The sequence below is a fragment of the Thalassospira lucentensis genome, assembly GCF_032921865.1.
Taxonomy (GTDB): domain Bacteria; phylum Pseudomonadota; class Alphaproteobacteria; order Rhodospirillales; family Thalassospiraceae; genus Thalassospira; species Thalassospira lucentensis_A.
In genome coordinates, this window is sequence record NZ_CP136684.1 from 4,364,521 (window position 1) to 4,422,191 (window position 57,671).

A 57,671-nucleotide genomic window follows, 5' to 3' on the forward strand; every position below is an offset into this window, starting at 1 on the left:
TACCCGATACGGCCCAATTGCAATGACGCCGTTTATTCGCGAAGGATCACAGTGTGTATCGTTTGTTGGGCAATGGAACCCCGATACCCCGACAACACGCGGCAGTCGCCTGCTTGGATATTATTGTGACCCATTGTCGCGCCAGACCATGACAGACTTTACACCACCGCCCCAGAAACTTGATGCGGTAGACGCCCAGCTTTATGGTGCCAACTTCTTTGTCCGGTTTGATATACAGCTTCCAGAGGGGGTTGCGCGCCCTCCCGTGCAGGCTGTCCCAGAAATTGTGGAAACCCCATCCGCAACGCCTCTTCCCGACAGCAATGCCGTAAACACCCCGCCCGAAGGTCTGCCGATCAGCAGCAACTGGCAAGGGTCGCGCGGTCAGGGGATGCTTAAATTTGATCAGCCTTCGGGCGAAGGCACGATGATTATTGACAGCGACCTTCGCCATTGTGAAGGCATCTGGCGTCATGATGGCGGGGCCTATCAAAGCGGCACGTTGCCATTTGGCAGTTGGTATGTGTTCTGCGATGACGGGGCCTCCGCGCGTGGCCATTATACCAGCGAAGATCCAGGTAGCGTTACCGGCGAAGGTCAGGACAATCAGGGCCAGGCCGTTTATTTCCGTCAACTCAACTCATAAGTCCCGGACAGTTTTTCCAATATGACCACCGATATTCAAACCGTCATCATCGGCGCTGGCGTTGTTGGCCTTGCCTGTGCGCGTGCCTTGGCCCAAACCGGCCGGGAAGTTCTGATCATTGAACGCCACGATGCAATCGGAACCGAAACCAGTGCACGTAACAGCGAAGTCATTCATGCGGGCATCTACTATCCGAAAGACAGTCTGAAGGCGAAATTCTGCGTTGCCGGGCGGGACATGCTTTATCAATACTGTGCCGAAAACGGCATTGATCACAAACGCACCGGCAAACTGATTGTTGCCACCCACGAGGATCAAATCCCCGCCTTACGTGATATCGAGAAACGGGCACGCGAAAACGGGGTGAATGACCTTGTGTGGCTGGACGGGGATGAAGCAACAAGGCGCGAACCGGCACTCCATTGTGTGGCCGCACTTGAAAGCCCGTCGACCGGAATTGTCGATTCCCATCAGCTGATGGTCACCCTGCTGGGGGAAGCCGAAGCAGGCGGGGCGACATTAGCGCTTAATACCGATGTCGTGGCCGCGAAATTCGAAAACGGCATTTTCACCATCGACACGCGTGATCGCGACGGTCAGGAAATGAGCCTGACCTGTGCAGAGCTTCTGATTGCGGGGGGCCTGCACAGCCAGACGCTGGCACATAATTTTACCGGCCTGCCAGAACCAAGTATTCCGCCACAGCATTACGCACGCGGATGCTATTTCACGCTTTCGGGCAAGGCACCCTTCTCCACCCTGATTTATCCAGCACCAGAACAGGCCGGGCTTGGAATTCATCTGACCCTTGATCTGGGCGGACAGGCACGTTTTGGCCCGGACGTTACCTGGGTTGAAGAACCGAACTATGACGTGCCCGAAGAAAAACGCGCCGGGTTTGCAGCAGCCATTCGTAAATATTATCCGGCACTAGACGAAAATGCCCTGCAAACCGGCTATGCCGGTGTCCGACCGAAAATTCAGGCACCAGGCGAAGCCGCGCGCGATTTTCTGATTTCTGATCGCGATAAACACGGCATTGATGGCTTGGTAATACTCTATGGCATTAAATCACCGGGATTGACGGCATGCCTTGCAATAGCAGACCATGTCGAGGGCATCCTGTCACGACAGCAGGTAAAGGCAAGGTCATAATGGCAGAAGCAGGCTGGCGAAAAGTGTGGAATCCGATCATGGATGATCGTTCCAGAGAGCCCAAAAGATTACTGTTCGGCTCTCGGTGGAAATTCGTCCTTGCAACCTGTGGCATCCTGTTTGCCAGCGCCATGCCGATTGCAAACAGCGCCAGTGCCCAGCAGCTTGAGCCCTTTGTACCGCCCCCGAATAGCCTGAGTGCACCGGGCAACCGGAACGAGGCAACCGGAACCGAAAAGCCAGATGTTCAGTTCGCCGATGAAATGCGCAATCTTGTCATCCAGCTCAGCCGATGGGCAAAGTCCTATCGCAGTGACTTTTCAATCATTGCGTTAAACGGACTGGAGCTGACCGAATATCTTGAAACCACATTGTTTGCATCGCGCGGTACTGCAGAACCGGCGCGCAACTATTTGCGTGCACTTGACGGTATCATGATCGAAGCACCATTTTATGGTTACGACACATATGGTGAACCCACCGATAGCGAGGAAACCAAATATATCCTAGGCTATCTGGAACGTCTGAAGACGGCAGGGCTTGAATATTTTGCGCTCGATTATACCGATAAAAGCGAGGCACAACAGGCGGCGCGCCAAAAGTTAAGCGGTCTGGATGCCCTTTATTACGCAGCCCCACCGCCTGATAAGCAGCTTTCAACATTGGCAAAGGTGCCGCGCACGCCAATCGGCGCCAATCCGCATGTCATTGACAATATTCGTGATGCGAAGAATTACGGGATTGTGCTCGACAGTTCGCCGTACGGAACCAAGGAAGCATTTATCAACGCGATGATCGACACCAATTACGATGTCTTGATCATTGACCCGTTCCATCGCGGTACGATCCCGCTGACTTACGAGGACATGAAACGGCTGCGCTACAAAAAGGTTGGCACGCCGCGCACCATTCTGGCCTATCTGAATATCGGAACGGCAGAAACCTATCGCTATTACTGGCAGAACAACTGGCGTGCAGGTAGCCCCGAATTTATTGGCGAGGGCAACCTTGATGCGCGCTGGGGTCAGGAACACCATGTCTATTACTGGTCACAGGCGTGGCAGAACATTCTGTTCGGCAGCGAGAACAGTTATCTTGGCGGTATCATGAAACTTGGATTTGACGGGGTTGTTCTGGGTGGATTGGGTGAATACAGCTGGTGGCTGGATTATTAATCCGCGGCTTCATCACAAATCCGGGATGTGCCGTCTGATCATTTGACGGTGACAGAGCAGATCGTGCACTCTGGCATTGTTGTAAAACAATGTGCTGCTGACACGCAGCCCCCGGAGGCTTTGAATGTCGACCCCGATCATCCACTATTTCTTTGTTCAGTCGCCCTGGTCGTTTTTCGGTTTTCGTCGCGTTGTCGAAATCGCGCGCAAACATAACACCCCGATAATCCACAAACCCTGCCGGGCTGCGGATGTATGGCAGCATGGCGGCGGTGTTCCGCTGGCACAGCGTCCAAAACCGCGTCAGGAATATCGCATGGTCGAGATGAAGCGCTGGGCGGACTTTCTGAATATTCCGATCAATTTGCAGCCCGCCTCGTTCCCGGTGGATGAAACATTGGCGGCCCGCACCATTATCGCAGTTCAGGACGAAGGCAAGGACCCGACGGGACTGATTGAAACGCTGATGGGGGATATCTGGCTTAGGGATCGAAATATTGCAGAGCCCCAAGTCGTTCGCGAGGCCCTGATCAAGAATGGTCTATCCGGCGAATATCTTGAACATGCCGATTATCCGTCCGTCGCCAAAATCTATGACGCCAATTGCGAGGCGGCAAAGGCCGACAATATCTTTGGCGTTCCGACATATTTTGCCAATGGCGAGATGTTCTGGGGACAGGACCGGCTTGATTTCCTTGATCGGGCACTTGCCAGATAAGACCTGACTTCATCGTATCAAACAACAAGGGCGGGTAAAACCCGCCCTTGTTGTTTTGGCCGCTGGCCGGAAATCCCGTTGTGCCGGTTAGTCACGGCGTTTGACGTGATCGACAACAAAACCGTCACACGACGGATAGGTGTTTTCGATCATGGCAAGTGCCTTGTATTCGTCCTTGGCTGCAACTTCGTGGGTCTGCACATCCGCCCAGCGATCGTCAAAAACCTCGTGGGAACGATTTTCTTTGACGCATTCACGAACGGCCTGGTTGTGCAATTCAACCTGATAAACGGTCTGGCGTGGGTCTGTAAAAGCAGACATGTCCGCCCGGTCTCCTTACTTTTGCCTGCGACGTCCGCCCAGACGTCGCTTTGTCCTGAACCGGGAATTTCATAAAAATGAAATGCCCAACCACGAGTGTGGAACAAGTGGCTTAACGAGCCGTAAATCGTCCGGCTGGATTCCATATTTAATTGAATTGATCCGGATTGAAGTGTGCCGGTTTTGCATGGCAGGGGCCAAAACCGCGCAATTCTGCGATGCAGCATGGATTTTTGCGGCAGTGCAATTTTACCGATTTCGCGGCATTTCTTATCAGGAATGCAGGTTTTTCGGGTGCCGTTCATATCGATAAAAGCGCACCCGACGCGAAACAGTCGATAGATGAAATGGCGATTACCCTTTAAATTCGGATTTCCGTACGCGAAAGATTATTTCAAAGCACCGTCCCCACGATCACAAAATTCCATCTTTTGTCGCCCGTTTTATGGAAACGGTCTTTTTTAACCCAGACGCGATTTTGAAATTGATCAAATGGCCGCGGCGTCAAACATAAAGGGATAACAAGGGACCCACCCTTGCAGAATAACGAGCTTGCGCCAGGAGGCGACACCAGGATGAACGTTTTTTCCGACACTGCATTTGACGGCCATGAACAGGTTGTTTTTGCCAGTGATCCCGACACCGGTCTGAAAACCATTATTGCCGTGCACAATACCAATCTTGGCCCGTCGCTGGGCGGATGTCGCATGTGGCCTTATGCATCGGAACAGGAAGCCATTCACGATGTGCTGCGACTGTCACGCGGCATGACCTATAAGTCAGCCCTTGCCAATCTGCCGCTTGGCGGCGGGAAGTCGGTCATCATAGGTGACCCGCGCAGCCAAAAAACTCCTGAACTGTTTCGTGCCATGGGCCGTGCCGTGGAACGGGTCGGTGGGCGATACATCGTCGCCGAAGATGTCGGCACCAGCCCCGCAGACATGGAACAGATCGCAAGCCAGACCCAGCATGTCGGCGGGATCAATGACGGCAAAGACCCGGCGCGAACTGGCGATCCGTCACCCTTTACCGCGTATGGCGTGTTCATCGGCCTGAAGGAAGCAGTCCGGTTCAAAAACGGTCATGAAGATCTGGCGGGTCTGCGCGTTGCGGTTCAGGGACTTGGCAATGTCGGATATCACCTTTGCCGGATGCTGCATGCGGCGGGCGCGCGTCTGGTCGTTTCAGACCTGAATACGGACAGCGTTAACAGGGCGGTTGACGAATTCGGTGCCACCACCGTTTCCGTTGACGAAATCCTTTATACCGATGCGGATGTTCTGGCCCCTTGCGCGCTGGGCGGGGTCGTCAATGATCGCAGCATTGATAAAATCCGCGCCCGTATCATCGCCGGAGCAGCCAACAATCAGCTTGAAGCAGATCGCCACGGCGAGATGCTGCGCGAGGCAGGCATTCTTTATGCACCGGATTATGTGATCAATGCCGGGGGCGTGGTTGAAGTTTACTATTGCCGCGAAGGCAAGCCCGTAGCCGAAACCAACAAGCATATCGAAGGCATCGCCGACACCGTGCGGGAAATCTTTGAACGTGCAGACAGTCAAAACCTGTCGACCGGCTTTGTCGCGGATCGGCTGGCCGAAGAACGGTTCGGGAAGTCCTGATTGTCACCCTGCCCGCCTGTTACGACAGGCGGGCAGGAACGATACACCCCATGCAAGTCAGTTTTGACGGAATACAGGTGCCTCGATCACGCCGCCTGATATTTCGGAACCGATAACCGGATCGCTTTGGGCGACCTCGGGTTCTGATGCATGTCTGGGGGCCTGTATATCGGGCAAGCGCGCAGGATCGGAAAATTCGACAGACTGCGTTGATTTTCGGATAAACGTGGCCAGCTCATAAGCCTGCCCCGCCTTGATGCCCGAAGCGAGTCCGAACGTGATCGGCCCGTCGGCCCAGGTCGCAACGGAAAAGCCATCACGTTCATCGACCCGAAGATCGTAAACGCCCGTGTTCCAGCGTGGCTGAAGCAGCAGGACAAGTTTATCCCCCGTGTCGTTGACATAACCGATTTGCACAGCATTTCCGCCGTCTGTGTCGATTTCACGGTTTTCCTGCAAGTGATATCCTTGCGCTGAAAGATCCGGCACCCGCATTTGCAACATGATGTGGCCTGCCATTGACGATATGGTATTTGACCATTCCGGCCCCGATGCGTGAACGGTCGCAACAGGTGCCTGCGATGACGAAATTTTGGTATCCGACAAAGCAATGCCGTTGCGATAACCGTCAAGTGCGCTTGCGGCGATACTATCGCGTTGCGGCAAGTCGTCTGACGGGATCGTCCGGCCAAGATACCAGCCCCCGGAGGCCGCAAGCAGAATGCTGGCTGCGAACCCGGTTCGCATAAGCATCTGTGCATAACGGCCTGGTTGCGGCTGTTCAAGGACGGCGCGCAACCTGTCGGGAACCGGTTCATCAAGTACAGGGTCGTACAAACGATGAATGTCGTCATCCTGATGCATGAAGGCGATGATGCGTTCGGCCTGTTCCGGATGTTGTTTCAGATATTCTTCAACCTCTGCTCGGCGCGCGGGATCGCCATCAAGAGTCCCATCGGCGTAGGCAAGAAGGTCTATTTCATTTACCGGCTCATGTGGCTTGATCATTTCACCCTCCTGAGCTTCACGTTTGTTTTCCCGGAGTAAAGGCTGCGTAAACTGTCGCGCCCCCGGGATAGTCTGGATCGGACCGTGCCAACCGATATATCGAGCACCTCGGCTGCTTCGTCATAGGTGACGCCTTCAAGAGCGATCAAAAGGATGACGGCTTTCTGATTGGGCGGCAGTTTCTCCAGGGCCTGTCCGATATCCATGCAGACCATTCGCTTTTCCTGACGCGCAGGTACGGAGAGTTCCGGCACCGCGTCATCCATCGGTACCTCGGCCATCTTTTTGCGGTACTGATTTACGAACACATTATAGAGAATTTTAAACAGCCAGCTTCGAACGGACCCCGTTCGGCGCCAAAGATGGTGTTTGCGAATTGCCCGTTCCAGACAGTCCTGCACAAGATCATCCGCACGATCCCGGTCAGAGACCAGAGAACGCGCAAACCTGCGTAAATGAGGTATTTCACGCGAAATACGCCATTTGATATCGGTTGCGTCGTTTGCTTTTGTCATGACGCCTCAACAACAGCCTGTTGCGGCATTAAGTTCCGGAAAAATGCATTTTTTATGGAACCATTTGCCTTCAGGCGATGTCCGTCAGATGAAGGTCGGCATCAAGCCCGGCATCGACATGCATGAACCGGCAAAGAGGTATCCCCATGAAGCGCAAATTTCTGGCCTCTGTCGCATTTGCCTTGTGGACAGCCAGCCCCGTGATCGGAATTTCGGCTGTCCAAGCCCAAAGTACACAGCCACAGCAGAGCGACCAAGCTGCACCGGCAACAAGTTACAGCGATACACAACTAGAAGAGTATGCCGCGGCGGCTGTCGAGGTACGCGATCTGAACGTCAAATGGCAAAAGCGCGCCCAAAAAAGCGCCAACCCCGCCGAGGTCCAGAAAATCCGTCAGCAGGCCAGTGCCGAAATGGTTCAAGCCATTCGGGATGAAGGATTGTCGATCAAGGAATATAACGAAATCACCCAGGCCGCCCTTCAGAACCCGGAACTAAGCGAACGCATCAACAGCTTTGTCGAATAGCTTCGGAGCCTCCCTCAGAGTTTCCTCCCTGTACCGAAGCTCTTGACCCTCTCCCTTTTGGGCGAGGGTTCTTTTTTGCGCTCTTCCTCAAAGAAAAAGAAAAGCCGAAACAAGGTTCGGCTTTTCAGGTATCCGGTGCAACATCGGGGCAAAGGTAGGACATGTAATGTTGCGCCGGTGCGTGAGATCAGACGGATCAGTCTGCTCGCAACCCGAAGAACTTTGCATTGGCCATCACATGCAGATGTCCAAAGGGGCAGTATAAACAGTCGGTGCAAGCGCAGATCATGACCGCTTGACGACTATTTGAACAAGTTGGCCTGCATCCTGATCACGCCACTAAAACAACAAGCCAACCGAAGTAACATTCGGGTGAGGGCTGTGAGCGCTACTTCGTAAAAAACAACATCACGGCACCGCGAATAGTTCCATCACCGCAAAACAAAAAAAGCCCCCGTTTACGGAGGCTTTTATCAGACTGATGAAATTGCTGTGCCTGCCTATTCGGCGGCAATCGGTGCGGTATTTGCGGTGACAGCGGCTGCATCATCGCAATCGCAATTGCCGCAGGTTTTTGCCTGAAGCAATTCTGCACGCATATGGCAGGCGCATTTCCCGCATTGCGGGGCACAACCATGAAAACGGAATACATCTGCGGGACGGGTGGCACCACCTTCTTCGGCGGCACGGCGTACGTCACGTTCTTTTATCGCGTTACAAATGCAAACATACATCAGCGTAATTGCAATCAGTTATTAATTACGGCACCTCACCTGTAATCTACATGCGAATAGTTTTCAAACACTTTTGCAACAGAGCTTGAAAAAAAATCCCGCACAAACCGGCCGATTTGTGCGGGATTTTGAAAAAGTCATTTAATCACAAGGTGATCAGACCGTCGCGATGTGACTCACTACGCGTTTGACACCCTTGATGCGGCGAACGATCGACAACACCTTGTCGAGCTCCTCACTGCTTTGGGCATCCCCCATGATGTAGACGATGCTGTTTACAGACTGCCAGCGGTAGTTCACCGAACTCACCCCTTTTTCAGCCAATAACAAGGCCTTGATCTGACTTTCGATCCACACGTCAGAGCCGGTCTGGGTCGCCGAATCCGCGGGTACGGCATTTTTGCCATATTCGTCTTCAGCCTTGTGATATGCCTCGATGGTTGCGGCATCGGCAACTTCAAGATGGTCATAGACAGTCTTGATGCGGCTGTCCTGTTTGACCAGCGACATCACATCATAATATTTGCCTTTGGAATCGACCATGCCGGTGACCATCACCTGCTGCTTCCAGATATCGACATTTACATCGATAAGGTAGGTATGGTCGACCTTGGAGAATTCGCCAAGGATGCCGGACTTGATCTGGGTATCAAGCCACTGGTCATTCCCCGTCCGGTCTTCCAGCGGCATCTGTAACGGTCCACAGGCCGCAAGCGGTGTGGCCAGCAAGGCACATACCGAAACAGCCTTCATCGCGTTGCGCCAGCCTCGGGAAATCGTGATCATCTTTGTGCTCCTTCTCATGCCGGTGGATCGGCATATTCCAATTCTTCTGAACCACTAATACAGCAGATCGCAATAAAGCTTTAACGCCCTGAACTGCCAGTGGTTCCGGCACATCTTGTCGCAGGCGATTATGACAAAAAAAAGCCCTAACACGATTGCATCAGCCTGTTTCACGCAAGAAGCAATTCACACCCCGGCCAGAAAAGAAAAAGACCGGGGTTATTCACCCCGGCCGCAAGTGGCGGATATGGCTATCCGCTGGCTCATCACCCGGCTTGCCGGACGCCTGATATTCCGGTTTCCATAAACCGGATCAATTTTCTTCCATAGACATCAGCGATGCGTTACCGCCCGCAGCCGTCGTATTGATCGTGACGGTTTTCTCGGTCGCAAAACGATGCAGGAAAGCCTCATCAGGCAGTCCCCCGTCATCGTCTGCCCCGCTATCGGAAATCAGCGACAGGATCGCACCGTCACGCTTCGCCAGAAGCTGTTTGAAGGCGGTAACGCGATCAAGCGGTGCGACACAGGAAACACCAGCCACATCGCCGTCATACATCACGGCAATACCGACCTTGGACGCCACGACACGGATCAGCCCTGCCGGCAGTCCGGCATCGGTCGCTAGGCTTGCAAATTCAACCAGCCATTTTTGATCCCCGGCAACGATCACCGCATTGCCCGCAGCAAGTGCCGCAGCGATGTGGCGGATGACACGTGCTGCTTCGGCGTCCTTTTCCGCCTGCACCAGATAAACACCACGGCCAAGCATATAAAGGTCGTTGGTTTCACCGGTCGGCCCGGGCATTCGGGTCGGTGCAACAAAGCCGTTTTCCGAAATCGCGGCAAAGTTTGCGATCAGTTCGGCGTTTGCCGAAAGATCACCTTTCGACGATCCAGCCAATTTGGCGGCAAGATTTTCCAGAACACGGACGCGTTCATTGCCGTCTGTCGCCTGCCATTTGACCTGTGCGACCTGCAGGGCACGATATTCATCATCCGTCAGCGACGCCTTGATCACGATTGGCGAACGATCATCGGCAATCGCGGCACTACCTGCTGCCTTTTTTCCGGTCTCGGTTGCGGGTTTGGCAAACCGTTCGACATAGTGCGGGCCGCCTGCTTTTGGGCCGGTGCCAGATTTGCCCTGCCCACCGAATGGCTGCACGCCGACAACGGCCCCAATCATGTTCCGGTTCACATAGCAGTTGCCGACACGCAGCTTTTGCGAAATCTGGCGCACGGTGCTGTCGATACGCGAATGGATGCCCATCGTCAGGCCATAGCCCGACGCATTGATCTGATCAAGAACCTTGTCCAGATCACGTGCCTTGTAACGCACCACATGGACAACCGGCCCAAATACTTCGCGTTCCAGAACATCCAGCGACGGAATTTCGAAGCAATGCGGCGCAAAGAACGTCCCGTTTTCGCATTCCGGCAGAATATCACAGGCATGAAGCAGCTTTGCTTCTTTGGTCATGCGTTCTGCATGGGCGACAAGGGTTTTGCGAGATTTTTCGTCAATCACCGGTCCGACATCGATATCAAGGAATTTCGGATCACCGACACGCAGTTCCTTCATCGCGCCGACGAGCATGTGGCACAGCTTGTCTGCGATATCTTCCTGAACGAACAGAACACGCAGGGCCGAACAACGCTGCCCGGCGGACTGGAAGCCGGAAATGATTGCATCCTGTACCACCTGTTCGGGCAGTGCAGTTGAATCGACAATCATCGCGTTCTGGCCACCGGTTTCAGCAATCAGCGGCAGCGGAACACCCGGGCGTTTTGCCAACGCCTGATTGATGACCTGTGCGGTTTCTGTTGAACCGGTAAAGGCAACCCCGCCAATGCGCGGATCGTTGATCAGGATATTACCGATCACACGGCCCGGGCCAGGCAGCAGCGTAAATGCAGCCCCCGGCACGCCTGCAGCAAGGATAAGTTCAGCCGCCTTGGCCGCGACAAGCGACGTCTGTTCGGCCGGTTTGGCGATAACGGCGTTACCAGCCGCCAGTGCCGCGCTGACCTGGCCCAAGAAAATCGCAAGCGGGAAGTTCCAAGGGCTGATGCAGACGAAAATGCCGCGCCCTTCAAGGATACTGCCCTCGCGGAAGCTTTCTTCTGCCCGGTTCGCGTAATAACGGCAGAAATCGACAGCTTCGCGCACTTCGGCAACACCATCGGAATACAGTTTGCCTGCTTCGCGCTGGCAAAGAGCAATGAACTCGTCCATGTTGTGTTCAAGAAGATCGCCAAGACGACGCAGGCACGCCGCACGTTCCGCAGCCGGGGTCTTGTTCCAGATTTCATACCCTTTGGCGGCGGCAACAATCGCGACCTCGACATCTGCTTCACCGGCCTGAACCAGTTCGCCGACTTTCTCATTGCGGTTTGACGGGTTTAAAACATCAATCGCCTCGCCCGAAACAGGCTGGCCATCAATCAGCGGCGCAGCATGCCAGATTTTCCCCTGTATCGATGCCAGCTTTTCGGCCAACGGCAGAAGCTTGGTCGTATCGGTCAGATCAATGCCCTTGGAATTGACGCGACCAGCACCATAAAGATCAACCGGTGCCGGAATTTTCGGATGGGCCTTGCGTGGCAGGGCAGCCATCTTTTCCACCGGATCGGCGATCATTTCCTCGATCGGCAGCTGTTCGTCCTGAATACGATTCACAAAGCTGGTATTCGCCCCGTTTTCAAGCAGACGTCGGACAAGATAGGCCAGCAAATCCTCGTGGGTGCCAACAGGTGCATAAACACGGCACGGCACGTTTTCACCATTTTTATCGACAATCTGTTCATACAGGGCTTCGCCCATGCCATGAAGACGCTGGAATTCAAACGTCCGGTCATTGCCGGCCATTTCCAGAACCGATGCCACGGTGTGGGCATTGTGGCTGGCGAACTGGCAATAGAATGCGTCGCGGCGCGACAGCATGAAACGTGCACACGCCAGATAGGAAACATCGGTTGCGGCCTTGCGGGTGAAGACCGGATAACCTTCAAACCCGTTTTCCTGACTGTTCTTGACCTCGGTATCCCAATAGGCCCCTTTGACAAGGCGCACCATCATTTTGCGCCCGACCTTGACCGACAGGTCAGCAAGCCATTCCAGCACGTGATAGGCCCGTTTCTGATAGGCCTGCACCGCAAGACCATATCCTTCCCACCCCTCAAGATCGGGATCGGCAAACACTGCCCCGATCACATCAAGCGACAGATCCAGACGGTTGGCTTCCTCGGCATCAACGGTAAAACCGATGTCATATTTCTTGGCCAGCAGCGCAAGCTGTTTGAGGCGCGGCACAAGTTCATTCATGACGCGATCATAATTGGCGAAATCATAACGCGGATGGATCGCCGAAAGCTTTACCGAGATGCCAGGGCTGTTGATCGGGCCGCGATTATTCGCGACCTTGCCGATATCGTTGATCGCATCGACATAGGATTTGAAATAGCGATCCGCGTCTTCCATGGTACGCGCGGCCTCGCCCAGCATGTCATAGGAATAGCGATAGCCTTTTTCCTCGTTCGTCTTCGCCCGTTCGGCGGCCTCCGCAATCGTGCGGCCCATTACGAACTGACGCCCCATAATGCGCATGGCATGGTTGAATGCCTTACGGATTACCGGCTCGCCCGAGCGTGCGATCATGCGTTTAAGCAACGCGCCCGGATCGGCCTTTTCCGCCTTGCCGAACTTGATCACCTTCCCCGTTAGCATCAGTCCCCAGGTCGATGCATTAACAAAGAAGCTGTCGGAATGGCCAAGGTGGCTTTGCCAGTTGGCGTCAAACAGCTTGTCTTGGATCAGCTTGTCGGCGGTGACCGCATCAGGAACGCGCAAAAGTGCCTCCGCAAGGCACATCAGGATGACGCCTTCCTTGCTTGAAAGCTCATACTCATGAAGCAGCGCATCGATGCCGCTTTTGCCATTATCGGCTTTGCGAACCCGCGCTACAAGCTGATAAGCCCGATCCTGAACGCGCGCCGATTGTTCGGGAGCCAGTCGGGCAGCCTCAATCATGCGTTCAACAACAACTTCTTCGTCAGTCCGATATGTTTCGCGGATTTTTGCGCGGATTTCGTTGGCTTGGGGCATATCGATGCGGAACATGGCGATGGCTTCTCCCTGCAAATGCAATTCTCCGGTTCCTTATGGGGAACGCAGAGTTTTCTCCTCATATGGCCACAAACAATATATATGCACTCAAAAAATGTGCTGCCATTTTCCCCAAAAATACGATATATCATCCATTGAAAAACTTTTAGTGCAGTTATAAACACTGGTTATTAGATTAAAATGCAGAAGAATCATAAAAGCCTGGACAAGATTGACAAACAGATCCTGCGCGAACTTCAAAACGACGGACGCATGTCGAACGTTGAACTGTCACGTCGCGTCAATCTTAGCCCGACACCGTGCCTCGAACGTGTTCGCCGCCTTGAACAACACGGCTTCATCACCGGTTATATGGCGCTACTTGACCCCCGCAAACTCAATCAGTCGCTGGTGGTTTTTGTCGAAATAACGCTGGATCGGACGACCCCGGACGTATTTGACGTGTTTGCCACAGCGATCCGCAAACTGCCGGAAATCGAAGAATGTCACATGGTCGCAGGCGGCTTTGATTACCTGATGAAACTTCGGGTTGCCGATATGTATGCCTATCGCGAATTCCTTGAACGCCTGTCCTCTGTTCAGGGTGTCAGCCAAACTCATACATATGTCGTGATGGAAGAAGTAAAAGTACGCCCCGGCATCACGATCCCGTAAATTCGATCAATTTTGTTGCAATACAATTGCTTAGTAGCGCACTATCACCAAGCCATCTTTCCGATGGCTTTGCCGGTATCGCCACATGGCACTCTGTTTTGCGTCATTAATTACGGGCCCCACAGCATGTCGGAAGTCTCTTTTTATTTCGATTTCTCGTCACCTTACGGTTATCTCGCGGCTGAACGCATTGATGCCTTTGAGGCCAGAACCGGCGTTACGGTCAACTGGTACCCGTTCATGATCGGTGCGGCCTTCAAACAGACCGGACAAAGCCCGTTATTGAGCCAACCCATTCGCGGCGATTATTTCAAACGCGACATGGAACGCTGCGCAAAAATGCAAAATACACCGTTTCAGGTCCCGGAAAAATTCCCCTATTCCGCACTGGTACCGACCCGTGCCTATTACTGGATTGCGTCAACAAAACCTGCGCTAGCGATCAAGTTTGCAAAGGACGTCTATCGCGGATATTTCGCAGACGGACTGGATATGTCCGACCCGGAAGTTGTCTTTGCCACAGCCACCCGACATTCCATTGATGCCGGGGAAATCCGCGAGGCTGTTGAAAACCCGAAATGGAAGCAGCACGTCCGCGAAGTTACCAACGAAGCCATTGCACGCGGTGCCTTCGGGTCCCCGTTCTTTTTCTATGAAGAAGAAGCCTTTTTCGGGAATGACCGGCTTGAACATCTTGAACGCTGGATCAAACTGCGCAAACAGATCAGCGACTGATGGCACCAGAAAACCATCGCAATCACGGCCATCTAGATCTTTGAAACATCTATGACTTTTTCGATAAAATCGCATATTCGAAATACCGTCTACCGCCCCAAATCCACGCTGTTTTTTTGATATACGTAAATTCGGTACTGGATTACCTATTTAATCTTGACGTTTACGTAAACTTCCACCATAACAGCAGTCATAAACGCCATTCACTTCGGGATAGATTCCTCATGAAATCGATCCCTGCAACAGACGGTGTCGATTGACGATGACGGTTCTGAAATCTGCGGTAAATCCCCGCTCGGAAGATTTCCGCAACAATGCCCAGCAGATGGAACAACTGGTTGCCGATCTTCGTGATCAGATCACGCAGATCAAGCTTGGCGGTGGTGAGCGCGCACGTGATCGCCACACCGGCCGCGGCAAACTTTTGCCCCGCGAACGTATCCGTCAATTGCTCGATATCGGGTCCCCGTTCCTTGAGCTTTCCCAGCTTGCCGCCTATGGCATGTATGACGATGAAGACGTTCCTGCGGCGGGCATCATCACCGGCATTGGCAGGGTTTCAGGCGTTGAATGCGTCATCGTTGCCAATGATGCAACGGTCAAGGGCGGCTCCTATTACCCGATGACGGTCAAAAAGCATCTGCGCGCACAGGAAATCGCACTCGAAAACAACCTGCCCTGCATTTATCTGGTGGATAGTGGCGGGGCGAACCTGCCCCGTCAGGACGATGTTTTCCCGGATCGCGATCATTTTGGCCGCATCTTTTTCAATCAGGCAACCATGTCATCCAAAGGCATTCCGCAGATCGCGGTTGTCATGGGGTCCTGTACGGCGGGCGGGGCCTATGTCCCCGCCATGTCGGATGAAAGTATTATCGTCCGCAAACAGGGCACGATCTTTTTGGGGGGGCCGCCTCTGGTGAAGGCTGCAACCGGCGAAGTCGTTTCAGCCGAAGACCTTGGCGGTGCGGATGTTCACTGTAAAACATCCGGCGTCACCGATCATTATGCACAGGATGACGCGCATGCATTGTCCATCGCACGTGATATCGTCAAGAACCTTAACTGGACGAAAAATCCCGGCCTGACCCTGACTGCACCGCGCGACCCGGCATATGACCCGCGCGAGATTTATGGCGTCATTCCAAGCGATTCCAAAAAACCCTATGACGTGCGCGAAGTCATTGCCCGCATCGTTGACGGATCGGACTTTGACGAGTTCAAGGCTCAGTATGGCACGACACTGGTTAACGGCTTTGCCCGCATTTTCGGCTATCCGGTCGGGATTATTGCCAATAACGGCATCCTGTTTTCCGAAAGTGCGCTTAAAGGCGCGCATTTCATCGAACTTTGCTGCCAGCGCGGTATTCCATTGGTGTTCCTGCAAAACATCACCGGATTCATGATTGGCCGCAAATATGAAAGCGGCGGGATTGCCAAGGATGGCGCGAAACTGGTTACCGCCGTTGCAACAGCCAAGGTTCCTAAATTCACGGTTCTGATCGGTGGATCATTTGGCGCAGGCAACTATGGCATGTGTGGCCGCGCCTATAGCCCCCGCTTCCTGTGGATGTGGCCCAATGCCCGCATTTCAGTCATGGGCGGGGAACAGGCGGCAAATGTTTTGACCCAAATCCGCGCCGATGCACAGGAAAAGCGCGGTGAAACATGGCCCATAGAAGAACAGGAAGCCTTCAAAGGCCCGATCCGCGACCAGTATGAAGAACAGGGTCACCCCTATTACGCGTCTGCGCGACTTTGGGATGACGGGGTAATTGACCCGGCCGATACCCGCATGGTTCTTGGTCTTGGCCTTTCGGCGGCACTCAACAAACCGGTTGAGGAAACACGCTTTGGCGTGTTCCGGATGTGAGGCTGGCATGAGCAATGTAAACACCGATAACACCGATCCATCTACCGATGCCGTGATATGCCAGATCAGCGCATCGGGTGTTGCCCGCATTACGTTGAATCGTCCGGAAATCCACAACGCGTTTGACGATGTCCTGATCGGCGATCTGACAGCCAAGCTGGATGCGCTGAATGCCGATCCGGTGGTGCGCGTGGTGATCCTGACAGGTGCAGGCAAAAGCTTTTCTGCTGGTGCCGACCTTAACTGGATGAAACGCATGGCGGGTTACAGCCATACGGAAAACCTTGCCGATTCTCGTGCATTGGCGCGGTTGATGAAGACGCTTAATTTCTGCAGCAAACCGACCATCGGGCTTATCAACGGGGCCGCATTTGGCGGCGGAGTTGGGTTGGCCGCGTGCTGTGACATCGTGATTGCATCTGATCGGGCCAGTTTCTGCCTGTCAGAGGTCAAGCTCGGCCTGATTCCGGCGGTTATTTCGCCCTATGTGGTCGAGGCCATCGGCGTATCGCAGGCCCGTCGCTATTTTCTGACGGCGGAACGCTTTGATGCCGCGACCGCCCTTGCCATCGGATTGGTACATGAAATTGTTTCAGGTGACGATCTGACCGCACGGGGTGATGCCATGGCAAAGCTGTTACTGGCCAATGGGCCGGGTGCCATGAATGCAGCAAAATCGCTGATTTATGCGGTTGCCAACAAACCGATTGACGATGATGTCATTGACGATACCGCACGACGCATTGCCGATCAGCGCGCAAGCGCCGAAGGCCGTGAAGGTGTCAGTGCATTTCTTGAAAAACGCCCCCCGAAGTGGAGTGAGAATTAATCATGCCGCGCAAAATACTGATCGCCAACCGTGGTGAAATTGCCTGCCGCGTGATTGAAACCGCACGCCGCATGGGCATCCAGACCGTCGCAGTTTATTCCGACGCGGATGCCAATGCCCTGCATGTCAAACGTGCCGACGAAGCCTATCACATCGGCGGTCCGGCCCCGAAAGACAGCTATCTGCGCGTTGATCGTTTACTTGAAGTCATTGCGCAATCGGGTGCCGATGCGGTTCATCCGGGTTATGGCTTCCTGTCGGAAAATGCCGTTTTTGCCGATGCGCTGGAAAAAGCCGGCTGCGTCTTTGTCGGCCCGCCGGCAAGTGCGATCCGTGCGATGGGTTCAAAATCCGAAGCCAAGAAAATCATGGGCAAGGCCGGTGTGCCGCTGGTGCCGGGCTATCACGGTGAGGATCAGGACCCGGACCTTCTGGCTGCCGAGGCGGACAAGATCGGTTATCCGGTCCTGATCAAGGCGTCGGCAGGTGGCGGCGGCAAAGGCATGCGTGCGGTTGAAAAATCCGCCGATTTCAGAGATGCGTTGATCAGTTGCAAGCGCGAGGCTGCAAGCAGCTTTGGAGATGATCATTGCCTGATTGAAAAGCTGATCGTCAAACCGCGCCATGTTGAAATTCAGGTCTTTGCCGACAGCCATGGCAGTGCGGTTTATCTGTTTGAACGTGACTGTTCCCTACAACGCCGCCATCAGAAAGTTATTGAGGAAGCCCCTGCCCCGAACATGCCCGAAGATCTTCGCGCCGAGATGGGCAAAGCCGCCGTCGATGCTGCCAAGGCGATTGGCTATCAGGGTGCTGGCACGGTTGAATTCCTGCTTGATGCGTCGGGTGCGTTCTATTTCATGGAAATGAACACGCGGCTTCAGGTCGAACATCCGGTGACCGAGATGATCACCGGCGAGGATCTGGTCGAATGGCAATTGCGTGTTGCTGACGGTGAAAAGCTGCCCAAGGCACAGGAAGAACTGACCATTAACGGGCATGCCTTTGAAGTCCGCCTGTATGCCGAAGACCCGCATAATGATTTCCTGCCCGCTACGGGCAGGCTTGTGCATATGCGTATGCCTGCGGCCAATGATCACGTGCGGATCGATACGGGCGTTTACGAAGGTGGCGAGGTATCCATTCATTATGACCCGATGATCGCAAAGCTGATCACCTGGGATACGGATCGCACATCGGCACTGCGCCGGATGGCAACGGCCCTTAATGATGTGCAGATTGTCGGCGTAACGACCAATACCGGCTTCCTTGCCAATATTGCCCGCCACCCGGCCTTCGTGCGCGGTGAGGTCGAAACCGGTTTCATCGGTCAGTATCTCGACGATCTGATCCCCGCCCCGGCGGCGCCTGACAATGATGCGCTTGCCTTTGCCGCACTTGATATCCTGATGCTTCGTGATGCCGAGGCCAAAAGCCATGCCGCACAAAGCAGCGACCCTTTTTCCCCATGGCACAGCACATCGGGATGGCGTCTGAACGATGATAATCACCATGATCTGATCCTGCGTCATGACGGGACGGACCTGAAGATCAAGGTGCATTATCGCGCAGCCGGTTATGTGATTGATATGCCCGACGGCAGTTCGATCACAGCCCACGCCGAGATTGCCGTTGATGGCACCATTCAGGCTACCTTTGACAAGGTCCGAAAACGCGCCAGCGTCCTTCGTGATGGTAACCGCCTGACGATTTTCCGCGACGGGCGTTCTGACCGGCTGGAGATTTTTGATCCGGTTGCCGCCGCGGGCAGCCATGAAGGCACCGGCGGCGGATTAACCGCACCGATGCCCGGTAAAATCATTGCCGTGCTGGCCGAACCGGGGCAATCTGTTGTGGCGGGCGACAAGCTTGTTGTGATGGAAGCAATGAAAATGGAACACACCATTTCAGCACCGGTTTCTGGCAAGGTTCGCGAGATATTCTTTGCTGTTGGCGATCAGGTTGATGACGGCGCCGAATTGATCACCATCGAGGAGGCAGAGTAGTATGCCCCGCCTTTCCGGTCTACCAGAGCGGGTCAAAATCGTCGAAGTCGGTCCGCGTGACGGATTGCAGAACGAAAAGACCATGGTATCGACCGACATCAAGGTCGAACTGATCCATCGCCTTTGCGATGCTGGTCTTTCGGTCATCGAAGCCACCGCCTTTGTCAGCCCGAAATGGGTCCCGCAAATGGCCGACGCATCGGACGTCATGACCCGCATTTCGCGCAAACCGGGCGTCACCTATCCGGTTCTGGCCCCCAACCTGAAAGGCCTAGAATCCGCCATAGAGGCGGGCGCGACCGAAGTTGCGGTTTTTGGTGCGGCATCGGAAAGCTTTTCGCAGAAGAACATCAATTGCTCCATTGCCGAAAGCCTTGATCGGTTCCGTCCGGTTGTGAGCGCCGCACGCGATGCCAACATCGCCGTGCGCGGGTATGTTTCCTGCGTTCTTGGCTGCCCGTACGAGGGCGAGATTGCCCCGCAAAAGGTCGCCGATGTCGCAAAGGCCCTGTTTGACATGGGGGCATATGAAATCAGTCTTGGCGATACCATCGGCACCGGCACACCGGGCAAGTCGCAGGCGATGATCGAAGCCGTCGCAACCCATGTCGCCATCGAAAACCTCGCCGCTCATTTCCACGACACTTATGGTCAGGCATTGGCAAACCTTCTTGCCGTTCTGCAGATGGGGATTGCAACGATTGACAGCTCGGTCGCCGGGCTTGGCGGATGCCCCTATGCCAAGGGCGCAAGCGGCAATGTCGCCACTGAAGATGTCGTCTATATGCTGAATGGCTTGGGCATCGACACCGGTATCAATCTTGAAAAGCTTGCCGAAACCGGTAGCTGGATCACGGCAAAGATCGGTAGGGCATCCGAATCAAAGGCCAATCTGGCGCTAGCCGCCAAACGCGACACTGTCGGGGCCTGATCGCTATGGCCAGCGCCGAGACATATCGTTTCCGGCGGGCCCTCCCCAGTGATTTACCCATGATACGGCGCTGGCTGCGTGTGCCGGAAGTCGCGCGTTGGTGGGGGGATCCTGCTGAGCAAATCGAACTGATCACCGAAGACATCGAACTGCCGGAAATGGCGACACTTGTCGTATCCTATCGCAATCGCCCCTTTGCCTTTGCACAGCATTATGATGCGCATCAATGGCCCCAACCCCATTTATCCCATTTGCCCAAAGGCACGCGCTGCATCGACGCGTTCATTGGCGCCCCCGACATGATGGGATGCGGCCATGGGAAGATGTTCCTGCGATTGTTGGCGCAAATGCTGATTGATCGCGGTGCACCGTTGGTTGCGATTGATCCCGACCCGGAAAATGTACGAGCCCGCAAAAGCTATGAGGCCGCCGGTTTCATTGGTGACACCGAATATGAAACCGGCGATGGCCCCTGTGTTTTGATGCAGTTCAAGCCATAGACAGACTAGGCCGCCTTGACTGCAGTCAGGAAAGTTTCAACCTTTAGCTGCAGGGTTTCAGCCTGTTCGGACAGCTCACCCGACGCATTCAAAACTTGCTCAGCAGCGGCACCGGTTGATGTTGCAGCTTCATTAACACCGTGAATATTTTCAGTTACCTCGCTTGTTCCGGCTGATGCCTGCTGAACATTTCGAGTGATCTCCTCGGTCGCAGCCCCCTGCTGCTCGACCGCGCTTGCAATCGTTGCTGCAATCTCGCTGATTTCGGCAATCGTACTGCCGATGGAATCAATCGCAACCACCGCACCTTCTGTTTCTGTCTGAATTCCGGTGATCTGGGCGGTAATTTGTTCAGTTGCCTTTGATGTCGCATTGGCCAGATTCTTGACCTCGGCCGCAACCACAGCAAAACCTTTGCCCGCCTCGCCTGCCCGCGCGGCTTCAATCGTTGCATTCAACGCCAGAAGGTTGGTTTGTGCGGCAATGTCGCTGATCAATCCAACCACATCACCGATCTTCTGGGCAGCTTCTGCAAGCCCGCGTACCTGCGCGTTGGTATTCTCCGCCTCGGACACAGCCTTGCTTGCCACTTGTGCAGACTGATTGACCTGATGACTGATTTCGGAAATCGAGGCGCTGAGCTCCTCAGACGCGCTGGCGACGGTTTGAACGTTGTTTGATGCCTGCTCGGCTGCGGCCGACACCACCGTCGCCTGTCGGCTGGTTTCCTCAGCCGTCGCCGTCATTGACGTTGCTGTCGCCTGCATTTCTGTCGCGGCCGAAGAAACACTATTCAGTACAGCAGAAACATCCGCATCAAAATCGTTGGTCAGCTTCTCAATTGTTTTTGCACGGGCTTCCCGCTGTCTCTGAGCTTCTGCTTCCTGCCCTGCAAGCTGTTCTGCTCGGATCATGTTTTCTTTAAAGACCAGAACTGCTTTTGCCATATCACCAATCTCGTCACGGTGATCCTGACCGGGAATGCCTATTGTTTTGTCACCACTTGCCAACTTATTCATTGCATCCGTGATGGCACGCACAGGCCTTGAAATGCCAGCACCAATGAGCCACGCTGCGAGTATCCCGATCAAGACGGCAATTGCCGCGAGAACTTCGGCTGTAATAACAGCATCCTCAAGAGCCTTGGCAGCATTAGGACCAAGCTGGTCCTGTTCCGCCTTGATCTCGAGCTTGAGCTTTTCCAGATTTTGGGCAATGACAGGCCCGATACGGTCAAGCGCACCAGACACAAGAGCATCACGCCCAGCATCCGATGCGTCCATGGCGGCGACTTTGTTAAAGGTTTCAAGATATTCTTTTAAAGCAGCATCTGCTGAAACCGCAACTTCGCGGCGGGCAGGTTCGTCAATCATGGTTGCAAGTTCGTTATTCAAATCAATTGCCGACTGCAACCGGCTCGATACCGTGTCTTTTGACGCTTGCTTTCCGCTAAGCAGAAAATCTTTCACCGCTACACGTGCTTCCAGCAAATTGGCCTGAACCCGCCCGGCTTGATTGGATTGCAGCGCTGTCGCCCGATAACGCGTAAAATCGTCATCTGCACTGCTTAAGGATGCGACCGCCAACACCGACATCAATACAAGTAAAAGGAGAACAATACCAAATCCACCAAAGACCTTCGGTGCAATTTTAAATCGTTTTAGAATATTTGTCATTTTCCGTACCCCATAATGTTTCGCCACCCTTCGCGTTATATGGGATACAGAAAAATGATTTCATTGTGAATAATGTGACCTTATTCACACCAAACAAATCCGGACATCTCACCAGAAATCCGCTTTAAACTTCACTTACCTTAAGTTGATCCGGAAAGATTATACGCCTCAGCCGACCACCTCCCGCACGCGAGACGATAACTGACAACAGCTGTGATCGTACCGAACAAGACAATGCCCGCAGCCTGCCCCGCCAGAACCCCGGGGGCGCCCATATAGTAGCTCCCCAGCCAGACCAGGGGGATTACCCCCAAAAGTTCCTTCGCAAGATCAAATGTCATTGCAAGATTAGGCCGCCCGGTGACGTTAAAGAAGGTATGCGATGAAAACTGCAGACCAAGGAACACATAAAAGGGTGCCGTAAAACTGCAAAAGATCGAAAGATACGCTACGGTTTGATCGGTTGCGCTGAAAAGTGCTGCAATCTGACCCTGAAACAGGAACAGGGCAGTGCAGACTATCGCCCCGTAAACCACCACCAGCCCCCATACATTGTGCCAGATTCTGCGTACCCGCCCGGCCTTTGCTGCGGCAAAGTTCTGGCCAATGATCGGGCCGATTGCCTGGGGCAACGCCATGTAACCAACAAATACGAACGGCCCGATACGTTCAATGATCGCCATAGCCGCCACCGCATCGGGCCCAAACTTTGCCATGCTGGACATGATAAAGGCACTGGCGATTGGCGGGCCGATCTTTGCCAATCCGACCGGTACGGTTACACGCGCAATATCACGGATGTCCTTCCGAAACAGCGTCGCATCAAACCGGCCAAGCATGTGATGAACGTTACGAACACCATAAAAGGCCACCGCCATGATGGCGATCCGTGACACAACCGTTGCCCATGCCGCCCCTTCGACACCCCAATCAAAACCAAAGATGAAAATGGGATCGAGGACTGCATTGACTGCGGCACCGGTCATTTTCGACCACATGGCACGTTGCTTCGCCCCGATCGCACGCAATAATGCCCCTGATGACATGCTCAGAACCAAAACCGGCAAACACAGGATCACGATCTGCACATATATGACACCAACGTCGCGCGCCTTGCCGACCGCCCCGAACACATCAAGCATCCAAGGTGCCGACAGCCACAAAACAACTGTCATCACACCAGATAGCACAAGACCGAATACCAGAATATGCGTGGCATAAATTTTTGCCCGGTTCCGATCACCAAGCCCCTCGGCACGGGAAACAAGTGCCGTCATCGCGGTCGAGATACCCAACGAAACCGCAAGGGTAAAAAAGATAATCGGCCACGCAAAGCCAAGACCGGCGATGATTTCAACATCGCCCAGAAGGCTCAGGAAAAACAGATCAAGCGCATCAACCAGCACCATCGCCACAAGCGCAAGCATGCTGGTATGCGCCATTGAAAATATGTGACGCAGGATTGAACCTGACACAAAATATTGCGACTGCATGGCCATCGGATTTCACACAGAAGAGAACGGGACGGCAGGATCAACCATCGTTATTTGGTCGCAGGATAAATTCGAATTCGCGTTCTTCGGTTGTTGCACAATCATCCCCGGAAAGCAGCGGCATGCGCGAAAACCCCTCCCGGTTGACTGGCGATGCAGATATGCGGGTGGCATCCGGGCCGATTTTCCATTTCGCAGCGATGACACTGGGGTTCTCGGCATCAAATTCGTCAAGTTTGCGCCAGATACGAGACTGCAGAACCGGCGCATAGGGGAATTTCTGCTGGGTCCAGAAACGTTTCGAAGGTTGAAAATATCCGACTTCATCCAGGAACGAGACACCGAAATAGTAGCATGACTCCAGCGAGTTATAGAAATGACTGTCCGGAACAAAGCTGCCATCGCGTCTGAGCGAATGACCGACACACCAGTCCAGCATTTCGGCAATCTGTTCGCGCGCTAAAGCACGTTCTGCCGACTGCATATGCGGCCACCCATAGCGAAAGATTTTCGCAACGTCATAGTTGTTATGATTGTTGAATTCACCTCGGCTGAGCCATCCTTGCGGATATTCCAATTGCCGGCTTTCAAGCGTGGTGCGGATGATATCGGACCAATGCCCGACCCGCCCCTTGCGATAGGATACGATATGGAATGTATAGCTAAGATCATCGTAACGATGCGTCTTGCCATCCGACACATACCATGGCCCCCAATAACCGGTTTCGGGGTTCTGGATTTCATCAAGGAATTCACGGAATGCATCGACATAGCTTTGGTCAAGATCGATGCCACGCACATGTTCCTGCGCATAGCGCCGCAAGGACGGTTTGAAGCAAAGCTGTGCCAGACAGCAGATCACACTGCCAAATTCATCCCGCTGATTGCGTCCGGTCGCTGCGATATCGGAAACCAGTAGCTTTTCCAGATAACCGCGCATCGCCGATGCGGTTGCGATCGGCTCAAGAAAGTGCAGCGGATAACGCGGCGCATGGCCCTCATTAGCCAATTCATGCAAACGCACGATGGTCGCATCAAATTTGTGGTGGAATTCGTTATATTGCCAGCCCCACGAGCCATCGACGGCAGACTGACTTGCGACATAGCTTTGATCGACTTCATCAAAGCTGTTTTCCAGTCTGTCGACAAGTTGGTCAAGTTCCGGCCAGTATGCCGTGTATCGCGCCAACCATTTGGCATAGATATACAATTGCTGGGACGCCAGCATTGTCCGGCTGTATTCGGAAAATTTACGCAGCGCGAGCGATAAAGCCCCCAGATAATCGATATATTTGAGCGCCTTGTCCTGATAGCCGTGATCGTAACGCGTAAAATCCCGCGTAATCACACAACTGTCTCCAATTCCTGTAAGGCTTTGCTCAATCGACATTGGTTGCCTTTTCCTGCTAGTCCCAGAAATGCGAACCTGCTTCCTTGCATCGGAGCGTTACCGATGCCAACTGTCAGGCAATGCGTGAATTCCCCAATCCGCTTGGCAGGATGCATCCTGCTGTTGGGATTAATGTTTTCAGGCTCTCCTTTTGGGCCTAAAGCGACAACCTATTGTTTTATAATGGTTGCCACATAGTACCATTTAAACAGCTAATAAGTGTATAGCTTGAAACCGGCAACAACACCACCCTAAAGGTGAATTCTGGTCCGATTTTCATATACAAAAGAATAATTTTTGCCCAACTAATATCCATACTCCGCCAAGAATGAAAACCGGGGCAGCGCAATCCCTGACAGAAAATGCCGGCATTATAAGGGCAAAAGAAAAGGCGCCCGAAACGGGCGCCTCCAAGGCAGAGCTATTCAAAGCTCGATCTGACGAAAAAGATAAATCAGGACGCAGATTTAAGAGCTGCCCGACGCCGCTCACGAAGCGATGCGGCCGTGGCACGCCCGTCTCCTGTCGGCTGGTAGTAAACTGTCATTTCCTTCAATGCTGCGCGAACTTTTGTCAGTGAAACATCATCATCATTTTTCAGCTCATACGCATCGAAACCGCAACGATGCATATACAGAATCTGGTCACGCAACACGTCACCGATTGCGCGAAGTTCGCCCTTGAAACCCAGACGTTCTCGCAAAACACGGGCGTAGGAATATCCGCGCCCGTCCGTATAGGCCGGAAAATTGACCGTGATGATCGAAAGACGATCAAGATCATTAGCCAGATCTTCGGGGGCGTCGCCCGGATTGAGCTGGACACCAAGTCCGCCATTACGCCCGATCAGCGTTTCGCGTTCTTCCTTAAAACGCGCAAGTGGCACAATGATGTTTTCCTCGCCCGACGGCAGGTCCGCTTCGGCATCAAGCGTGACCCATTCCTGATCGATCACACTGTCATTCTTAACGATCGCCATAAAGCACCTCCTTGAACGGGTCCATGCCGACACGGCGATAAGTATCGATAAAGCGTTCGCCAGTTTCACGTATGCCAAGATATTTGGTCACCAGACTTTCAATGGCATCGACAACTTCGGCTTCGGAGAAACCGGCACCGGCGATTTTGCCGATTTCTGCATTCTCGCTGGCATCACCGCCAAGGGTAATCTGATAGAATTCCTTGCCACGTTTATCGAGGCCCAGAATGCCGATATGACCGACATGATGATGCCCGCAGGCATTGATACAGCCGGAAATCTTGATCTTGAGTTCGCCGATATCATGCTGACGATCCAGATCGGAAAAACGTTCCGAAATGCGCTGTGAAAGCGGGATCGAACGCGCCGTTGCCAGTGCGCAGTAATCCAGCCCGGGGCAGGAAATGATGTCGGTAACATAGCCAAGGTTTGCCGTCGCCAGATTGGCATTCTTCAGTTCCGCCCAAAGCAAGAACAGATCAGCCTTTTTCACGTGCGGCAAAACCAGGTTCTGTTCGTGGGTCACACGAACATCGCCAAAGCTGTATTGCTCGGACAGATCAGCAACCAGCTCCATCTGGGTATCGGTTGCATCACCCGGAATACCGCCAATCGGTTTTAGCGATACGTTGGCAATCGCGTAGCCTGGCTGCTTGTGTGCGATCACGTTCGAACGCACCCAGTTGGAAAATTCCCGGTTTTCAGCCTTGCGGCGTTCAAACTCGGCATCATCGTCGGAAAGGGTTTCAAATGCTGGCGGCGCGAACTGTTCAATATAATGCGCAATTTCGGCATCATCGACGCGCAGTGATCCGTCCTTGATCTGTGCCCATTCTTCTTCGACCAGACGCTGCATTTCCTCGACCCCGATTTCATGGACGAGGATTTTAATACGCGCCTTGTACTTGTTGTCGCGACGGCCAAAGCGGTTGTAAACGCGCAGGATCGCCTCAAGATACGAGAACAGATCGTTCTTGCCGATAAAGTCACGCACGGTCTTGCCAACGAACGGCGTGCGGCCAAGTCCACCACCGACGATGACTTCAAACCCAACCTCGCCCGCATCGTTCTGATGCATCCGAAGCCCGATATCATGCACCTTGACCGCAGCACGGTCGTTTGGCGATCCGGTCACCGCGATCTTGAACTTGCGCGGCAGATAGGTGAATTCCGGATGGAAGGTCGACCACTGCCGGATCAGTTCGCAATAGGGACGCGGATCTTCGATCTCGTCGGCGGCGGCACCGGCATACTGATCTGTGGTCGTGTTGCGAATACAGTTGCCTGATGTCTGAATGGCGTGCATTTCAACCTTGGCAAGGTCAAGCAGCGCATCGGGAATTTCGGCAAGCTTCGGCCAGTTATACTGGATATTCTGTCGGGTCGTGAAATGGCCATAACCCTTGTCATAGCGGCGCGCGATATAGCCAAGCTGGCGCAACTGATCGGCGCGCAACGTGCCATAGGGAACCGCGACGCGCAGCATATAGGCGTGAAGCTGAAGATAAACACCGTTCATCAAACGCAGCGGACGGAACTGGTCTTCGGTAATGTCGCCGGACAGGCGGCGTTTGACCTGCTCGCGGAACTGCTCGGTACGTTCCAGCACCAGCTGGCGGTCGAAATCATCATAGCGATACATGGTGTATCCTCCTTACCCGGCCTGATAGCCGAGATCCTGCCGCACGCTGGGACCCTTGGTGCGCAGAACTTCACGGTATTTCGTCGGAACCAGTCCGCCGTCCTGTTGCTCGACCTCGATCAGATACGGACCGACGATAACGGTATCGAGCTCGGGCACACTGGCCTCGGCCAGCAAGGCGTCACCCGCCTCTTTTCCATCGGCAAGACGCGACTGGTCTATGTTTTCGCTCCAACCGCCATCAGCGGTCAGAAACACCACCAGCCCGTCATCAAGACGGTTTGCCGTGACAACTTGCAGGGACATTCGGTTCTCTCAGCCTGTAAATCTCTCTGGGTGATGTCCTGTCTGTGGACATTTTCTGCATCAGAATTTGGATGATTATACACTATTGGTCAAGTTTTTTTGTGAAATACATATAATTACAATTTTTATTTGTAATTATTAATCCCCCCTTGACCAAACCACGCATGACTTCTAGGTCAGATAACATCCTATATCGCCCGAAAGAATACGAACAAACCATGCCCCTTCACCTGATCAAACTCAGCGTCGGCACAGAAAGCCCTGAAACCCTGCGTCAATGGCAGGCCTATTTTGGCGGGCTTCATGGCCGGATTTACCACACCACACGAATGACTCCGAAACGCAAGACGGAGATTCTAGAGGGTGGTTCGATCTATTGGGTGATTAAGGGGGCCATTCGTGCCCGACAGCGCGTTGTCGATCTGGAAGAATTTATTGACGAGGAAGGCATCAAACATTGCCGCATCGTCCTTGATCCCGAACTGGTCGAAACCCGCACATGGCCCCACCGCGCATTTCAGGGCTGGCGATACCTTACCGAAGACAAATGCCCACCGGATGAAAAGCAGGCCGGTGGCGCAGAAGCACTTCCCGAAGACATGGCAGACGAATTGCGCGAACTTGGCCTGATCTGAATTCAGGTATCGGGATTGGGCGTAATGATTGTCAATGCTGGCTGACTTTCCTCGATATCCGTAAGCGTTGCGGCAACTTCATCCTTTAACCAGCGGATAAAGGCCTGCACACGCGGCCGGTTCAGGTTTTCCTCGGGACAGGTCAGATAATAGGCATAGCTTGACGCGACGGTTTGCGGGAACGGCCGGACAAGCAAACCGGCCTTCAGGTCCTGCGCAGCCAGACTGGTGCGTGCCATACCAACACCATGCCCCATCAACGCCGCCTGAATAACCATGTCGCCGGAATTGAAGCGTAGACCGCGACGCAGATCAATACCCTTGACGCCAACCCCTTCCAACCAGAACTGCCAATCCGCAGCACGGGGCTGTTCAATATGTGAAGTCGCATCATGCAACAGTTGGTGCCCTGCTATGTCGGCCGGTTTATTCAAAGGAGGGCTTGATGCCAGATAATCCGGACTGCAAACCGGGAAAACCTCGTCACGCATCAACAGTTCGGTATAGAGATTGGGATAGCGCCCTCGCCCAAAGCGTACCGCCAGATCAATGCCTTCGTTACGGAAATCGACCAGACGGTCATCAGCGTGAATGCGTACATCGATATCAGGATGTGCCTCGCGAAAATGCCCTAGACGCGGCACCAGCCATTTAACGGCAAAGGATTGCAATACGCTGACCGTGACGACCCCGGCCTCCTCCACCGCCCGGAGACTCTCGATTTCCCCGGCAATGCGTGAAAAGCCTTCATACGTTGCCCGCGCCAGACGGTCACCTTCGTCAGTCAATTGCAATCGCCTCGGCAACCGAAAGAACAGCCGAAAACCCAAATATTCCTCGAGCTGGCGGATCTGCTGGCTAATAGCCCCCTGGGTCACAAAAAGTTCCTCGGCTGCACGGGTAAAATTAAGATGCCGGGCAGCCGCATCAAACGCACGCAGGGACTGTAACGGGGGTAAACGCATTTTTTGCCTCAAACCAGCCAATCATTAGGTCAACTAATACTTAACCCCAGAAATACTCGTTTGTCACGCAAGATGTTTGGCGTGAACATGGGCCTCAACCATAGAAACCTCTCATTAGATGAACTTAATTCAGGAGAACGAACATGGCACATTCAGTCTGCCAGACGCCTTCTGGCCAACACACGACACGCCACAACCATCTCAGCGGCTTTCAGCAATTTTCCGGAAGCCTGCAGCAGGGACTAAACACGGCACTGAACATTATTGCCGCCACCATGGCCAAAAGGTCGCAACGCCGTGCCCTTATGCGGTTGAGCGACAGCCAACTTGCCGATATCGGCCTGTCACGCACCGATGCCGAAGCCGAATATCGGAAATCCTATCCGATCTGATCAGACCAGACCACCGACTGCGCCATGATCGAAAACCCGATCCGCCCCCACGGATTTGACATACCTCCTTGCGCCCCCTTTCGATCATGGCGCATTTATGCCACTGTAATTTCCCATCAAGGTTGCAGAGGCATCAGCAGAATGGCCGTGAAAAAGCAAGGCACCCCGACAAAGAAGACAGGAAGCAGCGACAATACGATCCGCAATGCAGTGAAACATACTGCACGCAGCCGCAAGGCCTCAAAACAGCATCCCGATCTTTCCAGTCTTGATAGCGAAGCCCGCGACCGTTTTTTGCTGGATGCCGAAAACATGACGATGGATCGCCTTGATGACCTTCCTTCAAGAAAACACAGTGCTTCTGACAGTGCTTCTGAAAGAACACCTTCCGGCGACGATCTTCCTCCGGATGTTGATCTTGATCCCAATTCACGTGCCAAAAAGATGCATGGCAAACAGTATCTTGAGCTGATTGCGCCCCTGCATATCGAACTTCTCAAACTGCAAAACTGGATCAAATCCGAAAATATCAAATCCCTGGTCATCTTCGAAGGCCGCGATGCAGCAGGCAAAGGCGGCACGATCAAACGCTTTACCGAACATCTTAATCCGCGCGGTGCACGTGTCGTCGCACTGGGCAAACCGAACGACCGGGAAGTGACCCAATGGTATTTCCAGCGTTATGTCGAACATCTGCCGTCCGGCGGGGAAATCGTCCTGTTTGACCGGTCCTGGTATAACAGGGCGATGGTTGAACGGGTCATGGGCTTCTGCAACATGTTCGAAGTCAGCGAGTTCCTGCAATCGGTTCCAGCTTTGGAACGCATGCTGATCCGTTCCGAAATCCACATGACTAAATTCTATTTTTCGGTCAGCAAAAAAGAACAGGCACGCCGGTTTGACCAGCGCAAGCGGGATCCGCTCAAACAATGGAAGCTGAGCCCGGTTGATCTGGCATCCCAGAATCTTTGGGATGCCTATACCGAAGCGAAGACCGAGATGTTCTTCCATACCTCGACTGCCGACAGCCCGTGGATCATTGTCAAATCCGATGACAAGAAACGTGCCCGTGTGAATGCGATCCGATATTATCTGTCTCAGTTCGAATATCCGGGGAAACGCACCGAACTTCTGACCTATGATCGCAGGGTTATTCATACCGTCAGCGAAGAACTCTCGCTTGAAGACTGACCGTTACGCTTTGAATGTATTCCGGATCGTGGAAACATTGTATCCGTGACATTCCCTTGCATTGACATTCCGAAGGCTGCCTCCTTTACTGGTACGACCAATTCACGGGAGGCACGAAATGGCAAAATGTGCATTTATCGGGCTGGGAGTCATGGGATACCCCATGGCCGGCCACCTGCAAAAGGCAGGTCACGACGTTACCGTTTTCAACCGCACCGCCGCAAAGGCAGATAAATGGGCGGGTGAATACGGCGGAAAATCCGCCCCCACCCCGGCCGATGCCGCAAAGGGGGCAGAGTTTGTTTTCATCTGCGTTGGCAATGACGAAGATCTGCGCAGTGTTGTGTTGGGCGATACCGGGGTATTGGCCGGCACGGAAAAGGGTGTTGTTGTCATCGACAATACGACCGCCTCGGCCGATGTTGCGCGCGAACTTTATACTGCGGCCAAAGCGGCGGGTGTTTCCTTTATCGACGCCCCGGTTTCCGGTGGGCAGGCAGGGGCCGAAAACGGAGTTCTTACCGTCATGTGCGGCGGTGATCAGGCAGCGTTTGATCGCGCGGCCCCGGTAATTGATGCCTTTGCCCGCTCCTGCCAATTGATGGGTGAAAGCGGATCCGGTCAACTGACCAAGATGGTGAACCAGATTTGCATTGCCGGTCTGGTTCAGGGGCTTTCCGAAGGTGTCAATTTCGGGCGCAAGGCCGGACTTGATATGGCAAAGGTCCTTGACGTGATTTCCAAGGGTGCCGCCGGTAGCTGGCAAATGGAAAACCGCGGCAAGACCATGGTCGAAAACAAGTTTGATTTCGGGTTTGCGGTTGACTGGATGCGCAAGGATCTTGGCATCTGTCTTGAAGAATCCAAGCGTAATGGTGCCCGCCTTCCGGTGACAGCACTCGTTGACCAGTTCTATGCCCAGGTACAGGAACGTGGTGGCAATCGCTGGGATACCTCCAGCCTGATTGATCTTCTGGCACGCGGATAACCTGTTATCCGGTTCTGAGAAACAAAACGCGGCCAGTTGCTCTGGCCGCGTTTTTGTTTTCAATAATTAGGTAAAACCTTACAGACCGGCCCGCAGAAGCGGTTCCACCTGATCACGGTAAACGGCAAGCTGACCATCACTGAAATAGCCAACAGCACATTCCAGAACCGTGTCGCGCTGCAGTTCCTTGGCCTCTCCGTCTCCTTCGGCCTCAACCGGGGCCTCACTGGTCGCGGATTTCCCGATCCGCGCAACATTGATATCGCGTTCGCAACTTGCCGCATCCATAGATGCCAGAACCTTGCGCGGGTCACGACGGCGCGGCGGCAATGCGTGCTCCAGATCGACTTCGCGTTCGAACGGCTCGGCATCCTGAAGTTTGACCTCGATATCCGGAATGACGCCGTTACCCTGAACGATATGGTTTTCCGGCGTTGTGTAATAACCGGTCGTGATTTTAAGTCCGCCACCTGACGTTAACGGCATGATGCGCTGCATTGACCCTTTGCCGAATGACTGTTCACCAATGATAACGCCCCGTCCGTTTTCACGAAGAGCCGCTGCCATCAGTTCAGCCCCGGATGCCGACCCGCGATCCAGCAGGATCGCCATGGGCACACCATCGAAATAATCACTGCTGTCAGCTTCATAACTGCGCAGCTTGCGTTCACCCCGTCCTTCGGTCGCGACAATCAGACCGTCGCTCAGGAACTGATCGGCAATGTCTGCGGCACTGTCAAGTAAACCGCCCGGGTTGCGGCGCAAATCGACAATGATCCCACGCGGGTTCCCGATCTGGTCTTCCAGCATTTCAAGATATTCGCGTGTCTGATCAAGTGTGCTTGCATCAAAACGCGATACCCGAACATAGGCGAGATCATTATCAATGATTGACGCTGTCACAGACGGGACCTCGATCCGGGCACGTTTGACGGTAACATCAAAATTTTCCTGCTTGCGCTGGATTGTCAGTGTCACGGGGTCACCAATCCGCCCGCGCATCAGACGAACGGCCTCTGCAATCGGCTCGCCCTTCATATCATGACCATCGATATGAGTAATCCGGTCGTTGGGCTGCAACCCGGCCCGTGCGGCAGGCGTATCGTCAATCGGCGATACGATGCGGATCAGTTTGTCTTCGTCCTGAGAAATAACGATCCCGACACCGGCAAAACTTCCTTCGGTGCTTTCCTGTAAACGGCGGAACATCTCGTCTGTCATATAAGCACTATGCGGATCTAGGTCGTGCAGGCTCTCATCAAGCGCCGCCCCGACGATAGCGGATGGCGTGTTATCTTCTGCTTCGAGTTCCGGCAAACTTGCAATCGCCCGCTCGACAAAAGCTGGGCGATCAATGTTTTCGACATAAGTGTCAGAGAGAACCTGCACGGCTTCGACAAACAGCTTGTCTGCACGGTCATACTGATCATTGGTTGCACTATCTGCGACATAATCGCGATAGGCATCCAGAAATAGCTGTTCGTCATCGCTTGGCCACACCGGACCGGCACATGCCACCAACCTGGTCCCGGCAAATGAAATCACCACTGCAAGTAAGATTGGCAATATTCCTTTGCGCAGCACGGCCATACTCCTGTGTTTTCTCATTCTTTTATATCGTGTCCCGATTACCGGTAGGGCAGTTTAGCCTGCCAAACCCTGAATGGCGACCCCACAACCACGTCCCGATCCGATTTATATCGGAACCAGTATGTATTATTGCCAGTACTGCAGTGCAACGTCTGCGGATTGAAAACAATAATACACGACGAATGTCTGAGAAGAATTTGTCACATCATGACGGAAACGGACTCGATCTTGCGCACGCATCTGATTATGCTGTGCGGCAAGAACAACGTCCCGTAATGAGGGCGATACCGAGCGGGCGCCTCACAATTCAGGGAGACGTCTTTTTCCATGAGCGATTACACACCACCAATCCATGATCTGCGGTTTCTGATACATAATGTGATCGGTTTGAAAACCGTTTCGGATATTCCTGCCTTTGCGGAAACCACTCCTGACCTTGTCGATGCGATCCTTGAGGAAGCGGGCAAACTGGCAGCAGGTGTGCTGGCACCGTTAAACCGCGTTGGGGATAAGGAAGGTTCTGTCCTTCAGGACGATGGCAGTGTCCGCACCCCGACTGGCTGGAAAGACGCCTATGGAAAATTCTGCGACGGTGGATGGCAAGGCATCAGCGCCTCTGAAGCTGATGGAGGTATGGGCCTTCCCCTGCTTGTCGGAGCCGCGGTTGGCGAGCTTTGGCATTCGGCAAATATGGCATTTGCTCTTTGCCCGATGCTGACTGCTGGTGCCATCGAACTTCTATCGGCACACGGGTCTGAGCAGCAGCGCAAACTTTATCTGTCACGAATGATCTCTGGGGAATGGACCGGCACCATGAACCTGACAGAACCCCAGGCAGGTTCGGATCTTTCAAAAGTTCGCAGCTTGGCAATTCCAGCCGATGACGGTAGCTATCGCTTAACGGGACAAAAGATTTTCATCACCTATGGCGATCACGAGATGACAGATAATATTGTCCATCTTGTTCTTGCCCGAACTCCCAATGCACCTGAGGGCGTCAAAGGGATTTCACTGTTTATTGTACCCAAGTTCCTTGTTAACGCGGACGGCACGACAGGCAAACGCAACGACGTGAAATGCGTATCGCTCGAACACAAGCTTGGTATTCATGGCAGCCCGACTGCTGTGCTTTCATTTGGGGATCAGGGGGGGGCCACCGGATATCTGATCGGCGCGGAGGGACAAGGCCTCGCCTGCATGTTTACCATGATGAATAATGCGCGTCTTTCGGTTGGTCAGCAGGGTGTTGCGATCTCTGAACGTGCCTATCAGCAGGCAGCGTCTTATGCACGTGACCGCAAACAGGGTAAGTCCCCGACTACGGGGCAGGATGATACCATTATTCATCACGGTGATATTCAACGCATGCTGATCCGAATGCGGTCAACAACCGAGGCAGCACGCGCGCTATCGCTTTATGCAGCCGTTCAGCTTGATATCGCCCATCATCATGAAGACCCGGATGCCCGCGCGTCAGCACAGGTACGAGCCGACCTCCTGATCCCGATGGTCAAGGGCTGGTCAACAGATTTGGGGGTAGAAAATGCTTCCCTTGGAATTCAGGTTCACGGCGGAATGGGCTTTATTGAAGAAACCGGCGCAGCCCAACATCTGCGTGATGCGCGCATTGCGCCGATTTACGAAGGAACAAATGGCATTCAGGCGCTGGATCTCATTGGTCGAAAACTCTTGCGCGACAAGGGATCAGCGATGCAGAGGCTTATCGCCGAAATGCGTGAAACCTTCGTTCAAACAGCCGATGCTGATGAAATGGAAAAACCGGCAAAGATGCTGGGCAATGCAATTGATCAACTTGAAAAAACAACGATAGACATCCTTGCCAGATGCGAAGCTTCCCCGACCTTGGCACAAGCTGTCGCCTCTCCTTATCTCCGACAAGCGTCGATTTGTGTCGCAGGCTGGCTGATGTATCGCTCACAGAAGAAGTTGTTTGACGGCGATGTCGAACCGGGCTTCACCGATGCGAAGCATTTGAGTTGCGATTTCTTTTTCGGGCAAGTGCTCCCGGAAAGCGACTGTATGGCACGTCAGATTGCCAATACAGAAAACGACCTGCTACATGAAACAGCGCCATTATTCTGACACAGCCGTGGCGTTGTAATCCATTGATACCTCGCTGGGCATAGTGCATCGCGAGGTATCAGTTTTCGCCTTTAACGACAATCGGTTGCCACCTGCTCCACCGTGACCACCCTGCCTCAACGCGCAACAGCACAATTGCCGGGCTTCGCCCCTAATTTCCTGTTTCGGTTTCTGAACGCTTCTCTATAATCCGGCCAATGAATCGTTTAACCCGATATATGCTGAAACAGCAGTTTATTATGATGGTGTTTGTGACACTTGGCTTGCTTTGTGTCATATGGCTGTCGCAGAGCCTGCGTTTCATTGAAATGATTGTAAACCGGGGCCTTTCCGTCTCGGTATTTTTACAACTGACATCGCTGCTGCTTCCCAGCTTTCTGGCAATTATTCTGCCAATATCACTCTTTTTTGTTGTTGTTTTCACATACAACAAGCTGATTCAGGATCGAGAGCTTATCGTCATGCGATCTGCGGGCCTCAGTCAGTGGGCTCTTGCAAAACCAACACTCATCCTTGCATGCCTGACTGCGGCGTTCGGTTATTTTCTCACGCTGTTTTATCTGCCTTACAGCTATCAGCAATTCAAAGAACTCCAATACTCGATCCGGAATGATTTCTCTTCGGTGCTTTTGCAGGAAGGCAGCTTTACCGATCTGGACGGTTTGACTGTTTACATTCGGGAAGTCGGGCAGGATAACGAGCTGCTTGGAATTCTGGTGCACGATTCAAGAAATCCTGCTGCGCAAGCGACAATGATGGCAAAGAACGGAGCTCTTGTACGCACCGAGAACGGCCCAAGGATCGTGTTGCTTGACGGAAACCGGCAGGAAGTCAATACAAAGGACGGCACGATGTCGATCCTCTATTTTGACCGTTACGCCGTTGATATTGCGCATAGCACAGAAGACCCTGCCCTTCGTTATCGTGAAGCACGTGAACGCAGTGTCTCCAATCTGTTAACTGCAATCCCCCCGGATGTATTGCCTAACGATGTTGGCGCATTTCGTGCAGAAGGGCATGATCGTCTGATTTCACCTCTTTATTCGATTGGGTTCGCCAGCATTGCATTGGCTGTCCTGGTCTCCAGCAGTTTCTCCCGCAGGGGACAAACAGGTCGGCTATTGCTTGCTATTGCCGCCATGATTGTTTTTCAGGCAATCGGAATCGCAATGAAAAACCTGTCCGCAAAGAATCCCGACCTTGTGCCTCTTATGTATCTTAACGCATTTATTCCAATCGTCGGTGGCCTATACTGGACATTCCGGGGACCACAAATTCAGGCAAAAGCCGCAAACCGTAACGAGGTTACGGTATGAGAATCTCCCCGACCCTGACTTGGTATTTTGGTAAACATGTCCTGATCTCGATTTTGGGGATTCTAGCCCTTCTCATCGGGTTAATACTGATTGGTGATACCATTGAGCTGCTAAGACGCGCAGGTGGCAAACCTGATGCAACGGTGAGCATCGTTTTTCAGATGGCTACCAGCAGAATCCCCTTCATGACAGAAAAGGTCCTGCCGTTTGCAGTCCTGTTCGGATCAATGTTTTCGTTCTGGAAGCTGACTGGCAATCAGGAACTTGTTGTGACACGCGCGGCCGGTGTCTCCGCATGGCAGTTTTTGCTACCGCCTATCATGTGCGCGATTTTGCTCGGCTCCATTCAGGTAATGGCACTTAATCCACTATCTTCAATTTTGCTGCAACGCTATGAAACACTTGAAGCCCGTTATCTTCAAGGCAATAGCAGTATCATGAACCTTTCCTCCAGTGGGCTGTGGTTGCGCCAGGGCACGCAGGACGGACAGGCCGTAATCTATGCCCGAGAAGTGCGTGGTCAGGCTACAGATCGTGTAGACTTGCGGAATGTGACAGTCTTTCGGTTTCAGAACGCGGATGATTTCACAACGCGAATTGATGCAGAACGAGCCGTCCTGGAACCCGGTACATGGCATTTCTTCGATGCCTGGACTTTCCATCCCGGACAGGTCAGTGAATTTTCGCCCGAGTTAATGTTACCCACGAACCTTACTGCCCGCAAAATACAGGACAGCTTTGCATCTCCCGAAACGATGTCTTTCTGGGATTTGAAACCGTTCATCAATCTTCTTGAACGTGCAGGTTTTAACGCAACTCGCCATCGAATACATTTTCATAGCTTGCTGTCGCGTCCTTTGCTTCTTTGCGCGATGGTTTTGATTGCCGCAGCATTCTGTCTTAAATTTTCTCGACGACGCCGTGCATCTCTTGTTATCGGTGGTGGTGTCGCGACCGGTTTCATTCTTTACTTCTGTACCGATGTCATTTCAGCACTTGGCGTTTCGGGCGGCATCCCGCCTGTTCTGTCTGCGTGGGCACCTGCAGGTATATCGTTGCTATTGGGAGTTTCAACCTTGCTGCATCTGGAGGATGGCTAGCTGAATGGCGTGTACAGGGGGAATGATAAAAAGACTGGCAACGGGGACGATACTTGGCTGCGCATTTGCGCTGGCCGGGACCTATTCGATTGCCGCCAAAGCCCAGCAATCAGATGAAGTCACAACCGGAAACGAAGAACAATCCAAGATCCTGTTCAGCGCAGACGAGGTTGACTATAACCGCGAACTGCAAACTGTAACTGCACGCGGAAATGTTGAAATTTCCCGGGATGGGCGGATTTTACTTGCCGATACCGTCAGCTATGACAGATCGCAGGACGTGCTCACTGCATCTGGCAATGTCAGTATAACGGAACCCACTGGTGAAGTTACATTTGCAAGCTATGTTGAACTCACGGGTGACTTCAAAGAAGGCATAGTCGAAGACATCTATGTTCTTCTTGATGAAAACACGCGCATTGCCGGAACCGGTGCACGGCGCAGTGGGGGAAATTTCACTGAAATAGCCAAAGCCGTTTATTCTCCCTGCAAGGTTTGCGAAGACAATCCGGAAACGCCTCCTCTATGGCGGATCAAAGCTGCACGCGTTCTTCATGACGCCAACGCCAAAACGGTCGAATACAAAGATGCGCGACTGGAATTTGCAGGAGTTCCGGTTCTTTATTCGCCCTATTTCCAGCATCCCGATCCGACAGTAAAACGCCAATCAGGCCTTTTGGCACCATCCTTTGGCAGTACGAGTTATGTCGGCTCGTTCTTCGAGTTACCCTATTACTGGGCAATTGATCCAAGCAAAGACCTGACTCTTCGTCCGATTTACACAACTGACGAGGGTCCGGTTCTTGCAAGCGAATACCGGCAACGCTTTGATAGCGGAGAAATGGACGTCGTCAGCAGCGTTACCAGCGACAGTAATGACGACTGGCAAGGCCATATTGATGCAGAGGGGCGCTTCGACATAGACGAGACCTGGCGCTGGGGCTTTGATGCTGAGCAGGCTTCTGAAAAGACCTACATGAACCGTTACGGTTTTGGATCGCCATCCGTATTGACGTCCAACCTGTTTACCGAAGGCTTCAGAGGCTCTAGCTATAGCCGTGTCGATGGTTATTATTTCCAGGGGCTAAAAGCCGAAGATGACCGGGACACGACCCCCATTATTTTGCCTCACGCACAATTTCATGGTCAAACGGCCCCCGCAAAATATGGCAGCTACACAACCCTTGACCTAGACGCTCTTTCGCTGACACGAGAAGAGGGAACAGATTCCCACCGCCTGTCGGCCAAAGCCGGCTGGACGCTGCCGTATATAGGAACACTGGGAGACGTAACCAAACTCTCGATGTCTATCCGTACAGATAATTACATGGTCTCTGATGTGTCCAGGGACGGACAGCAAAATTATGACGGATATGCGGGTCGTATTCTTCCTTTGGCGGCTGTTGACTGGAACATGCCGTTTGTAAACAACCAAGGCAGCTATCACCATATCGTCAAGCCGATGGTTATGGCCGCATGGTCCCCCAATGGTGGTAATCCGGACGAGATTCCAAACGAGGATTCCCAGTCATTTGAATTTGATGACATAAATATTTTCTCGCATGACAGGTATAGTGGCCTTGACCGCGCCGAAGATGGCTTCAGGACCAGTTATGGCCTTGAATGGGGCATATACGGGGAAGAAGGTGGTTATACCAGTGCAATGTTCGGGCAAAGCTATCGTGCCAACAAAGGTGACACCTTTGCCGAAGGATCTGGCCTTGAGGATCATCTATCGGACTATGTTGGCCGAGTAACTGTTGCCCCCAACAAATATGTCGATTTAACCTACCGTTACCGTCTCGATAACGAGGATTTCTCGACACGTCGGAACCAGATATCAGCGGGATTAGGTGAAAAGGAAACTTTACGCCTCAATCTTGACTATGTTCATTTTTCCGAGGACGCCGGTACGGATGAATTCGGGCAGCGTGAAGAGGTTTACTTCCGTGCTGAACGCCAGTTCGGTGAATTCTGGTCGGGAATGGCTTATAGTCGTTATGATCTTGATCAGAACGACCCTCTTGAATACGGTTTCGGCTTTGTTTACGAAGACGAATGCTTCGTGTTTGACGGTCAGGTCAGAAGAACGTTCTACGAAGATCAGGATCTTGGTCAGTCGGATGAGATTCTTTTCCGACTGGTATTCAAAACACTTGGCGAATTTGCGTCAGCAGCCGGATTATAAGGCAGTACAGCTTTGCATATCACCAGACTTTCCCATCTCGTCGCAGCAATTGCTGTTGTGCTATTTACCGTTGTTTCAATTTCGACAGCGCGCGCTCAAGGCACCATAGGCGTCGCAGCCGTCGTCAACGATGCTCCGATTTCGGTGGTGGATCTGGTCGAACGTATCAAGCTTGTAGCCGCCTCCTCAAACATCCCGATGAGCCCGCAGCGCAGTCAGGAAATGGCACCGCAAATCTTACAGCAGCTGATCAACGAGAAGCTGCAGTTGCAGGAAGCAGAACGTCGTGGTTTTGACGTAACCGACGCGGATATTGATCGGGCAAAAAACCTGATCGAGCAAAATTCGGGATTACCCCCCGGAGGATTGGACCAGTTTCTGGCTCAGAATGGCATCGCAACGGAAACCATCCGAAATCAAATCCGTCCACAAATTGCATGGCAGAAACTTCTAGGATCAATGCGACGCGAAATCCAGATTTCCGATACCGAGATTGATGACAATCTTGAACGTATTCGAAGCAATCAGGGAAAACCGCGAAACAATGTTCAGGAAATTTTCCTGCCTGTCGACAATCCCCAGGACGAGACCAAAGTTTATCAAAATGCCCGCGAGGTGATCCGGGCTCTGGAACAGGGTGCCAATTTTGGTGGCCTTGCACGGCAGTTTTCGGCGAGTTCCAGTGCGGCAAACGGTGGTAATCTTGGCTGGCTTTATTCCGGCGAAATGGCCGGAGAACTGCAGCAAGCCGTCAATCAGATGCAACCCGGTGATATAAGCGATCCAATCAGAACCATTCGCGGATATTACATCCTGAAATTGCTTGATCGTCGCCGAGGCGATGCTAATGCTCTGACAGATGTCCGACTTGATCTTTACCAGTTGTTTGTCCCGATAGCGGCCAACACCCCGCAGGATGAGGTAAATACCAAACTCGGTATCCTGCAAAATGCCAAAGAGAACGCCGATAGCTGTGAATCACTGGCCAATGTTGCAGTTGATCTCGGATCGGAAATGAGTGGCAAGACCGAAGGCATTTCTCCAAATGACCTCGCCGGTCCGGTAAGAAATGCAGTTGCAAACCTGGACAAAGGCGGCATTTCCGACCTGATTAAGGTAGATGGTGGCGCGCTCCTTGTTATGGTCTGTGACAAAACCGAAGAAAGTACGCTTCCGGACAGGGAAAACATTCGGGAACGCCTTGAAATGGAACGCCTTGAAATTCTTGCACGCCGCAAACTGCGCGAATTGCGCCGCAATGCGTTTATCGATATCCGGATGTGATCCGGAAAGGACGCAAGCCTATGAGCGATATCAAGCCGATCGCAATGACACTGGGCGAACCGGGCGGCATTGGCCCGGAGCTTGCCGTCAAGGCGTGGCTTGCGCGCTCCGACCATAATCTGCCGCCGTTTTTTATTCTGAGTCCCAAGACAATCATGGATCGAACCATCGAAAGTCTTGGACTACGTGTAAAAACCAAGGTGATATACGAAGCCATCCAGACAGGCGAGTTCTTCGAGGATGCACTTCCCGTTTTTGAGACTCCCGGTAACGCTGAGGATATCAAACCCGGGACGGCATCCAGTAAAACCGCGTACATTGTCATAGATAGCATTACCCATGCCGTTAACCTGACACGATCAGGAACCGCAAGTGCTGTGGTAACCAACCCGATCCAGAAGAGTGCACTTTATCAGGCGGGCTTTAAACATCCCGGTCATACCGAATTTCTCGCAGAACTTTCCGGTCCGGATGCGATTCCGGTCATGATGCTGGCAAACAGCAAGTTACGCGTCGTACCTATGACGATCCATATCGCCCTTTCCGAGGTTCCGAAACAACTGACCGGGGAGATGATCAAACAATTGGTCCACATCACAGCAGCGTCAATGCAACGGGATTTCGGATTGAAAAAACCGAGGCTCGCCATTGCCGGATTAAACCCACATGCGGGTGAAGACGGATCGATGGGGGATGAAGAAATCAAGGTCATGCGCCCCGCCATCATGGCATTGCGGGATGAGGGCTTCGATGTTGTTGGTCCCCTGCCCGCCGATACCATGTTTCATGCCGAAGCACGTGCAAACTACGATGTGGCCCTATGCCCCTATCATGATCAGGCCCTGATCCCCGTCAAAACACTTGATTTCCATGGTGGTGTGAATGTCACGCTCGGATTGCCTTTCATCAGAACGTCCCCGGATCATGGAACGGCTCTTGATATTGCAGGTAAGGGCATCGCACGACCGGACAGCCTGATCGCTGCGATCAAAATGGCGGCGGACATGGCACGAAAACGAGAAGCCGGCAAAGCCGCCTCACAAGGAGCCTGACATCGTGTCAGACCAGAAAAATGAAACCGCCAGCCTTGCCAATGACGGGCTCCCGCCCTTGCGCGACGTCATTGCAACACATGGTCTGTCGGCTCAAAAGAAGTTCGGCCAGAATTTTCTTTTTGATCTCAACCTGACGGGGCGGATCGCACGTGCGGCGGCACCACTTGAGGATGCCACTGTAATCGAAATTGGTCCGGGTCCGGGCGGCCTGACACGTGCCCTGCTTTATAATGGAGCCAAAAGCCTAACAGTTATCGAGCGTGATCCCCGCTGCCAGCCTGTCCTTGAACAAATCAGCAATCATTACCCCGGCGCACTTCATGTGATTGACGGTGATGCACTGGAAGTTGACGTCACCTCACTTGGTCCGGCCCCACGAAAGATTGTCGCCAACCTTCCCTACAATGTGGGCACCCAACTGTTGCTGGGCTGGCTGATGCAGATTGACCAGTTTGCCAGTCTGACTTTGATGTTCCAGAAAGAAGTTGCAGAACGTGTTGTTGCTGCTCCGAAAAGCAAAGCCTATGGCCGTCTTTCAGTCCTGTGCCAGTATCTATGTGACTGTCAGATACTGTTCGATGTCCATCGCAGTGCATTTACTCCACCGCCCAAGGTAACCTCTGCCGTCGTTCAACTACGACCGAAAACAGATCGTGGAGAAGCTGTAAATCTTGTCAGTCTGGGCAAGGTCACACAGGCAGCCTTCGGCCAAAGACGCAAAATGCTGCGCGCCAGCCTGAAGACATTGAACATAGATGTCGGGATTTTATTGGAACGTGCAAAAATTACAGAGACTGCACGTGCCGAAGAATTAAGCGTGGCCGATTTCGTCCGGTTGACACGTATTCATGATGAAATGGCCGCCTGAACAGGCGGCCATTTCAGATCATCAATCTGTCAAAAGCTTTTTAACGAATCCCGGCAATTGGGATTGGCGTTCACGCTTTACGCGCTCTGCCCCGATAATATGCTGAACATCGGCAAGACAACGATCTAGGTCATCGTTGATCAGCACATAATCAAATTCTTCCCAATGGCTGATTTCGGCCCCGGCTTTCGCCATACGTTTCATGATCACATCATCGGCATCCTGTCCGCGGTCCCGAAGACGACGTTCCAGTTCGGCCGATGAGGGTGGCAAAATGAAGACAGACACAACATCATCACCGCCCTTCTCGCGTATTTGCCGCGCGCCCTGCCAATCGATATCAAACAGAACGTCGTGTCCTTCCGAAAGCGCCTTTTCGACCGGGCCGCTTGGCGTACCGTAATAATTGCCAAACACTTCGGCCCATTCCAGCAATTCGTCATCGGCAATCATATGCTTGAACGCGTCAACGGATTTGAAGAAGTAATGGATGCCCTCTTCCTCGCCCGGACGTGCCGCACGTGTTGTTGCTGAAACCGAAAGTGAAATCTGGCTATCCTTTTCCAGAAGCTGACGCGTGATTGTGGTTTTCCCGGCCCCGGAGGGTGCACAGAACACCAGCATTACACCACGACGTTTTGCCTGATCCGTCATCGGGGTATCCTTATTCAACGTTCTGAACCTGTTCGCGCAGTTGATCGATAATCACCTTCAATTCCATCCCGCAATTGGTCAGTTCAATATCGTTCGCCTTGGAACACAATGTATTAGCCTCGCGATTGAACTCCTGACACTGGAAATCAAGCTTGCGGCCAATTGCTCCGCCCTTTTTGATCATGTCACGTGCAGCAACGATATGAGCCTTCAGCCGATCAATTTCCTCGCGGACATCAGCCTTGGTCGCAAGCAGCGCCGCTTCCTGATGAAGTCGTTCAGGGTCGAATTTACCGGCTTCCATCAACTCGTCGATCTGGCGTTTGAGCTTTATCTTGATCGCGTCGCTTCGAACCGATGCACAGCTTTCCGCCCGCAGAACAGTTTCCTCGATACGATCGATATGACCGCGCAGCATTTCATCAAGCTTAGCGCCTTCTTCGGCGCGATGGGCTTCCATCTGATCAAGCGCCTCGCCGAAACTTCTGAGGATCGCAGCATCAAGTATTTCACGACTGTCGTCGTCTTCCTGCTGTTCAACAGCTTCAAGCACGCCACGCACATTCATAAGATCAGCTATGGTGCCAGCCGAAAGACTGCTGGCACGGTCAAATTCCTCGGCCAGAGCAACCAGTTCGGCAAGCAGATCCCGATTGATACGATAGGCACTGCTTTCCCCGGGACGGACAACATTTAATGTTACGCCCATATTTCCCCGTTTGAACCGCTTGGAGATTGCCTCTCGAACCGTTGGCTCCAGACGTTCAAAACCGCCATTAAGGCGTGTGCGAACATCCAGCCCCTTGCCATTGACACTGCGCAGCTCCCAGGTCCAGCCAAAGCCTTCTGCGCCGCCGTCGGTGCGAGCAAACCCGGTCATGCTTGATACGGTCATATTCCTGATCCAGTCTGAATTGTCGGTTGCCCGTTTATAACGGTTGTGCCCCGACGCGCCAAGGGATTGTCGTTTGGGGCAGATCATGAAGACAAGCTGTTATTGCCCGCATTTCATAATGCTGCCCTAATGCTGTCCCATGGTCCGCCCAAACAATCCGGAACATCGTCCAACGGGATCACGAGCAACCATGTCACTGCAATACCACGCCATCCTGATTACCGGTGCCAGCTCGGGCATCGGGGCCGCACTTGCCCGTCATTATGCCAGAACCGGGGTTACTCTTTTCATCAGCGGCCGCGATCAAACACGTCTGAAACTGGTCGAAAATGAATGCCGGGCGGCAGGTGCGAACGTATTTGCCGACGTGCTTGATGTCACCGAGCGCGAAACGATGGCGGAATATGTCACCAAATGTGATCAGATCACACCGCTGAGCCTGATTGTCGCCAATGCCGGTATTTCGGCAGGAACCGGCAGCGAAGGCGAGGACCCCGATCAGGTACGCGATATCTTTGCAACAAATGTCGCGGGTGTTCTGAACACGATTGATCCTGCGATCACTTTCATGTCTGCACGCGGGCACGGACAGATCGCACTGGTTTCGTCCCAGGCATCATGGCGAGGGCTGCCATCCGCACCGGCCTACTGTGCCAGCAAGGCGGCGGTAAGAACCTATGGCGAAGGACTGCGCGGTGCCCTTGCCCCGTTCGGGATCAAGGTTAATGTGATTTGCCCGGGCTTTGTCAAAAGTCGCATAACCGATGCCAACGACTTCCCCATGCCATTCTTCATGCAGGCGGACAAAGCCGCAATCAAGATCGACAAAGGGCTCACGAAGAACAGAGGGATGATCGCATTCCCCTGGCAGATGAATATCCTGATCGGTATTTTGAAGATTGTGCCGCAATCGTTACTCGACCTGGCAGCATCACGCATCCCGCGCAAGGCTTCGAAAAATGAGGCCCGTCAAAGACTGGAGTCCCCACCCGAACATGCACAGCCCCGTCAGTAACGGGGAAGCATGACCCGTTACCTATTGGCCGTCCCGGATACGACGCCACCGCGCGACATTGCGGTTGTGTTCGTCCAGTGTCCGGGCAAACGCATGACCACCGGTGCCATCAGCAACAAAGTAAATCTCGTCAGTTTCTGCAGGATGCAGAACCGCAAATATCGCGTCACGGCCCGGATTGGTTATTGGTCCGGGAGGCAATCCCGCCGAAACATAGGTATTATAGGGGCTGTCGAATTTCAGATCAGCCCGGGTCAATGCTCGATCAAGCGGTTCGTTCGGGCTGATGGCATAGGCAACCGTCGGATCGGACTGCAAACGCATGTTCATCCTGAGCCGATTGACGAATACACCTGCAACACGCGGGCGTTCGGCGACAATACCGGTTTCCCGCTCTACGATAGACGCCAGAACAATGGCTTCGTCGATGGTATCAAACGGTAGATTGGCCTCTCGCCCCGGCCATAATTGCGCCACCAGCGCATCATGAGCCGCCGCCATACGATCAATAATGCTCTGTTTCGTATCACCAAACGAGAATTGATAGGTTTCGGGTAACAGCATACCGTCGGGCGGGATGTCGGAAATTTCACCTGTCAGACCATCGACAAGATTGATACGAGCAACGATTTCGCTAGACCGCAGTCCTTCGGGGATGGTCACAAATCGTTTAACGGTATCACCGGCGGCAAGAATTTCAGCCGCCTGCTTCGGACTGACCCGTGCGGGGAAATGATATTCACCGGCACGCAACGAACGATCCAGTCCGGCTATACGTACCCCAAGCAGAAATACAAGAGGTTCCTGTATGATGTTTTCACGACGGAATATGTCCGCAATCCCGCGAACACCTGTACCCTGCGGGATGACAATATCACTGCCCTGCACCAGTTTGCTGGGCGATGTATATTGCACATAAACATACACCGCCGCCCCACCAATGGTGAGAGCGGCGGTGATGCATAAAAAGCCAAGAACAAGCAGAAAACGCTTCAAGGGGTTTCCCTCTGTCAGGTTGAATCTGCTGTCTTAAACGCCTTTGAAGACCAGCGAAGCATTGGTACCGCCAAAGCCGAACGAGTTCGACAGTGCGACATTGACTTTGCGTTTCTTTGCTTCGAGCGGAACCAGATCAATCCCGAGGCAGGCTTCGGAAGGATTGCGAAGGTTAAGGGTCGGCGGAACAACACCTTCATGGATCGCAAGGATCGAGAATACGGCCTCAATCGCACCTGCGGCACCAAGAAGATGACCCGTTGCCGATTTGGTCGAGGACATCGAAAGTTTCGATACCGCATCCCCGAACAGACGTTTTACCGCACCCAGTTCGATTTCATCACCCAGCGGAGTCGACGTGCCATGTGCGTTCACATAATCGACGTCTTCCGGGTTGATGCCGGCATTGCGAAGGGCATTGCGCATCGAGCGGAAACCGCCATTGCCATCTTCGGCCGGAGCCGTGATGTGATAAGCGTCGCCCGACATGCCATAACCGGCAACTTCGGCATAAATTTTCGCACCGCGTGCTTTGGCATGTTCATATTCTTCAAGCACCACGCAACCGGCACCCTCACCCATGACGAAACCGTCACGGCCCTGATCCCAGGGGCGCGATGCCTCGGTCGGGGTATCATTGTAACCGGTCGACAGCGCACGTGCTGCGGCAAAGCCAGCCATACCCAAACGGCAAACAGCGGCTTCGGCGCCACCAGCAACCATGACGTCGGCATCACCAAGCATGATCATGCGCGATGCATCGCCAATGGCGTGTGCACCGGTTGAACATGCGGTCACGACGGCATGGTTCGGACCTTTAAGACCATGTTTGATCGAAACCTGGCCAGAAACCAGATTGATCAGGCAGGACGGAATGAAGAATGGGCTGACACGGCGGGTCTTGCCGTTATTCACCAGTTCCGTGGCTTCGGAGATCTTAGGCAGACCACCAATACCCGAACCAATCAGAACACCGGTATTTTCCTGGTCTTCGTCGGTTTCGGGTTTCCATCCGGAATCGGCCAATGCCTGATCGGCAGCGGCAACACCATAGACGATAAAATCGTCCATTTTCTTCATGTCTTTAACCGAGACATGATCTTCCGCGTTGAAAAGTCCGTCACCCACACCACGCGGCACAAGGCCTGCGATCTTGGCCGGGATATCGGACACATCGAAGGTGTCGATGCTTTTGATTCCGGATTGGCTGTCCAGCAATTTCTGCCAGGTGTTCTGTGCACCGCTGGCAAGCGGAGTAACAGCACCAATACCGGTAACAACTACGCGTCTCATCCCGCACTACGCCTTTATTTTATGAATACAGCAAAGACGAAAAGGGCGCCTGAGGATGCCCTCTGGCGCCCATGTCTCACGGCAAGATTAGCCGTTCGCCTTTTCGATGAAGTCGATCGCGTCTTTAACGGTCAGAATTTTTTCTGCTGCGTCATCAGGAATTTCGCAACCGAATTCTTCTTCAAACGCCATGACCAGCTCGACAGTGTCCAGGCTGTCGGCGCCCAGATCGTCGATGAAGCTTGCGTTTTCGGTGACCTTGTCTTCCTCGACACCGAGGTGCTCGACAACGATCTTCTTCACGCGATCTGCGACATCACTCATAGCTCAATTCCTTCAATAGGTTTTCTGTCAGTTGGTTTTGGTTGGTTCTTCGCGCCTTCCCCCTATTGAAGGAACTTGCGAAGACCGGAATCCGACAACCGCAATTGCCGGTTTCGTGATTTTGTATAGCGGCCTCTTTTAAACAGAAAAGCAAGCAACCCGCAACGGGTTAAATCATCGCCATTCCGCCATTCACATGCAAGGTCTGCCCGGTAACATAAGCGGCTTCGTCGCTTGCCAGATACAGAACCGCTGCTGCGATCTCCTTGCTTTCCCCCATACGCCCCGCCGGAATGTTGGCCAGAAGCTTTTCTTTCTGCCCATCATCAAGCTCGTCGGTCATCGCCGTGGTAATGAACCCCGGTGCAACACAGTTAACAGTAATTCCGCGAGATGCAACTTCTTGTGCAAGCGATTTTGACCAGCCGATCATGCCAGCCTTCGCTGCAGAATAGTTGGTTTGCCCTGGATTCCCGGTCACACCAACGATCGAGGTAATATTGATAATGCGGCCATGGCGGCGCTTCATCATGCCGCGCAACGAGTTGCGCGCAAGTTTGAATGCCGCAGTCAGGTTGACATCAAGGACCGCCTGCCAGTCTTCGTCTTTCAAACGCATCGCCAGCTGATCACGGGTGATCCCGGCATTATTGACCAGAATATCAAGCTGCCCGCCAAGGGCCTCTTCTGCTTCCTTGATCAAACCGGCGACCGATTCCGGATCAGACAGGTTACCCGGAACGACGACAGCATTTTCGCCGATTTCCGCAGCAACCGCCTGAAGACGTTCAGCACGCGTACCTGAAAGAGCAACCTTTGCACCAGCTGAAGCCAGAAGTTTGGCAATATCACCGCCGATACCACCGGTCGCACCGGTTACGAGTGCGGTTTTGCCTGCAAGATCAAACATCAATCCATCCCTTTGGGTTCGTCTGTTTCGCGCAACACTTAAAGCGTGCTGAGGAAGCTTTCAATATCGGCCGGACCGTTAACAGCCGAACCGGTCAGGTCACGGTCAATACGGCGAACCATACCACTCAAAACTTTACCTGCGCCCAGCTCCACCAGATCGGTGATACCCTGCTCTTTCATATAAAGGACAGACTCACGCCAACGCACGGTTCCGCAAACCTGCTCCACAAGGAGTTTACGAATGGTTTCCGGATCAGCAGTTTTTTCCGCAATCACGTTTGCGACAACCGGTTTACGCGGAGCATTCATCGTTACCGAAGCCAGTGCTTCGGCCATACGATCCGCAGCCGGTTGCATCAGCGGGCAATGGAAGGGCGCCGATACCGGCAGCAAAACGGCACGCTTTGCACCCTTTTCCTTGGCGATCTCGATCGCGCGTTCAACAGCCGCTTTATGACCCGACACAACGACCTGTCCGTCGGCATTGTCATTTGCAGCGGTACAAACATCGCCTTGGGCGGCTTCTTCGGCAACGGCAACTGCGTCGACATAGTTAAGCCCCAGAAGGGCTGCCATCGCGCCAACCCCGACCGGAACGGCTGCCTGCATTGCCTGCCCGCGGATTTTAAGAAGGCGGGCCGCATCAGCAATCGCAAAGGTACCGGCAGCAGCAAGGGCGGAATATTCACCTAGCGAATGCCCGGCAACCAGATCGCATTTGTCTGTCAGTTTGAAACCGCCTTCGGCCTCCAGAACGCGTGTAACCGCAAGGCTGACCGCCATTAGGGCTGGCTGCGCATTTTCAGTCAGCGTCAATTCGTTTTCAGGGCCTTCGAACATCAGGGTGCTGAGTTTCTGCGACAGCGCATCATCAACTTCCTGGAAAACTTCGCGGGCGACCGGAAATGCGTCAGCCAGTTCCTTGCCCATACCTACCGCTTGCGACCCCTGACCGGGGAAAACAAATGCGCGTGTCATTATATATAATTTACCCTTGTCTGCTTTCGTAAGGACCCGCTTCTGTCAGGCCCCCTTTTCGAGCTACCCTTGATACTGCCCGCAAGCCCTGTGTCAAGAACAGACGACAATGTCATGCGACTTTCCGTCGCTTTGTTGCCCGCAAAGTAACAGACTTGCCAAACGGCGAAAACAAAACCTTGTTGCGCGGTGCAATGTAACGGCTTTGGCGATTGGCATGTGTCACCATATATATAATGTCGGTCGCATCCTGCAACCGGCCGCAAAAAGCACCGGTTTCCGTCGATTTAGAAAAATACGTCCATGACAACGGCACCCGTTTTGGCACCGGCGATTTAAGTCAGATTTCACCAGAAGTTCCGGCGGGCATTTACGGTTGCATGCCCTGTGGAAAAGTGTATATTCCGCCGTCTCACGGCTCCTTGCCGGGATTGCCCGGCTATGCCTGCATGGCACGAGGTCATGTAAGGAAGAGATAAGCCACAAGGAGTAATAGGAGTATTATGAGCAAGTACGAGAGCGTGTTTATCGCACGTCAGGACTTCTCGACCGCACAGGTCGAAGCCCTGAATGAAAAACTCACCCAGACCGTCGAAGGTCTCGGTGGTAAAGTTGCCAAAACCGAATATTGGGGTCTGCGTTCCCTGGCATACCGTGTCAAGAAGAACCGCAAAGGCCACTATACCCTCTTCCAGATCGAAGCCGACAACGCAACGATTGCGGAATACGAGCGTCAGATGCGCCTGAACGAAGACGTTCTGCGTCAGATGACTGTCAAGGTTGAAGAGTTCGAAGAAGAACAGTCAGCCATTCTGCGTAATCGCGACGAGCGCGGTGGTCGTGGCGGTAATCGTCGCGGCGGTCCCCGTCAGCACGGCTAACAGATAGCGAGGAGAATATATTATGGCTGGACGTCGTCTGTTTTTCCGTCGCCGCAAAACCTGCCCGTTCTCGGGTGCGGATGCGCCGAAGATTGACTACAAAGATGTCAAACTGCTGCAGCGTTTCGTTTCCGAACGCGGCAAAATCGTTCCGAGCCGTATCACTGCGGTTTCGGCCAAGAAGCAGCGCGAGCTGGCGAAAGCCATCAAACGTGCACGCTTCCTGGCGCTGCTGCCTTACGCAGACCAGATCTGAGGCAGTCGGCAAGAGATCCTTTTGCGGTCTCGGGCCAGGAGTAGCTGATGTCGCGTAATACCCTAATGGCGGTCGGTGCAGGTCTGGGCAGTTCTGTCCTGTTTCTGCTGGTGTTGTCGGGGAATCCGTTGGCGCTGCTGCTCTCCTATTTCGGGCATCTGCCACTTTTCCTTATTGGATTTTGGCAAGGTCCAAAACGCCTGCTGGTTGCGGCAATTGCCGCATGTAGCGCCCTGGTTCTGCTGGGGGGACTGCTGCCTTTCACGGTCTTTATGGTCGTGTTTGCCGGACCGGCGATGTTGTTGACCCGCATGGCGCTGGTCATCCGCAAGGACGAAAACGGGAAACCGGGTTTTGTTCCGACCGGAATACTGGTCAGTGCCATGGCCGTGATGATTGCAATGGTGATGATTATCATCACCGGCAGCGTAACGGCGGAAGGTTTGGACATTCAGGAATTCATTTCGCAGTTCCTGGGCCAGATGTATTCGGAAATGGGCGTCCCAATGACGCCGGAAGTCCAGAATGTCATCGGTATGTTCCAGACATACTTCCCGGCGATTGTAGCGGTAAGCTGGCTTCTTATGCTGTTTGCCAATGCTGCGATCGCACAGGCAATTCTGGTGCGCTCCGGCCGCAATTTGCGTCCGTCGCCCGATCTGGCCTCGATGGCCTTGCCTGGCTGGTCACTGTTTGCGTTTGCCCTGGCCGGGTTTCTTGTCGGTTTTGCCGATGGTTCTCTGGCCTATGTGGCGCGAAACGTCGCGGTGGTGCTGGCAGTGCCGTTCCTTTTGCAGGGATTGGCGCTGGTGCATGGGCAGGCAGCCCGTTGGCCGCAAAAACGTATGATACTGACGGTATTCTATATCGTCGCGGTTCTGTCCACGTGGTCGTTTGTCGCGATCACCGGACTTGGAATTGTAGAGCATTTAATCAGGCTGCGGGGGAAACAACCGATGACCCGTAGCAATGAGGAGGATCGGTGATGGAAGTTATTCTGCTCCAGCGGGTAGAAAAACTCGGTCAGATGGGTGACGTAGTCACCGTCAAGCCGGGCCACGCCCGCAACCGTTTGCTGCCGCAGGGCATGGCCCTTCGCGCAAACAAAGCGAACCTTGCTGCTTTCGAAGCAAAGAAAGTACAGCTGGAAGCTGACAACCTGGAACGCCGCAAAGAAGCCGAAGCGGTTGCCGAGAACATGGGTGAACTTGCTGTTACCCTCGTTCGTCAGGCATCTGACGTCGGTCAGCTTTACGGTTCGGTTACCGCTCGTGATATCTCGAACGCGGTTACCGAAGCAGGTTTCACTGTTGCCCGTACCCAGGTCGTTCTTGATCAGCCGATCAAGACCCTTGGTCTGCACCAGGTCAAAATCAACCTTCACCCGGAAGTTTCCGTTGAAGTGACCGCCAACGTCGCACGTTCCGAAGAAGATGCCGCCGAGCAGCTTCGTAAGGGCGGCGCCGTTCTAGGCACCATCGACGAAATGGAAGCTGAAGAAGCTCTAGAAGCTGCTGAAGAACTCTTCGAAGAAGACGTTCCGGCTGATATTGCTGATGAAGTTGAAGGTGAAGAAGAAGCCAACGTTTAATCGTTGCCCTTCATTCGAAGCCATTTTGGAAACGGCGTATCCGCAAGGATGCGCCGTTTTCTTATGGTTTTGTAATATATTTCAGCTTTTTATCCCTAAAGTCACCTCTGCGCTTGCGGTATACCGGCTATGAGTTATACCGATTAGCCCTTTCGGCCCAACAAGATGACTGATACCTTTTTGCGTCATGACTGATCCCCAGCTAGATGCCCTGTTCGCACCCCTCGAAGAAAACCACGGTGGCAACACCGGAATGGTGCTCGAACGGACTCCGCCTCATAACTTCGAGGCGGAGGCTGCTTTGCTTGGGGCTATCCTCAATAATAACGCAGCATACGAACGCGTTTCAGATATCCTGCGCCCCGAACATTTCGCGGACGCCCGCCACGGTCGTATCTTTGAGGCCTGCGGCAAACTGATCGAACGCGGACAGCTTGCAAATCCGGTGACCCTGTCGGCGTTCTTCCGTCAGGACGAACATCTCGCCGAAATCGGTGGCGCGCAGTATCTGGCAGAATTGTCCAACAACCTTGTCTCGGTGATTAATGCCGGCGATTACGGTAAGCTCGTCTATGACCTGTATCTGCGCCGCGAACTGATCGAAATCGGTGAAGACACCGTCAACGAAGCCTATCGCTACGAGATTGAAACCGATGCTGCCAACCAGATCGAGAAAGCCGAACAAAAACTTTTCTCGCTGGCGACAGCGGGTGCAGCAGAATCCGGTTTCGTTGCGTTCGGCCCTGCCCTGACCAAGGCATACGAGAATATCGAACATGCCTATAAAAACGCTGGCAAGGTTGTCGGGGTTACCACTGGCCTACGCGATATCGACCGCAAGCTTGGTGGTCTGCATCCGTCCGACCTTCTGATCCTTGCCGGACGCCCGTCAATGGGTAAAACCGCCCTTGCAATGAACGTGGCGTTTAATGCAGCGATTGCATCGCATCAGAACCGTCGTGCCGGTACAGACACGGGTGACGAACTAAAAACCGGTGCAGTTGCTGTCTTCTCGCTCGAGATGGCGGCGGAACAGCTTGCCGGGCGACTTCTGTCCCAGGCGGCCGAAGTTTCCGGCGACAATATGCGCCGCGGTGATTTGAACGAAGACGATTTCCAGCGTCTTGTCGTTGCCACCCAGGAACTCAACACCGTTCCGCTTTACATCGACGATACGCCGGCCCTTCCGGTTTCGACCCTGCGCACACGTTGCCGTCGACTGAAACGCCAGCACGGCCTTGCGATGATCGTTGTCGACTACCTGCAGCTTCTGGCACCGCCAACCAACTTCCGCGGTGACGGTCGTGTGCAGGAAGTTTCCGAAATCACCCGTATGCTCAAGGCAATCGCCAAGGAACTCGAAGTTCCGGTCCTTGCCCTGTCGCAGCTCTCACGTGCCGTCGAACAGCGCGAAGATAAACGTCCGCAGCTTTCCGACTTGCGTGAATCGGGCTCGATCGAGCAGGACGCCGACGTCGTCATGTTCATTTATCGTGAACAATATTACCTCGAACGTGCGGAACCGGCACAACGCCCGGAAGAAGCAACCGACAAGTTCGGCGAGCGCTACTCCCAATGGCAGGAACGTCTGAACCACGTCTACAACACCGCAGAAGTCATTGTTGCCAAACAGCGTCACGGCCCGGTGGGCAACGTGCGCCTGTTCTTTGACGGGAACTACACCAAGTTTGGCGACCTTGACCATATCGAAGAAGAATATGAATAGGCCTTGGGCCTGAACCGAAACGGACTCCACGGGGTATTGCGAATGAGCGTTCTTCCCGCCGCCGGCCGTGCTGCTGAGTGTGCCGAACTTCAGATCAATCTGAGGGCGATTGCAGATAACTACCAGATCATCAAGAAACGCTATAAAGGGCGGACTTGTGGTGCGGTTGTCAAAGCAGATGCCTATGGCCTTGGCGCTCAGACCATTGTGCCGGTTCTCAAAAAGCAGGGTTGCCGTCTTTTCTTTGTCGCGCAGGCAAACGAGGCAGCAGATCTGTTTCCGTTGTTGCGGGGCGGCGGTCGCATTGCTGTCCTGAACGGTGTTCTTCCCGGCGACGAAGAATTCTTTATCGAGAACGACGTCATTCCGGTTCTCAATGACCTTGGCCAGATCGAACGCTGGTCAAATCTGTGCCGCGAACATGAACGCCCGGCACCAGCCTTCATCCATCTTGATACCGGGATGAACCGTCTGGGCCTTGCCCCGCGTGAGATCGGTGAGCTGGTTGATCGCTATTCGTCTCTTTTGTACGGCTTTGAAAAGGCGGGTTACATGACCCATCCTGCGGCCGCCGACGAGGCCGAAAATCCGGTCACGGCCGAGCAGTACGAACTGTTCATGAAATGGTATCGCCGCCTGCCGCCAGCCCCGCGCGGTTTCTGTAATTCTTCGGCGATTTTCCGCAATAACGATTACCATCTTGAATTCTGCCGCCCGGGATTTGCGCTTTGGGGCGGAAATCCGACCCCGGAAACCACCAACCCGATGCGACCAGTAGTCAAACTGACGGCCAAGGTGCTTCAGACTCGTCAGATCGACGCTGGCGAAGCGGTTGGTTATGGCAATACCTGGCGCGCCGAACGTGCAAGTCGCATCGCGACGATTGCGGTTGGCTATGCCGATGGCTGGCTACGTTCGCTTTCAAATGCGGGTAAAGTCCGCATCAAGGGGCACGAAGTGCCTTATGTCGGGCGGGTTTCGATGGATGCCATCAGCATCGACATCACCGATCTTCCGGGCAAACCGTTGCAACCCGGCGACATGATTCCGCTGATTGATGACAAAATGACAGTTGACGACATTGCAAGTGCTGCGGGTACAATCGGTTATGAGGTACTGACTTCTCTTGGACATCGCTACCGGCGGGTCTATACAGAAAGCTGACTTGAATAAATCGGCCAACGCCACGAACTGGCCTGCAACAGGGGAAATAATAATTCCAATGCCGATCTTTGCGCCGGTTGGCCGTATGTTCCTTGCCTTTTTGGCCCTTGTCGGTCGCGTCACGGTCTTTGCCGGGCGTACCATCGGCCATATGGTAACACCGCCATTCTATTTCCGACTTATATTCAAACAGATGTGCGAGATCGGCTATTTCTCGTTGCCGGTAGTCGCCATGACGACCCTGTTTGCCGGGATGGTTTTGGCCTTGCAATCCTATTCAGGATTTTCACGCTTTTCTGCCGAAAGCGCGGTTGCCACGGTTGTCGTCATTTCGATGACACGTGAACTGGGCCCGGTTTTGGCGGGGCTCATGGTTGCCGGACGTGTCGGTGCGGCCATTGCTGCTGAAATCGGCACGATGCGCGTTACCGAACAGATCGATGCGCTGGTGACGCTTTCGACCAATCCGTTCAAATATCTGGTTGTGCCCCGCGTCATTGCCGGGCTGGTGACCCTGCCGGTGCTTGTTCTGATCGGTGATATCATCGGGGTGCTAGGCGGGTATCTTGTCGGGGTCAACAAGCTTGGCTTCAACGACGGGTCCTATATCCGCAATACGTTCCAGTATCTTGAACAGCTTGACGTGATTTCGGGTCTGGTGAAGGCCTCTGTATTCGGGTTCCTGATCACGCTGATGGGCTGCTATCACGGCTATCATTCACGTGGCGGTGCACAGGGTGTGGGCCAGGCAACGACCAATGCCGTGGTTTCAAGCTCCATCCTGATCCTGATTTCGAACTATATCGTCACCGAACTCTTCTTCACACGCTAAGGGCGGGATATGAGCGACACAGCCAAAATCTCGCTTCGTGATGTGCACAAGTCCTTTGGCCCGAAAAAGGTGCTGCAGGGTGTCAATCTGGATGTCGGGCCCGGCGAATTTGTTGCCATTATCGGCGGT

At 53.5% G+C, this 57,671-nt stretch carries 53 protein-coding genes and 1 pseudogene (2 of these 54 only partly in view); 33 read left to right on the forward strand and 21 right to left on the reverse strand.

Going from position 1 to position 57,671, the window contains the following annotated elements:
- The 4 genes from R1T41_RS21025 to R1T41_RS21040 all read left to right on the forward strand — a co-directional run.
- On the forward strand, positions 1 to 646 hold the 3' portion of the coding sequence (locus R1T41_RS21025) for a hypothetical protein (RefSeq protein ID WP_317339056.1). The gene continues 539 nt to the left of window position 1, outside the view; the window shows 646 of its 1,185 coding nt (coding positions 540-1,185); its start codon lies beyond the left edge, outside the window; it ends in the stop codon at positions 644 to 646.
- A 21-nt stretch (positions 647 to 667) separates the two neighbouring features.
- A complete protein-coding gene (locus R1T41_RS21030; RefSeq protein WP_317339058.1) occupies positions 668 to 1,801 on the forward strand; it encodes an NAD(P)/FAD-dependent oxidoreductase in 1,134 nt (377 codons plus the stop codon).
- Between the two features lie 38 nt (positions 1,802 to 1,839).
- Positions 1,840 to 2,976, forward strand: coding sequence for a hypothetical protein (locus R1T41_RS21035; protein WP_317339059.1), 1,137 nt, complete (start codon positions 1,840 to 1,842; stop codon positions 2,974 to 2,976).
- Between the two features lie 124 nt (positions 2,977 to 3,100).
- Positions 3,101 to 3,694 (forward strand): 2-hydroxychromene-2-carboxylate isomerase, encoded by a 594-nt coding sequence (locus R1T41_RS21040; protein WP_317339060.1) that lies wholly within the window; start codon positions 3,101 to 3,103, stop codon positions 3,692 to 3,694.
- 87 nt (positions 3,695 to 3,781) lie between these two features.
- Here the strand turns inward: R1T41_RS21040 and R1T41_RS21045 are convergent, their stop codons facing one another.
- Positions 3,782 to 4,015: a hypothetical protein gene (locus tag R1T41_RS21045; RefSeq protein ID WP_007090314.1), complete on the reverse strand. Its 234-nt coding sequence runs from the start codon at positions 4,013 to 4,015 to the stop codon at positions 3,782 to 3,784.
- 575 nt (positions 4,016 to 4,590) lie between these two features.
- Here R1T41_RS21045 and R1T41_RS21050 point away from each other — a divergent pair.
- A complete protein-coding gene (locus R1T41_RS21050; protein ID WP_062952069.1) occupies positions 4,591 to 5,637 on the forward strand; it encodes a Glu/Leu/Phe/Val dehydrogenase dimerization domain-containing protein in 1,047 nt (348 codons plus the stop codon).
- Positions 5,638 to 5,694: 57 nt separating this feature from the next.
- Here the strand turns inward: R1T41_RS21050 and R1T41_RS21055 are convergent, their stop codons facing one another.
- Both R1T41_RS21055 and R1T41_RS21060 read right to left on the reverse strand, forming a co-directional pair.
- Complete coding sequence (locus tag R1T41_RS21055) at positions 5,695 to 6,645, reverse strand: hypothetical protein (protein WP_317339063.1); 951 nt, start codon at positions 6,643 to 6,645, stop codon at positions 5,695 to 5,697.
- Complete coding sequence (locus R1T41_RS21060) at positions 6,642 to 7,160, reverse strand: RNA polymerase sigma factor (RefSeq protein WP_317339064.1); 519 nt, start codon at positions 7,158 to 7,160, stop codon at positions 6,642 to 6,644. The genes R1T41_RS21055 and R1T41_RS21060 overlap by 4 nt, the downstream gene beginning before the upstream one ends.
- Before the next feature lie 146 nt (positions 7,161 to 7,306).
- On the opposite strand from R1T41_RS21060, the gene R1T41_RS21065 reads away from it, so the two are divergent.
- Positions 7,307 to 7,687, forward strand: a complete 381-nt coding sequence (locus R1T41_RS21065; protein WP_317339065.1) for a DUF4168 domain-containing protein — start codon at positions 7,307 to 7,309, stop codon at positions 7,685 to 7,687.
- Positions 7,688 to 8,295: 608 nt separating this feature from the next.
- On the opposite strand, the pseudogene R1T41_RS21070 reads toward R1T41_RS21065, so the two are convergent.
- From R1T41_RS21070 to putA, 3 genes and pseudogenes are all read right to left on the reverse strand, one after another.
- Positions 8,296 to 8,421 (reverse strand): annotated as a pseudogene (locus tag R1T41_RS21070) (bacterioferritin-associated ferredoxin); the annotation flags it as partial.
- Positions 8,422 to 8,577: 156 nt separating this feature from the next.
- Positions 8,578 to 9,207, reverse strand: coding sequence for a BON domain-containing protein (locus R1T41_RS21075; RefSeq protein WP_062959491.1), 630 nt, complete (start codon positions 9,205 to 9,207; stop codon positions 8,578 to 8,580).
- Between the two features lie 313 nt (positions 9,208 to 9,520).
- Positions 9,521 to 13,357, reverse strand: coding sequence for a bifunctional proline dehydrogenase/L-glutamate gamma-semialdehyde dehydrogenase PutA (gene putA, locus R1T41_RS21080; RefSeq protein ID WP_317339066.1), 3,837 nt, complete (start codon positions 13,355 to 13,357; stop codon positions 9,521 to 9,523).
- A 159-nt stretch (positions 13,358 to 13,516) separates the two neighbouring features.
- Here putA and R1T41_RS21085 point away from each other — a divergent pair, with 159 nt between their 5' ends.
- From R1T41_RS21085 to R1T41_RS21115, 7 genes are all read left to right on the forward strand, one after another.
- Positions 13,517 to 13,990 (forward strand): Lrp/AsnC ligand binding domain-containing protein, encoded by a 474-nt coding sequence (locus R1T41_RS21085; protein WP_007090318.1) that lies wholly within the window; start codon positions 13,517 to 13,519, stop codon positions 13,988 to 13,990.
- 126 nt (positions 13,991 to 14,116) lie between these two features.
- Positions 14,117 to 14,725, forward strand: coding sequence for a 2-hydroxychromene-2-carboxylate isomerase (locus R1T41_RS21090; protein ID WP_317339067.1), 609 nt, complete (start codon positions 14,117 to 14,119; stop codon positions 14,723 to 14,725).
- A 262-nt stretch (positions 14,726 to 14,987) separates the two neighbouring features.
- Positions 14,988 to 16,598, forward strand: coding sequence for a carboxyl transferase domain-containing protein (locus R1T41_RS21095; RefSeq protein ID WP_317339069.1), 1,611 nt, complete (start codon positions 14,988 to 14,990; stop codon positions 16,596 to 16,598).
- A gap of 7 nt (positions 16,599 to 16,605) precedes the next feature.
- The gene (locus R1T41_RS21100) at positions 16,606 to 17,427 is read left to right on the forward strand and encodes an enoyl-CoA hydratase/isomerase family protein (RefSeq protein WP_317339070.1); all 822 of its coding nucleotides are present in this window, start codon (positions 16,606 to 16,608) and stop codon (positions 17,425 to 17,427) included.
- A 2-nt stretch (positions 17,428 to 17,429) separates the two neighbouring features.
- Positions 17,430 to 19,433, forward strand: a complete 2,004-nt coding sequence (locus R1T41_RS21105) for an acetyl/propionyl/methylcrotonyl-CoA carboxylase subunit alpha (protein ID WP_317339071.1) — start codon at positions 17,430 to 17,432, stop codon at positions 19,431 to 19,433.
- Position 19,434: 1 nt separating this feature from the next.
- Complete coding sequence (locus R1T41_RS21110) at positions 19,435 to 20,364, forward strand: hydroxymethylglutaryl-CoA lyase (protein WP_317339073.1); 930 nt, start codon at positions 19,435 to 19,437, stop codon at positions 20,362 to 20,364.
- 5 nt (positions 20,365 to 20,369) lie between these two features.
- Positions 20,370 to 20,864, forward strand: a complete 495-nt coding sequence (locus tag R1T41_RS21115; RefSeq protein ID WP_317339074.1) for a GNAT family N-acetyltransferase — start codon at positions 20,370 to 20,372, stop codon at positions 20,862 to 20,864.
- Between the two features lie 5 nt (positions 20,865 to 20,869).
- Here the strand turns inward: R1T41_RS21115 and R1T41_RS21120 are convergent, their stop codons facing one another.
- The 6 genes from R1T41_RS21120 to R1T41_RS21145 form a co-directional block, all read right to left on the reverse strand.
- Positions 20,870 to 22,540: a methyl-accepting chemotaxis protein gene (locus R1T41_RS21120; RefSeq protein ID WP_411045569.1), complete on the reverse strand. Its 1,671-nt coding sequence runs from the start codon at positions 22,538 to 22,540 to the stop codon at positions 20,870 to 20,872.
- 140 nt (positions 22,541 to 22,680) lie between these two features.
- The gene (locus R1T41_RS21125; protein ID WP_317339077.1) at positions 22,681 to 23,982 is read right to left on the reverse strand and encodes an MATE family efflux transporter; all 1,302 of its coding nucleotides are present in this window, start codon (positions 23,980 to 23,982) and stop codon (positions 22,681 to 22,683) included.
- Between the two features lie 91 nt (positions 23,983 to 24,073).
- Positions 24,074 to 25,423 (reverse strand): hypothetical protein, encoded by a 1,350-nt coding sequence (locus R1T41_RS21130; protein WP_317339080.1) that lies wholly within the window; start codon positions 25,421 to 25,423, stop codon positions 24,074 to 24,076.
- A gap of 454 nt (positions 25,424 to 25,877) precedes the next feature.
- Complete coding sequence (locus tag R1T41_RS21135; RefSeq protein ID WP_114110697.1) at positions 25,878 to 26,402, reverse strand: DUF934 domain-containing protein; 525 nt, start codon at positions 26,400 to 26,402, stop codon at positions 25,878 to 25,880.
- On the reverse strand, positions 26,389 to 28,044 hold the full coding sequence (locus tag R1T41_RS21140; RefSeq protein WP_317339081.1) for a nitrite/sulfite reductase: 1,656 nt from the start codon (positions 28,042 to 28,044) through the stop codon (positions 26,389 to 26,391). The genes R1T41_RS21135 and R1T41_RS21140 overlap by 14 nt, the downstream gene beginning before the upstream one ends.
- A gap of 12 nt (positions 28,045 to 28,056) precedes the next feature.
- The gene (locus R1T41_RS21145; RefSeq protein WP_317339083.1) at positions 28,057 to 28,350 is read right to left on the reverse strand and encodes a DUF2849 domain-containing protein; all 294 of its coding nucleotides are present in this window, start codon (positions 28,348 to 28,350) and stop codon (positions 28,057 to 28,059) included.
- Positions 28,351 to 28,568: 218 nt separating this feature from the next.
- On the opposite strand from R1T41_RS21145, the gene R1T41_RS21150 reads away from it, so the two are divergent.
- Positions 28,569 to 28,985 (forward strand): DUF1489 family protein, encoded by a 417-nt coding sequence (locus R1T41_RS21150; protein WP_062952051.1) that lies wholly within the window; start codon positions 28,569 to 28,571, stop codon positions 28,983 to 28,985.
- Positions 28,986 to 28,987: 2 nt separating this feature from the next.
- On the opposite strand, the gene R1T41_RS21155 is transcribed toward R1T41_RS21150, so the two are convergent.
- Positions 28,988 to 29,950: a transcriptional regulator GcvA gene (locus R1T41_RS21155; protein ID WP_317339084.1), complete on the reverse strand. Its 963-nt coding sequence runs from the start codon at positions 29,948 to 29,950 to the stop codon at positions 28,988 to 28,990.
- A gap of 143 nt (positions 29,951 to 30,093) precedes the next feature.
- Between R1T41_RS21155 and R1T41_RS21160 the strand changes: the two genes are divergently transcribed.
- From R1T41_RS21160 to R1T41_RS21170, 3 genes are all read left to right on the forward strand, one after another.
- Positions 30,094 to 30,342, forward strand: a complete 249-nt coding sequence (locus R1T41_RS21160; RefSeq protein ID WP_317339086.1) for a DUF1127 domain-containing protein — start codon at positions 30,094 to 30,096, stop codon at positions 30,340 to 30,342.
- A gap of 147 nt (positions 30,343 to 30,489) precedes the next feature.
- Complete coding sequence (ppk2, locus tag R1T41_RS21165; RefSeq protein WP_411045477.1) at positions 30,490 to 31,533, forward strand: polyphosphate kinase 2; 1,044 nt, start codon at positions 30,490 to 30,492, stop codon at positions 31,531 to 31,533.
- 61 nt (positions 31,534 to 31,594) lie between these two features.
- On the forward strand, positions 31,595 to 32,521 hold the full coding sequence (locus R1T41_RS21170) for an NAD(P)-dependent oxidoreductase (protein ID WP_317339090.1): 927 nt from the start codon (positions 31,595 to 31,597) through the stop codon (positions 32,519 to 32,521).
- Positions 32,522 to 32,599: 78 nt separating this feature from the next.
- Here the strand turns inward: R1T41_RS21170 and R1T41_RS21175 are convergent, their stop codons facing one another.
- On the reverse strand, positions 32,600 to 34,111 hold the full coding sequence (locus tag R1T41_RS21175; protein ID WP_317341602.1) for a S41 family peptidase: 1,512 nt from the start codon (positions 34,109 to 34,111) through the stop codon (positions 32,600 to 32,602).
- A gap of 327 nt (positions 34,112 to 34,438) precedes the next feature.
- Here R1T41_RS21175 and R1T41_RS21180 point away from each other — a divergent pair, with 327 nt between their 5' ends.
- The 7 genes from R1T41_RS21180 to rsmA all read left to right on the forward strand — a co-directional run bounded on the left by R1T41_RS21180 (position 34,439) and on the right by rsmA (position 44,025).
- Positions 34,439 to 36,214, forward strand: a complete 1,776-nt coding sequence (locus R1T41_RS21180) for an acyl-CoA dehydrogenase (RefSeq protein WP_317339092.1) — start codon at positions 34,439 to 34,441, stop codon at positions 36,212 to 36,214.
- A 197-nt stretch (positions 36,215 to 36,411) separates the two neighbouring features.
- Entirely contained in the window at positions 36,412 to 37,530 is a 1,119-nt protein-coding gene (lptF, locus tag R1T41_RS21185) for an LPS export ABC transporter permease LptF (RefSeq protein WP_231886942.1), read from the forward strand.
- On the forward strand, positions 37,527 to 38,630 hold the full coding sequence (lptG, locus tag R1T41_RS21190) for an LPS export ABC transporter permease LptG (protein ID WP_062959510.1): 1,104 nt from the start codon (positions 37,527 to 37,529) through the stop codon (positions 38,628 to 38,630). Before lptF ends, lptG begins: the two co-directional genes overlap by 4 nt.
- A gap of 280 nt (positions 38,631 to 38,910) precedes the next feature.
- Complete coding sequence (locus tag R1T41_RS21195) at positions 38,911 to 40,818, forward strand: LPS-assembly protein LptD (RefSeq protein WP_317339096.1); 1,908 nt, start codon at positions 38,911 to 38,913, stop codon at positions 40,816 to 40,818.
- Positions 40,819 to 40,830: 12 nt separating this feature from the next.
- Positions 40,831 to 42,102, forward strand: a complete 1,272-nt coding sequence (locus R1T41_RS21200) for a peptidylprolyl isomerase (RefSeq protein WP_317339098.1) — start codon at positions 40,831 to 40,833, stop codon at positions 42,100 to 42,102.
- A 20-nt stretch (positions 42,103 to 42,122) separates the two neighbouring features.
- Positions 42,123 to 43,154: a 4-hydroxythreonine-4-phosphate dehydrogenase PdxA gene (gene pdxA, locus R1T41_RS21205; RefSeq protein WP_317339099.1), complete on the forward strand. Its 1,032-nt coding sequence runs from the start codon at positions 42,123 to 42,125 to the stop codon at positions 43,152 to 43,154.
- 4 nt (positions 43,155 to 43,158) lie between these two features.
- Positions 43,159 to 44,025, forward strand: coding sequence for a 16S rRNA (adenine(1518)-N(6)/adenine(1519)-N(6))-dimethyltransferase RsmA (gene rsmA, locus R1T41_RS21210; RefSeq protein WP_317339101.1), 867 nt, complete (start codon positions 43,159 to 43,161; stop codon positions 44,023 to 44,025).
- Between the two features lie 21 nt (positions 44,026 to 44,046).
- Here rsmA and gmk read toward each other — a convergent pair whose 3' ends face one another.
- Positions 44,047 to 44,679, reverse strand: coding sequence for a guanylate kinase (gene gmk / locus R1T41_RS21215; protein ID WP_317339103.1), 633 nt, complete (start codon positions 44,677 to 44,679; stop codon positions 44,047 to 44,049).
- 10 nt (positions 44,680 to 44,689) lie between these two features.
- Positions 44,690 to 45,574 carry a YicC/YloC family endoribonuclease gene (locus R1T41_RS21220; protein ID WP_317339104.1) on the reverse strand — a complete coding sequence of 295 codons (885 nt, stop codon included), beginning with the start codon at positions 45,572 to 45,574 and terminating at the stop codon, positions 44,690 to 44,692.
- A gap of 190 nt (positions 45,575 to 45,764) precedes the next feature.
- Between R1T41_RS21220 and R1T41_RS21225 the strand changes: the two genes are divergently transcribed.
- On the forward strand, positions 45,765 to 46,589 hold the full coding sequence (locus R1T41_RS21225) for an SDR family NAD(P)-dependent oxidoreductase (protein ID WP_062959514.1): 825 nt from the start codon (positions 45,765 to 45,767) through the stop codon (positions 46,587 to 46,589).
- A 21-nt stretch (positions 46,590 to 46,610) separates the two neighbouring features.
- On the opposite strand, the gene mltG is transcribed toward R1T41_RS21225, so the two are convergent.
- The 5 genes from mltG to fabD all read right to left on the reverse strand — a co-directional run bounded on the left by mltG (position 46,611) and on the right by fabD (position 51,092).
- Positions 46,611 to 47,585, reverse strand: coding sequence for an endolytic transglycosylase MltG (gene mltG / locus R1T41_RS21230; RefSeq protein ID WP_317339107.1), 975 nt, complete (start codon positions 47,583 to 47,585; stop codon positions 46,611 to 46,613).
- A gap of 33 nt (positions 47,586 to 47,618) precedes the next feature.
- Complete coding sequence (gene fabF / locus R1T41_RS21235; protein ID WP_114121118.1) at positions 47,619 to 48,878, reverse strand: beta-ketoacyl-ACP synthase II; 1,260 nt, start codon at positions 48,876 to 48,878, stop codon at positions 47,619 to 47,621.
- Positions 48,879 to 48,965: 87 nt separating this feature from the next.
- Complete coding sequence (locus tag R1T41_RS21240; RefSeq protein ID WP_007090351.1) at positions 48,966 to 49,202, reverse strand: acyl carrier protein; 237 nt, start codon at positions 49,200 to 49,202, stop codon at positions 48,966 to 48,968.
- A 169-nt stretch (positions 49,203 to 49,371) separates the two neighbouring features.
- Positions 49,372 to 50,112, reverse strand: coding sequence for a 3-oxoacyl-[acyl-carrier-protein] reductase (gene fabG / locus R1T41_RS21245; protein WP_062951947.1), 741 nt, complete (start codon positions 50,110 to 50,112; stop codon positions 49,372 to 49,374).
- A gap of 38 nt (positions 50,113 to 50,150) precedes the next feature.
- Entirely contained in the window at positions 50,151 to 51,092 is a 942-nt protein-coding gene (gene fabD / locus R1T41_RS21250; RefSeq protein WP_317339110.1) for an ACP S-malonyltransferase, read from the reverse strand.
- 503 nt (positions 51,093 to 51,595) lie between these two features.
- Between fabD and rpsF the strand changes: the two genes are divergently transcribed.
- The 8 genes from rpsF to R1T41_RS21290 form a co-directional block, all read left to right on the forward strand.
- Positions 51,596 to 51,973, forward strand: a complete 378-nt coding sequence (gene rpsF / locus R1T41_RS21255; protein WP_062951945.1) for a 30S ribosomal protein S6 — start codon at positions 51,596 to 51,598, stop codon at positions 51,971 to 51,973.
- 22 nt (positions 51,974 to 51,995) lie between these two features.
- Positions 51,996 to 52,229: a 30S ribosomal protein S18 gene (gene rpsR, locus R1T41_RS21260; RefSeq protein WP_062951944.1), complete on the forward strand. Its 234-nt coding sequence runs from the start codon at positions 51,996 to 51,998 to the stop codon at positions 52,227 to 52,229.
- A gap of 47 nt (positions 52,230 to 52,276) precedes the next feature.
- On the forward strand, positions 52,277 to 53,215 hold the full coding sequence (locus tag R1T41_RS21265) for a DUF2232 domain-containing protein (RefSeq protein ID WP_062959518.1): 939 nt from the start codon (positions 52,277 to 52,279) through the stop codon (positions 53,213 to 53,215).
- On the forward strand, positions 53,215 to 53,820 hold the full coding sequence (gene rplI, locus R1T41_RS21270; protein ID WP_062951942.1) for a 50S ribosomal protein L9: 606 nt from the start codon (positions 53,215 to 53,217) through the stop codon (positions 53,818 to 53,820). Before R1T41_RS21265 ends, rplI begins: the two co-directional genes overlap by 1 nt.
- A gap of 187 nt (positions 53,821 to 54,007) precedes the next feature.
- On the forward strand, positions 54,008 to 55,546 hold the full coding sequence (locus R1T41_RS21275) for a replicative DNA helicase (RefSeq protein ID WP_062959519.1): 1,539 nt from the start codon (positions 54,008 to 54,010) through the stop codon (positions 55,544 to 55,546).
- Between the two features lie 42 nt (positions 55,547 to 55,588).
- On the forward strand, positions 55,589 to 56,710 hold the full coding sequence (alr, locus tag R1T41_RS21280) for an alanine racemase (protein ID WP_062951940.1): 1,122 nt from the start codon (positions 55,589 to 55,591) through the stop codon (positions 56,708 to 56,710).
- A gap of 58 nt (positions 56,711 to 56,768) precedes the next feature.
- Positions 56,769 to 57,542: an MlaE family ABC transporter permease gene (locus R1T41_RS21285; RefSeq protein ID WP_062951939.1), complete on the forward strand. Its 774-nt coding sequence runs from the start codon at positions 56,769 to 56,771 to the stop codon at positions 57,540 to 57,542.
- Between the two features lie 9 nt (positions 57,543 to 57,551).
- Positions 57,552 to 57,671 carry the 5' portion of an ABC transporter ATP-binding protein gene (locus R1T41_RS21290; RefSeq protein ID WP_317339114.1) on the forward strand. It continues 657 nt past the right edge of the window, so the window shows 120 of its 777 coding nt (coding positions 1-120); it begins with the start codon at positions 57,552 to 57,554; the stop codon falls past the right edge of the window.

Coding starts and splice junctions, on each gene's coding strand:
- R1T41_RS21030 (WP_317339058.1), top strand. CDS start 668: ATGACCACCGATATTCAAACCGTCATCATCGGCGCTGGCGTTGTTGGC.
- R1T41_RS21035 (WP_317339059.1), top strand. CDS start 1,840: ATGGATGATCGTTCCAGAGAGCCCAAAAGATTACTGTTCGGCTCTCGG.
- R1T41_RS21040 (WP_317339060.1), top strand. CDS start 3,101: ATGTCGACCCCGATCATCCACTATTTCTTTGTTCAGTCGCCCTGGTCG.
- R1T41_RS21045 (WP_007090314.1), bottom strand. CDS start 4,015: ATGTCTGCTTTTACAGACCCACGCCAGACCGTTTATCAGGTTGAATTG.
- R1T41_RS21050 (WP_062952069.1), top strand. CDS start 4,591: ATGAACGTTTTTTCCGACACTGCATTTGACGGCCATGAACAGGTTGTT.
- R1T41_RS21055 (WP_317339063.1), bottom strand. CDS start 6,645: ATGATCAAGCCACATGAGCCGGTAAATGAAATAGACCTTCTTGCCTAC.
- R1T41_RS21060 (WP_317339064.1), bottom strand. CDS start 7,160: ATGACAAAAGCAAACGACGCAACCGATATCAAATGGCGTATTTCGCGT.
- R1T41_RS21065 (WP_317339065.1), top strand. CDS start 7,307: ATGAAGCGCAAATTTCTGGCCTCTGTCGCATTTGCCTTGTGGACAGCC.
- R1T41_RS21075 (WP_062959491.1), bottom strand. CDS start 9,207: ATGATCACGATTTCCCGAGGCTGGCGCAACGCGATGAAGGCTGTTTCG.
- R1T41_RS21085 (WP_007090318.1), top strand. CDS start 13,517: ATGCAGAAGAATCATAAAAGCCTGGACAAGATTGACAAACAGATCCTG.
- R1T41_RS21090 (WP_317339067.1), top strand. CDS start 14,117: ATGTCGGAAGTCTCTTTTTATTTCGATTTCTCGTCACCTTACGGTTAT.
- R1T41_RS21095 (WP_317339069.1), top strand. CDS start 14,988: ATGACGGTTCTGAAATCTGCGGTAAATCCCCGCTCGGAAGATTTCCGC.
- R1T41_RS21100 (WP_317339070.1), top strand. CDS start 16,606: ATGAGCAATGTAAACACCGATAACACCGATCCATCTACCGATGCCGTG.
- R1T41_RS21105 (WP_317339071.1), top strand. CDS start 17,430: ATGCCGCGCAAAATACTGATCGCCAACCGTGGTGAAATTGCCTGCCGC.
- R1T41_RS21110 (WP_317339073.1), top strand. CDS start 19,435: ATGCCCCGCCTTTCCGGTCTACCAGAGCGGGTCAAAATCGTCGAAGTC.
- R1T41_RS21115 (WP_317339074.1), top strand. CDS start 20,370: ATGGCCAGCGCCGAGACATATCGTTTCCGGCGGGCCCTCCCCAGTGAT.
- R1T41_RS21120 (WP_411045569.1), bottom strand. CDS start 22,540: ATGACAAATATTCTAAAACGATTTAAAATTGCACCGAAGGTCTTTGGT.
- R1T41_RS21125 (WP_317339077.1), bottom strand. CDS start 23,982: ATGGCGCATACCAGCATGCTTGCGCTTGTGGCGATGGTGCTGGTTGAT.
- R1T41_RS21130 (WP_317339080.1), bottom strand. CDS start 25,423: ATGTCGATTGAGCAAAGCCTTACAGGAATTGGAGACAGTTGTGTGATT.
- R1T41_RS21135 (WP_114110697.1), bottom strand. CDS start 26,402: ATGGCGATCGTTAAGAATGACAGTGTGATCGATCAGGAATGGGTCACG.
- R1T41_RS21140 (WP_317339081.1), bottom strand. CDS start 28,044: ATGTATCGCTATGATGATTTCGACCGCCAGCTGGTGCTGGAACGTACC.
- R1T41_RS21145 (WP_317339083.1), bottom strand. CDS start 28,350: ATGTCCCTGCAAGTTGTCACGGCAAACCGTCTTGATGACGGGCTGGTG.
- R1T41_RS21150 (WP_062952051.1), top strand. CDS start 28,569: ATGCCCCTTCACCTGATCAAACTCAGCGTCGGCACAGAAAGCCCTGAA.
- R1T41_RS21155 (WP_317339084.1), bottom strand. CDS start 29,950: ATGCGTTTACCCCCGTTACAGTCCCTGCGTGCGTTTGATGCGGCTGCC.
- R1T41_RS21160 (WP_317339086.1), top strand. CDS start 30,094: ATGGCACATTCAGTCTGCCAGACGCCTTCTGGCCAACACACGACACGC.
- R1T41_RS21175 (WP_317341602.1), bottom strand. CDS start 34,111: ATGGCCGTGCTGCGCAAAGGAATATTGCCAATCTTACTTGCAGTGGTG.
- R1T41_RS21180 (WP_317339092.1), top strand. CDS start 34,439: ATGAGCGATTACACACCACCAATCCATGATCTGCGGTTTCTGATACAT.
- lptF (WP_231886942.1), top strand. CDS start 36,412: ATGAATCGTTTAACCCGATATATGCTGAAACAGCAGTTTATTATGATG.
- lptG (WP_062959510.1), top strand. CDS start 37,527: ATGAGAATCTCCCCGACCCTGACTTGGTATTTTGGTAAACATGTCCTG.
- pdxA (WP_317339099.1), top strand. CDS start 42,123: ATGAGCGATATCAAGCCGATCGCAATGACACTGGGCGAACCGGGCGGC.
- gmk (WP_317339103.1), bottom strand. CDS start 44,679: ATGACGGATCAGGCAAAACGTCGTGGTGTAATGCTGGTGTTCTGTGCA.
- R1T41_RS21220 (WP_317339104.1), bottom strand. CDS start 45,574: ATGACCGTATCAAGCATGACCGGGTTTGCTCGCACCGACGGCGGCGCA.
- R1T41_RS21225 (WP_062959514.1), top strand. CDS start 45,765: ATGTCACTGCAATACCACGCCATCCTGATTACCGGTGCCAGCTCGGGC.
- fabF (WP_114121118.1), bottom strand. CDS start 48,878: ATGAGACGCGTAGTTGTTACCGGTATTGGTGCTGTTACTCCGCTTGCC.
- R1T41_RS21240 (WP_007090351.1), bottom strand. CDS start 49,202: ATGAGTGATGTCGCAGATCGCGTGAAGAAGATCGTTGTCGAGCACCTC.
- fabG (WP_062951947.1), bottom strand. CDS start 50,112: ATGTTTGATCTTGCAGGCAAAACCGCACTCGTAACCGGTGCGACCGGT.
- fabD (WP_317339110.1), bottom strand. CDS start 51,092: ATGACACGCGCATTTGTTTTCCCCGGTCAGGGGTCGCAAGCGGTAGGT.
- rpsF (WP_062951945.1), top strand. CDS start 51,596: ATGAGCAAGTACGAGAGCGTGTTTATCGCACGTCAGGACTTCTCGACC.
- rpsR (WP_062951944.1), top strand. CDS start 51,996: ATGGCTGGACGTCGTCTGTTTTTCCGTCGCCGCAAAACCTGCCCGTTC.
- R1T41_RS21265 (WP_062959518.1), top strand. CDS start 52,277: ATGTCGCGTAATACCCTAATGGCGGTCGGTGCAGGTCTGGGCAGTTCT.
- rplI (WP_062951942.1), top strand. CDS start 53,215: ATGGAAGTTATTCTGCTCCAGCGGGTAGAAAAACTCGGTCAGATGGGT.
- R1T41_RS21275 (WP_062959519.1), top strand. CDS start 54,008: ATGACTGATCCCCAGCTAGATGCCCTGTTCGCACCCCTCGAAGAAAAC.
- alr (WP_062951940.1), top strand. CDS start 55,589: ATGAGCGTTCTTCCCGCCGCCGGCCGTGCTGCTGAGTGTGCCGAACTT.
- R1T41_RS21285 (WP_062951939.1), top strand. CDS start 56,769: ATGCCGATCTTTGCGCCGGTTGGCCGTATGTTCCTTGCCTTTTTGGCC.